Annotated in this window: 45 protein-coding genes and 1 riboswitch; of the genes, 28 read left to right on the forward strand and 17 right to left on the reverse strand. The window is 64.1% G+C overall.

Annotation, left to right across the window (positions count from 1 at the left end; all coding sequences use genetic code 11):
- The 4 genes from cobJ to CIC12_RS10970 form a co-directional block, all read right to left on the reverse strand.
- Positions 1 to 1,660 (reverse strand): precorrin-3B C(17)-methyltransferase (gene cobJ / locus CIC12_RS10955; protein ID WP_174772010.1); only part of this gene is annotated, 1,660 nt, incomplete at its 3' end.
- Positions 1,657 to 2,388 carry a precorrin-2 C(20)-methyltransferase gene (locus tag CIC12_RS10960; RefSeq protein WP_168664139.1) on the reverse strand — a complete coding sequence of 244 codons (732 nt, stop codon included), beginning with the start codon at positions 2,386 to 2,388 and terminating at the stop codon, positions 1,657 to 1,659. The genes cobJ and CIC12_RS10960, both read right to left, overlap by 4 nt.
- On the reverse strand, positions 2,389 to 3,015 hold the full coding sequence (locus CIC12_RS10965; RefSeq protein ID WP_168664140.1) for a precorrin-8X methylmutase: 627 nt from the start codon (positions 3,013 to 3,015) through the stop codon (positions 2,389 to 2,391). It abuts the gene before it with no gap.
- Positions 3,008 to 4,702, reverse strand: coding sequence for an oxidoreductase (locus tag CIC12_RS10970; protein WP_342030526.1), 1,695 nt, complete (start codon positions 4,700 to 4,702; stop codon positions 3,008 to 3,010). The genes CIC12_RS10965 and CIC12_RS10970 overlap by 8 nt, the downstream gene beginning before the upstream one ends.
- A gap of 83 nt (positions 4,703 to 4,785) precedes the next feature.
- Positions 4,786 to 4,964: riboswitch (cobalamin riboswitch) on the reverse strand.
- An 84-nt stretch (positions 4,965 to 5,048) separates the two neighbouring features.
- On the opposite strand from CIC12_RS10970, the gene cbiE reads away from it, so the two are divergent.
- From cbiE to cobM, 4 genes are read left to right on the forward strand one after another with little or no spacing between them, the layout of a single operon-like run.
- Positions 5,049 to 6,440, forward strand: a complete 1,392-nt coding sequence (cbiE, locus tag CIC12_RS10975; protein WP_168664175.1) for a precorrin-6y C5,15-methyltransferase (decarboxylating) subunit CbiE — start codon at positions 5,049 to 5,051, stop codon at positions 6,438 to 6,440.
- A complete protein-coding gene (locus CIC12_RS10980; RefSeq protein ID WP_168664141.1) occupies positions 6,440 to 7,528 on the forward strand; it encodes a cobalt-precorrin-5B (C(1))-methyltransferase in 1,089 nt (362 codons plus the stop codon). Before cbiE ends, CIC12_RS10980 begins: the two co-directional genes overlap by 1 nt.
- Positions 7,525 to 8,289, forward strand: coding sequence for a cobalt-precorrin-6A reductase (locus CIC12_RS10985; RefSeq protein WP_168664142.1), 765 nt, complete (start codon positions 7,525 to 7,527; stop codon positions 8,287 to 8,289). Before CIC12_RS10980 ends, CIC12_RS10985 begins: the two co-directional genes overlap by 4 nt.
- A 20-nt stretch (positions 8,290 to 8,309) precedes the next feature.
- The gene (cobM, locus tag CIC12_RS10990; protein WP_168664143.1) at positions 8,310 to 9,038 is read left to right on the forward strand and encodes a precorrin-4 C(11)-methyltransferase; all 729 of its coding nucleotides are present in this window, start codon (positions 8,310 to 8,312) and stop codon (positions 9,036 to 9,038) included.
- A gap of 54 nt (positions 9,039 to 9,092) precedes the next feature.
- On the opposite strand, the gene CIC12_RS10995 is transcribed toward cobM, so the two are convergent.
- Positions 9,093 to 10,586, reverse strand: coding sequence for an MDR family MFS transporter (locus CIC12_RS10995; RefSeq protein ID WP_168664144.1), 1,494 nt, complete (start codon positions 10,584 to 10,586; stop codon positions 9,093 to 9,095).
- A gap of 184 nt (positions 10,587 to 10,770) precedes the next feature.
- Between CIC12_RS10995 and CIC12_RS11000 the strand changes: the two genes are divergently transcribed.
- The 3 genes from CIC12_RS11000 to CIC12_RS11010 all read left to right on the forward strand — a co-directional run bounded on the left by CIC12_RS11000 (position 10,771) and on the right by CIC12_RS11010 (position 12,611).
- Positions 10,771 to 11,031 (forward strand): DUF1488 domain-containing protein, encoded by a 261-nt coding sequence (locus CIC12_RS11000; RefSeq protein WP_168664145.1) that lies wholly within the window; start codon positions 10,771 to 10,773, stop codon positions 11,029 to 11,031.
- Positions 11,032 to 11,241: 210 nt separating this feature from the next.
- Positions 11,242 to 11,550, forward strand: coding sequence for a DUF4148 domain-containing protein (locus CIC12_RS11005; RefSeq protein WP_168664146.1), 309 nt, complete (start codon positions 11,242 to 11,244; stop codon positions 11,548 to 11,550).
- Between the two features lie 425 nt (positions 11,551 to 11,975).
- Positions 11,976 to 12,611, forward strand: coding sequence for a carbonic anhydrase (locus CIC12_RS11010; protein WP_168664147.1), 636 nt, complete (start codon positions 11,976 to 11,978; stop codon positions 12,609 to 12,611).
- Positions 12,612 to 12,757: 146 nt separating this feature from the next.
- Here CIC12_RS11010 and CIC12_RS11015 read toward each other — a convergent pair whose 3' ends face one another.
- Positions 12,758 to 13,339: an alpha-ketoglutarate-dependent dioxygenase AlkB family protein gene (locus CIC12_RS11015; protein ID WP_168664176.1), complete on the reverse strand. Its 582-nt coding sequence runs from the start codon at positions 13,337 to 13,339 to the stop codon at positions 12,758 to 12,760.
- Between the two features lie 247 nt (positions 13,340 to 13,586).
- Complete coding sequence (locus tag CIC12_RS11020; RefSeq protein ID WP_168664177.1) at positions 13,587 to 14,558, reverse strand: AraC family transcriptional regulator; 972 nt, start codon at positions 14,556 to 14,558, stop codon at positions 13,587 to 13,589.
- Positions 14,559 to 14,669: 111 nt separating this feature from the next.
- On the opposite strand from CIC12_RS11020, the gene CIC12_RS11025 reads away from it, so the two are divergent.
- The 3 genes from CIC12_RS11025 (at position 14,670) to CIC12_RS11035 (ending at position 17,657) form a co-directional block, all read left to right on the forward strand.
- Positions 14,670 to 15,209 carry a carboxymuconolactone decarboxylase family protein gene (locus CIC12_RS11025; RefSeq protein ID WP_168664148.1) on the forward strand — a complete coding sequence of 180 codons (540 nt, stop codon included), beginning with the start codon at positions 14,670 to 14,672 and terminating at the stop codon, positions 15,207 to 15,209.
- A 95-nt stretch (positions 15,210 to 15,304) separates the two neighbouring features.
- Positions 15,305 to 16,705, forward strand: a complete 1,401-nt coding sequence (locus CIC12_RS11030) for an FAD-dependent oxidoreductase (protein WP_168664149.1) — start codon at positions 15,305 to 15,307, stop codon at positions 16,703 to 16,705.
- Positions 16,706 to 16,838: 133 nt separating this feature from the next.
- Positions 16,839 to 17,657: a class I SAM-dependent methyltransferase gene (locus CIC12_RS11035; RefSeq protein ID WP_168664150.1), complete on the forward strand. Its 819-nt coding sequence runs from the start codon at positions 16,839 to 16,841 to the stop codon at positions 17,655 to 17,657.
- Positions 17,658 to 17,713: 56 nt separating this feature from the next.
- Here the strand turns inward: CIC12_RS11035 and CIC12_RS11040 are convergent, their stop codons facing one another.
- Both CIC12_RS11040 and CIC12_RS33045 read right to left on the reverse strand, forming a co-directional pair.
- Positions 17,714 to 17,962, reverse strand: a complete 249-nt coding sequence (locus tag CIC12_RS11040) for a DUF1488 domain-containing protein (protein ID WP_168664178.1) — start codon at positions 17,960 to 17,962, stop codon at positions 17,714 to 17,716.
- 18 nt (positions 17,963 to 17,980) lie between these two features.
- Positions 17,981 to 18,364: a hypothetical protein gene (locus CIC12_RS33045; RefSeq protein WP_238812523.1), complete on the reverse strand. Its 384-nt coding sequence runs from the start codon at positions 18,362 to 18,364 to the stop codon at positions 17,981 to 17,983.
- Between the two features lie 301 nt (positions 18,365 to 18,665).
- Between CIC12_RS33045 and CIC12_RS11050 the strand changes: the two genes are divergently transcribed.
- Positions 18,666 to 19,541 carry a transglutaminase family protein gene (locus tag CIC12_RS11050; protein ID WP_168664151.1) on the forward strand — a complete coding sequence of 292 codons (876 nt, stop codon included), beginning with the start codon at positions 18,666 to 18,668 and terminating at the stop codon, positions 19,539 to 19,541.
- A gap of 23 nt (positions 19,542 to 19,564) precedes the next feature.
- Positions 19,565 to 20,374 carry a transglutaminase-like domain-containing protein gene (locus CIC12_RS11055; protein WP_168664152.1) on the forward strand — a complete coding sequence of 270 codons (810 nt, stop codon included), beginning with the start codon at positions 19,565 to 19,567 and terminating at the stop codon, positions 20,372 to 20,374.
- A 121-nt stretch (positions 20,375 to 20,495) separates the two neighbouring features.
- On the opposite strand, the gene gcvA is transcribed toward CIC12_RS11055, so the two are convergent.
- The gene (gene gcvA / locus CIC12_RS11060) at positions 20,496 to 21,410 is read right to left on the reverse strand and encodes a transcriptional regulator GcvA (protein WP_168664153.1); all 915 of its coding nucleotides are present in this window, start codon (positions 21,408 to 21,410) and stop codon (positions 20,496 to 20,498) included.
- A gap of 98 nt (positions 21,411 to 21,508) precedes the next feature.
- On the opposite strand from gcvA, the gene CIC12_RS11065 reads away from it, so the two are divergent.
- A complete protein-coding gene (locus CIC12_RS11065) occupies positions 21,509 to 22,351 on the forward strand; it encodes an EamA family transporter (RefSeq protein WP_168664154.1) in 843 nt (280 codons plus the stop codon).
- 114 nt (positions 22,352 to 22,465) lie between these two features.
- On the opposite strand, the gene CIC12_RS11070 is transcribed toward CIC12_RS11065, so the two are convergent.
- The 3 genes from CIC12_RS11070 to CIC12_RS11080 form a co-directional block, all read right to left on the reverse strand.
- Entirely contained in the window at positions 22,466 to 23,734 is a 1,269-nt protein-coding gene (locus tag CIC12_RS11070; protein ID WP_168664155.1) for an RNA polymerase sigma factor, read from the reverse strand.
- On the reverse strand, positions 23,731 to 24,099 hold the full coding sequence (locus CIC12_RS11075; RefSeq protein WP_168664156.1) for a YciI family protein: 369 nt from the start codon (positions 24,097 to 24,099) through the stop codon (positions 23,731 to 23,733). The genes CIC12_RS11070 and CIC12_RS11075 overlap by 4 nt, the downstream gene beginning before the upstream one ends.
- A 514-nt stretch (positions 24,100 to 24,613) precedes the next feature.
- Positions 24,614 to 26,926 (reverse strand): PA14 domain-containing protein, encoded by a 2,313-nt coding sequence (locus CIC12_RS11080; protein ID WP_342030523.1) that lies wholly within the window; start codon positions 26,924 to 26,926, stop codon positions 24,614 to 24,616.
- 346 nt (positions 26,927 to 27,272) lie between these two features.
- Here CIC12_RS11080 and CIC12_RS11085 point away from each other — a divergent pair, with 346 nt between their 5' ends.
- Both CIC12_RS11085 and CIC12_RS11090 read left to right on the forward strand, forming a co-directional pair.
- The gene (locus CIC12_RS11085; protein WP_168664157.1) at positions 27,273 to 28,172 is read left to right on the forward strand and encodes a DMT family transporter; all 900 of its coding nucleotides are present in this window, start codon (positions 27,273 to 27,275) and stop codon (positions 28,170 to 28,172) included.
- 209 nt (positions 28,173 to 28,381) lie between these two features.
- Complete coding sequence (locus CIC12_RS11090; RefSeq protein WP_168664158.1) at positions 28,382 to 29,464, forward strand: hypothetical protein; 1,083 nt, start codon at positions 28,382 to 28,384, stop codon at positions 29,462 to 29,464.
- A gap of 133 nt (positions 29,465 to 29,597) precedes the next feature.
- On the opposite strand, the gene surE is transcribed toward CIC12_RS11090, so the two are convergent.
- Positions 29,598 to 30,377: a 5'/3'-nucleotidase SurE gene (gene surE / locus CIC12_RS11095; RefSeq protein WP_168664159.1), complete on the reverse strand. Its 780-nt coding sequence runs from the start codon at positions 30,375 to 30,377 to the stop codon at positions 29,598 to 29,600.
- Positions 30,378 to 30,917: 540 nt separating this feature from the next.
- On the opposite strand from surE, the gene CIC12_RS11100 reads away from it, so the two are divergent.
- On the forward strand, positions 30,918 to 32,063 hold the full coding sequence (locus CIC12_RS11100) for a porin (RefSeq protein WP_168664160.1): 1,146 nt from the start codon (positions 30,918 to 30,920) through the stop codon (positions 32,061 to 32,063).
- 224 nt (positions 32,064 to 32,287) lie between these two features.
- A complete protein-coding gene (locus CIC12_RS11105) occupies positions 32,288 to 33,451 on the forward strand; it encodes an epoxide hydrolase family protein (RefSeq protein ID WP_168664161.1) in 1,164 nt (387 codons plus the stop codon).
- Between the two features lie 442 nt (positions 33,452 to 33,893).
- Here CIC12_RS11105 and CIC12_RS11110 read toward each other — a convergent pair whose 3' ends face one another.
- Positions 33,894 to 34,979, reverse strand: coding sequence for a TIGR03118 family protein (locus CIC12_RS11110; protein ID WP_168664162.1), 1,086 nt, complete (start codon positions 34,977 to 34,979; stop codon positions 33,894 to 33,896).
- Positions 34,980 to 35,188: 209 nt separating this feature from the next.
- Between CIC12_RS11110 and CIC12_RS11115 the strand changes: the two genes are divergently transcribed.
- From CIC12_RS11115 to CIC12_RS11155, 9 genes are all read left to right on the forward strand, one after another.
- Entirely contained in the window at positions 35,189 to 35,524 is a 336-nt protein-coding gene (locus CIC12_RS11115) for an ArsR/SmtB family transcription factor (RefSeq protein ID WP_168664163.1), read from the forward strand.
- A complete protein-coding gene (locus CIC12_RS11120; RefSeq protein ID WP_446727998.1) occupies positions 35,521 to 35,979 on the forward strand; it encodes an SRPBCC family protein in 459 nt (152 codons plus the stop codon). Before CIC12_RS11115 ends, CIC12_RS11120 begins: the two co-directional genes overlap by 4 nt.
- Positions 35,980 to 36,175: 196 nt before the next feature.
- Positions 36,176 to 36,340 carry a hypothetical protein gene (locus CIC12_RS11125; RefSeq protein ID WP_168664164.1) on the forward strand — a complete coding sequence of 55 codons (165 nt, stop codon included), beginning with the start codon at positions 36,176 to 36,178 and terminating at the stop codon, positions 36,338 to 36,340.
- Positions 36,341 to 36,433: 93 nt separating this feature from the next.
- A complete protein-coding gene (locus CIC12_RS11130; protein ID WP_168664165.1) occupies positions 36,434 to 37,072 on the forward strand; it encodes a glutathione S-transferase family protein in 639 nt (212 codons plus the stop codon).
- A 22-nt stretch (positions 37,073 to 37,094) separates the two neighbouring features.
- Positions 37,095 to 37,319 carry a hypothetical protein gene (locus tag CIC12_RS11135; protein ID WP_168664166.1) on the forward strand — a complete coding sequence of 75 codons (225 nt, stop codon included), beginning with the start codon at positions 37,095 to 37,097 and terminating at the stop codon, positions 37,317 to 37,319.
- Between the two features lie 156 nt (positions 37,320 to 37,475).
- Positions 37,476 to 38,471, forward strand: coding sequence for an aldo/keto reductase (locus CIC12_RS11140; RefSeq protein WP_168664167.1), 996 nt, complete (start codon positions 37,476 to 37,478; stop codon positions 38,469 to 38,471).
- A 582-nt stretch (positions 38,472 to 39,053) separates the two neighbouring features.
- A complete protein-coding gene (locus CIC12_RS11145; RefSeq protein WP_168664168.1) occupies positions 39,054 to 41,219 on the forward strand; it encodes a M1 family metallopeptidase in 2,166 nt (721 codons plus the stop codon).
- A 185-nt stretch (positions 41,220 to 41,404) separates the two neighbouring features.
- Complete coding sequence (locus CIC12_RS11150) at positions 41,405 to 42,349, forward strand: metallophosphoesterase family protein (protein WP_168664169.1); 945 nt, start codon at positions 41,405 to 41,407, stop codon at positions 42,347 to 42,349.
- Positions 42,350 to 42,393: 44 nt separating this feature from the next.
- Positions 42,394 to 42,738 carry a cupredoxin domain-containing protein gene (locus CIC12_RS11155; protein ID WP_168664170.1) on the forward strand — a complete coding sequence of 115 codons (345 nt, stop codon included), beginning with the start codon at positions 42,394 to 42,396 and terminating at the stop codon, positions 42,736 to 42,738.
- A 24-nt stretch (positions 42,739 to 42,762) separates the two neighbouring features.
- Here the strand turns inward: CIC12_RS11155 and CIC12_RS11160 are convergent, their stop codons facing one another.
- Positions 42,763 to 43,830 carry an aromatic acid exporter family protein gene (locus CIC12_RS11160; protein ID WP_168664171.1) on the reverse strand — a complete coding sequence of 356 codons (1,068 nt, stop codon included), beginning with the start codon at positions 43,828 to 43,830 and terminating at the stop codon, positions 42,763 to 42,765.
- A gap of 635 nt (positions 43,831 to 44,465) precedes the next feature.
- On the opposite strand from CIC12_RS11160, the gene CIC12_RS11165 reads away from it, so the two are divergent.
- Both CIC12_RS11165 and CIC12_RS11170 read left to right on the forward strand, forming a co-directional pair.
- Positions 44,466 to 45,167, forward strand: a complete 702-nt coding sequence (locus CIC12_RS11165; protein ID WP_342030524.1) for a hypothetical protein — start codon at positions 44,466 to 44,468, stop codon at positions 45,165 to 45,167.
- Between the two features lie 43 nt (positions 45,168 to 45,210).
- Positions 45,211 to 46,287, forward strand: coding sequence for a diguanylate cyclase domain-containing protein (locus tag CIC12_RS11170; RefSeq protein ID WP_238812525.1), 1,077 nt, complete (start codon positions 45,211 to 45,213; stop codon positions 46,285 to 46,287).
- 7 nt (positions 46,288 to 46,294) lie between these two features.
- Here the strand turns inward: CIC12_RS11170 and CIC12_RS33755 are convergent.
- Positions 46,295 to 46,817 (reverse strand): DUF1289 domain-containing protein (locus CIC12_RS33755; RefSeq protein ID WP_342030525.1); only part of this gene is annotated, 523 nt, incomplete at its 5' end.

Here is a 46,817-nt window from a genome sequence, read left to right on the forward strand (position 1 = left end):
CCATCGTCCGGCTATCCACATCGGACGACTGCAGCTCACCCAGCGTGAGCGTGCGCAGCGTGCCGCCAGGCCGGCCGATATCGCGCCCCAGCACCACCTGAGTCGTGGCCGCGCGATATTCCCGCACGATGTCCAGCGCTTTATCCAGTTGCCACGGACGCGCGCGCGAAATCGGGTTATAGAACGCCATCACCAGGTCGGCTTCGGCCGCGTGCCGCAGACGCTTTTCGATGATCGTCCACGGCTTCAGGTTATCGGACAGCGACAGCATGCAGAAGTCGTGACCGAGCGGCGCACCCGCTTGCGCGGCGGTCGCGAGTGCTGCCGACACGCCCGGCACGATCGCCAGTTCGACGGCAGGCCAGGCCGCGTCTTGCGATGCATCGAGCGCTTCGAGCACCGCGGCCGCCATCGCGAACACACCCGGATCACCTGACGACACCATCACCACCGACCGGCCTTCGCTCGCCAGTTCGAACGCGTGGCGCGCGCGCTGCATTTCCTCGCGATTGTCTGTGCCGTGTATACGTTGATCGGCGCGCAACGGGCCGGCCATTTTCACGTAGGTGTCGTAGCCGAGAATATCGGTCGCTTCGTCGAGCGCCGTGCGGGCGGCGGGCACCATCAGGTCGGCGCGGCCAGGGCCGAGGCCGATCACCGTCAGACGGCCGCGTGCGCGGCCGATCGTGGCGGGGTCGATGGCGAGGGGCGCGACTGCCAGCGCAACGCCTGAGGTCATGCCGTCGTGCAGCGTTTCGTGGGGGATGCGCAGTGCGGCATGTATCAGGTTGGCAGGCGACACGCCATCTTCGGGGCGGGTTTGCGCGAAGCGCAGCGGCACGTTGAAACGGGCAGCGGCTTCGGCCAGCGCGGGGTTCGTCATGTCGTCGGACGAGGCGAGCAATGCTGCGAGCGACAGCGGCGCGAGACCGTGTGCTTCCAGCGCCTTCCGCAGGCGGGCAACGATCTCCGCACCCGCACCCGCACCGCTCACCGCCGCGACCACACAGCGCGGATGAATCACCAATTCGTCCTCACGCCCATCCCACGCACGCGGCGTCACGCGAATCGCGAGCCGAGCCGAAGCGCAACGTGGCAATTGCGCATCATCGAGCCAGGGTGCGTCGCCTTCGATGCGCGTGCTTTCTCCCGCCAGCAGATCCGATACGAAACGCTTGCCTTGCCCGAGATCGGCGAGCATGTAGCCCTCGGGCGGATTGAGTACGCAGGTGCCGAAGCGCAACTCGCCGCTCGTCGTAATCGCAGGCGGCACGGTCAAGGCGGCCGCAATCTCGCGGGCCATCACGTTGGCGCCCGTCAACCCGCCGAGCAACGGCACGACCGCGCTGCCGTCCTCGGCGACGGCCAGCACGGGCGGCTCGACGCCCTTGTTCGACAGCAACGGCGCGACGCAACGAATCACGATACCGGCCGCGCACAACGCGACGATCGGCTTGCCGCGCGCATACAGTTCACGCAGATGCGCACCGAGTTCGGTGTAGGACACGTCAGCTTCGACGCGTCCATGCAAACCGTGCACCTGGCAGCCGGCGTCAGCGGCACGATCCACACCGGACGCATCCTCGAGATACAACGCCTGAATCCTTCGCGCCGTGTCCAACGCTCCGGCGCCGAGAATCACGATCGCGGGCGCGCTCATCCTTGCCATTTTTCCCCCGGCACGACGAGCAGCGAAAAATACGGCGACGCCATCGGATCGACTTCGGCGAGCGGCACGATGCGTTGATTGCCCATCGTCGCGCGTTCGACGTACAGCGCACGCTGCGCGAGGCCGAGTTCGCCTAGCACGCGCCGCACCTTGTCGAAATTGCGGCCGAGCTTCATCACGACGGCGGCGTCGGCATCGGCGAGACGGCGGCGCAATTCTTCCTCGGGCAGCACGCCCGACAGCACCGACAAACTTTGATTGCGATACACCAGTGGCGCGCCGAGCACTGCCGCGCCGCCGAGCATCGAGCACACGCCGGGCACCACTTCGCTCTCGTAGCGCGCCGCGAGCCGGTCGTGCAGATACATGTACGAGCCGTAGAAGAACGGATCGCCTTCGCAGATCACGGCGACGTCGCGGCCCGCATCGAGATGGCCGGCGACGATCTCGGCGGCGGTGTCGTAGAAGTCGGCGATGATCGCCTCGTACGAGAGCGGCGGTTCGAGCGCTTCGGTCGTGACCGGATAGACGAGCGGCAGGTGCGCCTGAGCGTCATGCAAATGCGCCTCGATGATGCCGAACGCGTTGCCTTTCTTGCCCTTCGCGACGAAGTACGCGACCACCGGCGCCGCCTTCAGCAGACGCAGCGCCTTCAGCGTGATGAGTTCGGGGTCGCCGGGGCCGACGCCGAGTCCGAACAGTCGTCCTTGCACGCTCATTTATTCGACCTCCGTGGCCAGTGCGTTGACGGCGGCGGCGGCCATCGCGCTGCCGCCGCGCCGGCCGTGCACCGCCACGTAGGGCACGCCGCGGCTGTCCGCGGCAAGCATCGCTTTCGATTCGGCCGCACCGACGAAGCCCACCGGAAAGCCGAGAATCAATGCGGGTTTCGGCGCGCCGGCATCGAGCATGTCGAGCAGATGGAACAGCGCGGTCGGCGCATTGCCGATCACGACGACACTGCCGGCGAGTCGCGGACGCCACAATTCGAGTGCGGCGGCCGAGCGCGTATTGCCGATTTCGCGCGCGAGCGCCGGCACGTCCGGATGCGTGAGCGTGCAGATCACGTCGTTGTTCGCGGGCAGCCGCGTGCGTGTGATGCCCTGCGCGACCATGCCGGCGTCGCACAGTATCGGCGCACCCTGGGCGAGCGCCGTGCGGCCTGCCGCACCAGCGTGCGCGGAAAACTGCAGCGCGTCGATCACGTCGACCATCCCGCACGCGTGGATCACGCGTACCGCGAGTTTTTCGAGGTCGGCGGGGATGCGCGACAGGTCGGCTTCCGCGCGGATCGTCGCGAAAGATTGGCGATAGATCTCCTGACCGTCGCGAATGTAATCAAGCATCTGTGTCACTCCGGGACAGGTGGGCGAGCAGGTCGGCGGCCTGTGCGATCGTCAGTTGATGCGCGACGCAGTGGCCGAAGCCGGCGTCGCCGTTGCGTCGATAAAGGTCATAGAGGCCGCGCGCGGCGGCCAGCAGCGTGTACGGCGCGCAATGCGCGGCGGCGCACGAGCGCGTGCAGCCGCTCAGGTGCACGTCGACGTTGGCGGGCAGCAGGGCGGCGAGGCGCAGCGCATCGGCTTTGGTGTCGGCGAGGCTCTTTGCGCAACCGCTCGACCCGGCGCACGCGATCAAACGCGTGATGGGTTGTGCGGGATCGCTGGCGAGGCCCAGACCGTTCAGTTCGGCCAGCGCGGCGGGCAGTGCGTGCGTCGGGATGTCGGGCAGCAGCACGCTTTGCCAGGGTGTGGCGCGCAGCGTGCCGTTGCCGTGGCGTTGCGCGAGCGCGGCGAGGCCGTGCAGCGTGGCGGCGTCGAGGCGGCCGAGCGGCGGCTGGCCGCCCACGTGCCACAGGCCGGCCTCACGTTGAGCGTGCGCGCCGAGACGTAGCGCGGCATCGGCTGTGGTACTGCGGCGCCATTCGGTGAGCTGGGCGTCGCGTGACAGCGGAAAGTCGGCATAGCGTTGGGCGTGCTGCAGCAGCGCGTCGGCGCCATGTGTGGCGAGCAGGTCGCGCATGCGGAGGGCGTCGGCTGGCGCGAGGTCGAGGAATGTGTGCAGCAGCGCGCGCACGAGCGCGGGGACTTGTGAGGGGAGGACGGTGGCTAACGGGCGGTGGTCGTGTGTGTGCGTGGAGCGGGTGCGTGAATTCCGCGTGACCGTGCTGCCGGTCAGCGTGGCCGGAAGCGGATGCGCAGCAAGGACACCAGCCGCAGCCGCATGGGTTCGCGCGTTCGTACCCGCGTTAGCTTTTGCACCAGCACCTGCACCAGCACCTGCATCGTCGTCCGTAACCGCGTTTGCGTCTTCCTCCACCTCGACACAGGGACACCCCGCCAGCCCGAACACGAACCGCACACCGTCGCGGCTCGAAGTCGCCGCGAGCCACACATCGTGTGGATGATCGATCTTCGCCAGACGTTCGCCGCCATCGAGCAGCAGCGCGAATTTCGGCGACAGCGCCGTGAAGCGCGTCTCGCGTTGCAGCAGTGTGAGCAATTCCGCGCATAGCGCAGCGGTGTCGATCAACGCGAACGGATCGCGTCCCGCTGCGGGGCTGATCATCACGTTGCGCACGTCGTCCGCGGCGCTGACGGCTGCGGCATTCGAAGCGTCGGTTCGGGCGGCTGCATCGGCGAGATCCGCGACGCTCGCCGGAACGGTGTCCGAAATCCCGGCTGCGTCCACGGCGTTGGCTGCGATCGCGTCTGCCCGAGGCTTCTTCATCGGCCCGAGCCCGGCTTCGACCAGCGCCGCGATCAACTCGGCTTCATGCCCCGGGCGCACGCCACGCAGCTGCAGGTTGGCCCGATTGGTCAACTCGATCACGCCCGCCGCGTGCCGCGTGCTCGCGTCGGCAATGGCTCGCGCCTCGTCCGCGCTCAACTCGCCACCTGGCAGCTTGATCCGGCAGATGCCACCATCACGCGCGGCAACGATGCGCAGCAGCCCCGGGCACGCCGAGGGCCGCGGTGTCGAAACCGCGTGGGGCAAAGCAGTGGAGGGCGAAACTTGAGTCAAGACGGACACCGGGTTTAGCGTCGCGCGACGGCCCGAGCAAGCCGCGAAGGCGGATTGCTGCGGCATCGGTACACCCCGCCCGATGTTGGCTGGCACGAACAGTCTCGCCGGCAGGTCTCCTGGCTGGCAGGTCATCGTCCACCGCAGCCTTCCCGGTCAGACCAGTGGCGCGTAGCGCAGGCGGACTCGCTGCATACAGTTGCGGGGGCAGCCACAGTGGCACTGTGTTCCCTCTTCGGCCCCGAAGGGCACCGGCGGCTGTATTATGCCTTTTTTCGAACCGCGCAACGAGGCGGGACGCTTTGGCCGGCGTCGCGCGGCGCATTGATTGAAGACACAGAATGAGGATGGTGGCATGCCGGCATGGCTGACCGTAGTGGGCATTGGCGATGACGGCTTCGCCGGTTTGGGACGGCCCGCGCGGCGTGCGTTGCTGGCGGCGTCGGTGGTGTACGGCGGCGAGCGTCATCTGGCGATGCTGCCCGCGCGCCTCGCCGCACGCCGCGCCGCGTGGCCGCGTCCGTTCGATCTCACCCCGCTGCTCGCCGAACGCGACGGCGCCGTGTGCGTGCTGGCGAGCGGCGATCCGATGCTGTTTGGCGTCGGTGCGACGCTGGCGCGGCAGTTGCCGGCGGAGCAATTACGCGTGCTGCCTGCCCCGTCGTCGTTGTCGCTGGCGGCCGCGCGGCTCGGCTGGCCGTTGCAGGACGTCGCGACGGTGTCGCTGGTGGGCCGTCCGTTGGCGTCGCTGAACGCGTATCTGCACGACGGCGCGCGCGTGTTCGTGCTGAGCGCGGACGGGCGCACGCCCGCGGCGCTCGCCGGTGTGCTGAACGCACGCGGCTTCGGCGCGACGCGAATGAGCGTGCTCGAACATCTTGGCGGCGAGCGCGAGCGCCGCATCGACGGTCGCGCGGATCAGTGGAGCGCGGGCGAGGTCGCCGCGCTGAATCTGATCGCGCTGGAATGCCGGGCGACGGCAGGCGCGCCGCGCCAGCCGCTGACCTGCGGCTTGCCCGACGACATCTTCCGTCACGACGGTCAGTTGACCAAGCGCGATGTGCGTGCGATCACGCTCGCGCGCCTTGCGCCGACGCCCGGCGAATTGCTGTGGGACGTGGGTGCGGGCAGCGGCTCGATCGGCATCGAATGGATGCGCGCGCATCCCGCTTGCCGCGCGATCGCGATCGAAGCGCATGCGGAGCGGCAGCGCTTCATCGAACACAATCGCGATGCGCTGGGCGTGCCTGGGCTGCAACTCGTCGCGGGCCGCGCGCCTGCTGCGCTAGATGGGTTGCCGGTGCCGGATGCGGTGTTCATCGGCGGTGGGGTGACGGTGCCGGGTGTGCTGGACGCGTGTTGGGCCCGTTTGCGTGACGGCGGACGACTGGTGGCCAATGCAGTCACGTTGCAGGGCGAGGCGGCGCTGGTTGCGTGGCGCGAGCGGTTTGGCGGCACGCTCACGCGTATCGCGCTCGCGGACGCGCAACCGCTCGGCGGCTTCGATACGTGGCGGCAGGCGTTGCCGATCACGTTGCTCGAAGTGACCAAGGCGGCTCGCGGCAATGGCGAGGCAAACAGCGTGCGGGCAACGGCAAGTGGCAGCGGTGAAAATGCCACGAATGATGCGGACGTCGGAGACAGCACGAGCGGCGCCAGCAATACGAACAGCACGAACAGCACGAACAGCACGAACAGCACGAACAGCACCACCGTCCATCACTGCGCTTCACCCCACCATCCGTAATGCGCGAAGAATCTCCCGAACACGCCGCGCCGCTGCGTAGCGGCTACACGACCGGCAGTTGCGCGACGGCGACGTCGCTCGCGGCGGCGCGTCTGCTGCTCACGGGCGTGGTCAGCGAGGTCGCGGAGATCGTGCTGCCCAAAGGCCAGCATGTGCCGATGCCGCTCGTGTTCTGCCGCCTGCTCGCCGACGGTGCTGAGGCCGGCACCATCAAGGATGCCGGCGACGACCCCGACGTGACCCACGGCGCGCTCGTGTTCGCTCGCGTGCGTCTCATCCCCGAGCCGGGCGTCATTTTTCGCGCCGGACCGGGCGTCGGCACGGTGACGCGCGCGGGCCTCACGCTGCCGGTCGGCGAGCCGGCGATCAATCCCGTGCCGCGCAAAATGATGACCGGGCATCTGGCCGATCTCGCGGCGGAGCACGCGTATGGCGGCGGCTTCGAAGTGACGATCGGCGTCGAAGGCGGCGAAGAGCTCGCGCGGAAAACGATGAACCCGCGCTTGGGCATACTCGGCGGCCTGTCGATTCTCGGCACTACCGGCATCGTGCGGCCGTTCTCGTGCTCCGCGTATATCGCGTCGATCCATCAGGGCATCGACGTTGCGCGCGCGAACGGCTACACGCATCTGGCCGCCTGCACGGGCAACGCGAGCGAAGACGCAATGCGCGCGCGTTATGCTCTACCGGATATCGCGCTGATCGAGATGGGTGACTTCGTCGGCGCGGTGCTCAAGCATATGAAACGCGCGCCCGTCGACCGGCTCAGCGTGTGCGGCGGCTTCGGCAAACTCAGCAAGCTGGCCGCGGGCCATCTCGACTTACATAGCCGCCATTCGAGCATCGATCTCGAACGGCTCGCGACATGGGCCGCGGAGCACGGCGCCGACGCCGCATTGCAGGCGGCGATTCGCGCGGCCAACACGAGCCAGCAGGCGGTGACGCTCGCCCATGCGCAGCAGGTGCCGCTCGGCGATATCGTCTGCGGGCATGCATTGGCCGTGGCGCGCGCGATCGCGCCGCCGCAGGTGAATGTCGAAATGTTCGCGATCGACCGTCAGGGCAATGTGATTGGAGCGGCGCGATGATGCGGGCCCTGTTGCTCGGCGGCACCGGCGACGCGTTGAAGATCGCGCGCCAACTCGGCGCCGCGCACGTGTACAGTCTCGCGGGTCTCGGCAAGGTGCCGGACGATCTGTCGTGCACGGTGCGCGTCGGCGGCTTCGGTGGCAGCGAGGGCCTCGCACGTTACATCGCGAGCGAACGGATCGGCCTCGTGATCGACGCGACGCATCCGTACGCCGCGCGCATCAGCGCGAACGCGCTCGACGCGTGCCGCGCGGCACGTGTGCCATGCTGGGCGCTGCGTCGCCCGGGCTGGCGCAGCCAAGCCGGCGACGACTGGCGCATGGTCGGCGACTGGAACGAACTGATCGGCGCGCTCGCGCCGTTCAGGCGGCCGCTCTTTACGTTAGGCCGCGAGCCGCTCGCCCATCTCGACGGGATTCCGCCGTGCCAGTTCTGGACGGTGCGCTGTCTCGGTTCGCAGCCGGACACCGCGCGCTCGCGCATCCTCGCGGCGCGCGGCCCGTTTACGCTCGACGCAGAGCGCGCGCTCTTCGCACTGCAAGCGTTCGACGTGGTGGTGAGCAAGAACAGCGGCGGCGAGGCGACCGAAGCGAAGCTGCAGGTGGCGCGTGAACGCGCCTTGCCGGTCATCATGCTGCGTCGTCCGGCCCTGCCGGAAGTCGACCGGGAATTCGACAGCTTCGCCGGTTTGCTGGATGCGTTACGCGCGCACCAGGTGGAGCTGCGGGCCGAACAGCACGCCCCCCGGCACCACGGGTAATGGAATCTTTGGAGTGTTGAATGACGGTGTTTTTTATCGGCGCAGGTCCTGGCGACCCGGAACTGATCACGGTCAAAGGGCAGCGTCTCGTGCGCAGTTGTCCGGTGATCCTGTACGCGGGTTCGCTGGTGCCGGCCGCGGTGCTCGAAGGGCACAGCGCGCAGCAGGTCGTCAATACGGCCGAGCTCGACCTCGATCGCATCGTCGCGTTGCTGCAGGCCGCGCATGACAAAGGGCACGACGTGGCGCGTGTGCATTCCGGCGATCCGTCGCTGTACGGCGCGATCGGCGAACAGATTCGCCGCTTGCGCGAGTTGCGCATTCCCTACGAGATCGTGCCTGGCGTGACCGCGACGGCTGCATGCGCGGCGGCGCTCGGTTGCGAACTGACGCTGCCCGATGTGTCGCAGACGCTGATCCTCACGCGTTACGCGAGCAAAACGACGATGCCCGAAGGCGAACAGCTCGCCGACCTCGCCCGGCACCGCGCGACGATGGCGATTCATCTCGGTGTGCGGCACCTCGCGCGCATCGTCGGTGAGTTGCGGCCGCATTACGGCGGCGCGTGTCCGGTCGCGGTCATTTATCGCGCGAGCTGGCCGGATGAGGAAAGGCTCACCGGCACGCTCGACGACATCGTGAGCAAAGTGCAATCGAGCGCGATCGAGCGGACCGCGCTGATTCTGGTCGGCGAGGTGCTCGCCGCCGAAGGTTTCGCGGACTCGACGCTGTACGCGAAGGGCGGTTGAACAGCGTGCGTGCGCAAGCCCATCCGTGGATGGGTTGCATCGCTCACCCACGCGTCAATCCTCGAGCGGTGACAACGCCTCGATCGGCATCTTCTTTTCCGAGCCGATGTGAATCGCCGGCACGAACGCGAGCAACGCCACCACGAAGATCGCGATCACGAAGATCGAAACGAACGTCAGATGCAGCGACTGATGCAACACCAGACGGATCATGTCGCTATCGCCGAGGCTCGCTACCTGATTCTGCAGCAGCGCTTTCAACCGGTCCGACGTGACCACGGCCGTGCCCTGCGAATGACTGAGCCCGAAGTTGAGCACCGCGCCGAACAGCGTCGCGCCGAGCGTGCTGCCGAGATTGCGCGAAAAAATATTCGACGCGGTCGCGCTGCCGCGTTCATCCGTCTTGACGATTTCCTGAATCAGCACCAGCGAACTGACGCTCGACGTGCCCATGCCGAAGCCCATGATCAGCGAGCCGAACGCAGCGATCAACGGCGAGCCGCCGGGCGACAGGAACAGCAGCAGCGCAGCGCCGAGCGGCACGAACGCGCTGCCGCCGATGAGGATGCGCCGCAAGCCGAGGCGGTGGAACGACTTCGCCGCGAGCGTCGCGCCGGTGGGCCAGCCGACCATCATCATCGTGAGCGCGAGGCCGGCGACCACCGGCGAGCGATGCAGCACGCCCTGCACGTACATCGGCAGGAAGGTGGTCGCGCCCATCAGGATCATGCCCGACAACAGGGTCGAGCCGTTGCACGCGGCAATCGGCCGGCGGCTCCAGAGGGCGAACGAGATCATCGGCTCGGCGGCGCGCCGCTCCTGCAGCACGAAGAACAGTACGCACAGCAGGAAGGCGACGCCTGCGAGCGATGCCATGGCGAGCGCGTCGTCGCCCGCGTAAGTCAGCGCCATCATCAACGCGGCGATCGCCGCCATGAACAATGCCGCGCCGCCAAAGTCGATCGACGGACGCGCGTGCCGCTCCGATTCCCGCAGGAACGCGATGAAACCCGCAGCCGATGCGAGGCCGATCGGTACGTTCATCCAGAAGATCCACGCCCACGACAGGTTGTGAATGATGAAGCCGCCGACCATTGGTCCGACCACCGCCGACACTGCCCAGACGCTCGCGAGGTAGCCTTGCACCTTGCCGCGTTCGCGTGCCGGATAGAGGTCGGCGACGATGGTCAGCGTGACCGGCTGGATCGCGCCCGCGCCGACGCCTTGTATCAGGCGGAACACGATCATGGCCGGCATCGACCACGCGAAGCCGGCGAGCACCGAGCCGAGCAGGAAGATCGCGATGCCCGCGAGCATCACCGGTTTGCGTCCGTACAGGTCGGCGAGCTTGCCGAACACCACGGTCATCGCCGTTTGCGTGAGCAGGAACGACGAGAAGACCCAACTGTACAGATGCAGGTCGCCGAGTTGCGTGACGATCTGGGGCATCGCGGTGGAGACGATGGTGGCTTCGATGGCGACCATCGCCATGGAAGCCATGACGGCGGCAATGACTAAAGCGCGCGACGACTGAGGGCTGCGGGACATGGAGGCGTTAGTATCGGGGTGTTGGGCGCGTTTGACGGCTTTGCCGGGGGCTTGCCGCGACGCATCAGCGCGGCCGCGCGCGTGGCGGCCGATGTGGAGTATGCACCTTGCCGGGAATGCGCGCTCGCAGCGTGGCACAGGGTTTGCGCGTTCGAAATTCACTGTCGACACATGGAGGATCATTATGAGGATCGAATTCACCGGACGCCGCGAAGTTGTGGCGGCGGCGCGCGTTGCCTTCGAGGCCAATGTGGACGGGGCGGACGTTTGGTGCAGCGTGTCGCTGGATGCGCTGAACGACCATTTCGGCAACCACGGCCCGTCGGCCCACGATCTGGTGGGCACCTTCGAGGCGAACCGTGCGCGGATTGAAAATGCTACGCGGCGGGTCCTCGAAAAGAACGGCGGTCGTTCGGTTGAACTCGAGACCGGCGATTTTAATTAGGTTTCGATCGAAGCCGCGGCGGTTTCCGTAGGCCGTCGCGGCGAGTCTTCGAACGGCGAACTCATCGGCGACTTCTCCAGATCCAACAACAATCCCTTCGACACGTGGCCATTATTCTATGAAGACGCGGCGCCTATATTGAGTCCAGCGGTCGCGCAACATGTCATTTGCAGCACCGCCGACCATCAATTACTGGAGCTCGTTTTTATCATGAAGTCCTTGATCAACGCTGTTGTCGTCGTCGCTTCCATCGCCGCATCGGCCACAGTGTTTGCGCAGTCGAATACCCGCATCACGCGCGAACAGGTACGCGCGGAACTCATCCAGCTCCAACAGGCTGGCTACCACGTCGGCGACGGCGATCAGACCCATTACCCCGAAGCGGTGCAGGCGGCGCAAGCGCGCATTGCCGCACAAAACAGCAGCGCGAGCGCCTACGGCGGCAGCGTCGCGGGTTCGTCGCAAAGCGGCCGGCCGGCGGTGTCGGCGGCTGACTGGAACGCGATGTATAGCCGTTGATTCAATGCGCCGCACGCCGCACGCCGCACGATGCAGCGCATCGGCGACTCGCGCAACGTGTCCGGATTTGCGTCGTGGTGCAACGGACCCTTCCAGCGCGACGTCTATATCCGCTTCGTCGACGCAGGTACAGTAGTCATGCACGCACGACTTCCGGTGTGCGAGCGAGAGAGTTGGCCCCGGCTGGAAACAGCCGGGGTTTTTTTCAACTGCCGTGAACGGCGCGCAGGGTTCATCATGAAGGCGCGCCACTTCGGGATTTCTTTTTTCTGTTCTTCACATCGGATATCCGGCGCAGGCGTTCACGTCGGCTGGGCGCAGCCCGCCGCGCGCGGCTACGGTATAGTCACGCCAATCGATAGCACGCATGCCGCGGTTCGCCCGCACATGCATGGCGAACGTCCCCCGATTGTCTGGAGAACATCGTGCAGGAAATCATCAAAGGGTTCATCCGGTTTCAACGCGACGTCTTTCCGCAGCAGATCGCGTTGTTCAAGCGTTTGTCGGCGGCGCAAAGTCCGAGCACGCTTTTCGTGACCTGCTCTGACAGCCGCGTGGTTCCCGAGTTGCTTACACAGGTCGAGCCAGGCGCGCTGTTCGTGATCCGAAACGCCGGCAACATCGTGCCGTCCTACGGTCCGGAACCGGGCGGGGTGTCGGCCACCGTCGAGTACGCGGTGGCGGTGCTGGGCGTGCGCGATATCGTGATTTGCGGCCACTCCAACTGCGGCGCAATGACGGCGATCTCGACCTGCATGAATCTCGACCATCTGCCGGCGGTGGCAGGCTGGCTGCGTCACGCGGATGCGGCCAAGGCGGTCAATGCCTCACGCACCTATGATTCGGATGCCGAACGTCTCGATGCGCTGGTCAAGGACAACGTGATCGCGCAGCTCGGCAATATCCGCACGCATCCTTCTGTGGCCGTCGGACTCGCCAACAAGACCTTGCAATTGCATGGCTGGATTTTCCAGATCGAAACCGGCGTGATGCTCGCGCTCGATGGGCGCACCGGGGAATTCCTGCCGCTTGTCGACAATCCGGAAATTTACGCGGGCTGAGGCGTGGATGGCGTGTGAGGTTCCGATGCCAAGTCGGAGCAGTCGGTGTTGAGACACACCTGGCGATGACGTGGCATCGAAAACCTTTAGCGGCCTCTAGCGTCGCGGGAATGCATCCCTCGTGCGAGGCACGCCTCAAAGCCCGTTCAATCGATGAAGCACCGGAACGCCAGACTGATGCGCGGCTCGTTCTCGCCCGGCCGCTTCGGAATGCCGTGCTCATGCGTGAACTGGGCCGCATAGCTCATGACGAGGCAACTGCCCGCTTCCAGTTCGACATGGAGCACCCGGCCTGCGCCCCTCTTTGGACGGATCGACATGCGGCGGCTCGCGCCGAGCGAGATGATCGCGATCGGCTGCGCAGGCACTAGCCGCTCGGTCTTGTCGCTGTGGAGCGCGACGCTGTCGCTGCCGTCGCGATACAGATTGAGGCCGACCCGATTGAACGGTGCGCCGACGAGTGCGCGCACGGCCTCGAATGCCTCGCCTAACGGCGCGGGGAGCTGGGCGGATTCGCGCGAAAACGTGGCAAGCAGACGCGGTACGGCGACTTCGCGCTCGTACATCATGCGTTGCTGGCTGATCCAGCCGATGTTCTGACGCGCCTCGTCGAACCACCGCTGCGCGATGGCGGCCGGCACCGCCGAGGGCAGATAGCGGATGCCACCCTCCCGATCGTGGAGAACGGCCACGGGCTCTGGGGCGAACAGGCTTGGCTGGGACACCATGGCGAGGAGGGTGAGGCTGGAACGGTCAGGGCGTTTCATTATACTGTGTTTTTATACAGTATTTTAAGGTTGCCGTTGCCGAACGGCTTATCCGCACCAGTTGCTTACGCGGGCAGTGGCATGGCTCGACGAGGCTCCTTCGTCCAACGGTGAATGCATCGGCGTGAATGGCGCTTGATCCACGCCTCGTGCAGATAACAGGGGTGGCAATTAGCCATGACGGCACCTGCTCTGCCCGAGTATTCACTTAGTCTCGACTCGCGACCAACGCCTGCAGCTTCTGCCGTTCCGAACGGCGCCAGTCCGCGGGCGTCATGCCCATGTGCAAAGTGAAAGCGCGCCTGAATGCAGCCACGGATCTGTAGCCGACGGTCTCGGCCACAACCTCGGTGGACACGCCTGTTTTTTTCAGCTCATTGGCGGCCAAGGCCATCCGGACATCGGTCAGCAGTTCATTCGGCGAGCGTCCTACCTTTTCCTGAAAGTGACGAATCAGTGTCGCGCGCGACATGCTGCACAGGTCGGCCAACGTCGACAGCGTCCACGCGCCTGCCGGGTCGCCGAATATGGCCGCGAGTGCGGGCACGAGACGCGGATGGCCAGCGAGAGCGAGTAGTCCGGTCGGGGCTTCGTCGGATTCGCTGGCCATGCGCAGCGCCAGCGCGAAAAGAGCCGCGGATAGCGCGTTCATCATCGCGTAGCCCCCCAGATTGCCTACGTTCGATTCCCCTCGCATCAGCGCCACGAGACCATTCAGTTGCGCAGACGTGCCTTCGGAGCCGTCGGTGGTGGATGTTCGGATCACGAGCCGCGTCGGCAGATAGGCACGAATAAACCTGTCGTGAGGCGGCGCCAGAACGATTCGGCCGCAGAGCATGTCAAGACGCTCGCCGGTCCCTGTGTTTTCGCTAATGGTCAGGTTCAAGCCTTCGTGCTGACGCGCACGCTTCGGCCGCGCGCCGCTGCCGTCATGAAGAACGTGGGCGCAGCCGTGCGGAAACATCACGATGTCGCCAGCGCGAAGATGTTGTGGCTTGCCAATGCCGGGCGTCTCCAGGATGCCGGACCCGCTGAGCACGATGTGATAGGGCATTTCGCCCGCATCGGAATCGCCATAGACGACCTGCCACGGAGCGCCGTACAGACATCGGAGTTCCAGTTGGCCGCGCACGGTCATCATGGCGAGAAGACGGCTGAGCCAATCCAGAGGAGGTGACATGTTTCTGCCTACGTTGATACTTTCGAGCATGATATTGATAATTAACAGGCTCAACAAGCTCACCCTGCGGCCCTAAAGTGGAGGCTCCTACACCACTGAATGAGGTCCATCATGAGCCGCATCGCCATTCCCGCTGTGACGAACGCCACTGGCGCGACCGCCGACGTCTATGCGCAAGTGCGCAAATTCGCCGGCGCAAGTGTGCCTAACCTGTTCGCCGCGCTGGGTCATCTCGCGCCTGCAACATTGAGCGCCGCGTTGAATGCCGAAGGCGCGCTGGCAGCCAGCAGTCTGAGCAAGGCGGATCTGGAAACCATCAAGCTGCTGGTGAGCGAGCAGACAGGTTGTGACTACTGTGTCGCCGCGCACGCGATGCTCGGGAAGACGGCGGGCCTCTCGCCCGAAGCGCTGAAGCAGATCCGCGCGGGCGAGGCGACCGGCGATGCCAGGCGCGACGCGCTTGTCCACTTCGTGCTGAATCTGCAGACGACGCGCGGCACGATTAGCGAAAACGAATTCTCGGCGATTCGCGCGGCCGGCTACAGCGAGACGCAACTGGCCGAGATCTCGCTCGCAATCGCCATGACGATTTTCACCAACACGTTCAATCGCATCAACGACACCGAGGTCGATTTTCCGCCGGTGAAGTGACATCGGCGTTGGCACGCGCTACGTCTACGTCCTCAGGCAAGGGCCGGATCGCTGCTGCGCTGTACTAATTAACCTCTAGATGAATGGAGAATGTGATGTCCCAAGTTGAACATGTCGATACGTTGATTCTCGGCAGTGGCCAGGGCCGCAAGCTGCTGGCGTGGCATCTGGCCCGATCGGGGCAACGCGTGGCCGTGGTCGAACGGCAGTGGGTAGGCGGCTCCTGTCCGGCCGTCGCCTGTCTGCCGAGCAAGAACGAAATCTGGAGCGCGCGTGTTGCGCACCTGACGCGACATGCCGGCCAGTTCGGTACGACGACTGGTGCCGTGTCCATCGACATGACGAAGGTGCGCGAGCGCAAGCGCGGCATGATCGAAAGAGAGGTGGTGTTTCACCTGGAGGCGTATGCGTCGAGCGGCGCCGAACTGATCATGGGCCGTGGCCGCTTTGTCGGACCGAAGACGATCGAGGTCCAGCTCAACGATGGCGGCACGCGTACGCTCAGCGGTAACCAGGTGGTGCTCAACGTCGGCACGCACGCCGCGATTCCCGATCTGCCCGGGCTGCGCGCGTCGGAGCCGCTGACCCATATTGGCGCGCTCGACCTCGACTATGCGCCGGCGCATCTCGTCGTGCTCGGTGGCGGGTACATCGGCATCGAGATGGCGCAGGCGTATCGCCGCTTCGGCAGCCGCGTGACCATCGTCGAGCGCGGTTCCCGGCTGATGGGTCGCGAAGACGTGGACGTGAGCGAAGAGATGTATCGCATTCTCCGCGCGGAGGGGATCGAGATGGTGCTGGGCGCCGAAACGATCAGCGTCGAGGGCCGCTCGGGAACGCAGGTGCGCATTGTCGTGCGCACCGGTTCAGGCGAGCGGACGATAGACGGCAGCGACATTCTCGTTGCGGCGGGCCGCGTACCGAACACGGCTGACATCGGGCTGGAGCAGGCAGGCATCGAGCTCGATGAGCGTGGATATATTCGCGTGAACGACCGGTTGCAGGCATCGGCGCCCGACGTGTGGGCGATCGGTGAAGTCGCGGGCAGTCCGCAGTTCACGCACGTATCGGTCGATGACTTCAGGATCGTGCGCGACAACCTGGCCGGCGTAAATCGCAGAACGACCGATCGTCTGGTTCCGTACACGCTGTTCACCGATCCGCCGCTTGCGCGTGTGGGTTTGAGCGAAAGCGATGCGCAGCGCCGCGGCATCGCCGTGCGCGTCGCGACACTGCCGATGAGCCATGTGCTGCGAACCGAAGCCACTGACGAAACGCAGGGCTTCATGAAAGTGCTCGTCGGCGCCAACGACGACCGCATCCTGGGCTTCACGATGATCGGCCCGGAAGCGGGAGAGGTGATGGCGGCGATGCAAACTGCGATGCTCGCTGGCCTTCCGTATCAGACGCTGCGCGATGCGGTCATCTCGCATCTGACTTTCGCGGAGGGGTTTGGGCCGTTGCTCTCGAAGGTGCCTGCAAGAGTGATGGAATAGGGGCCATCTAGCGATTGCGGAAAAGCCCTTTGCTCTGCCAAAACCCGTCGAAGATCGGCGGGCTTCGCGACGGACATCTGTTCAATCTGTTCCATTGCGCCTAAGATTTTCGCGAGAGTAAGAGGGAGGCGTCATGGACAGCTCGGGTACCAACACTCGCTTCGCCGGCTCGATCCCCGAGCTGTATGACAGTCATCTCGTTCCGCTGATCTTTGAACCCTACGCCGCGGATCTTGCGAAGCGGGTAGCGGCGCGCCATCCGTCTCGCGTGCTCGAGACCGCAGCCGGCACCGGCGTCGTAACCCGCGCAATGGCGCGTACCTTGCCCACACACGTGGACCTGATTGCGACCGATCTGCATCAGCCCATGCTCGATCGTGCCGCAGCAATCGGCACCCTAAGACCGGTGACGTGGCAACAGGCGGACGCAACCCGCCTGCCTTTCGACGACGCGACTTTCGACATCGTCGTCTGCCAGTTCGGCGTCATGTTCTTCGCGGACAAAGCGCGAGCATTTTCCGAAGCTCGGCGCGTACTCCGGCGCGATGGCGTGCTGCTGTTCAACGTGTGGGATCGCATCGAGGAAAACGAATTTGCCGATACCGTCACGACGGCGCTCGCGGGTCTCTTTTCCACGGACCCGCCACGTTTCATGGCGCGCACGCCGCATGGCTATTTCGACAGGCACGTGATTTCAAGCGATCTCGTCGAGGCGGGCTTTGGCGCGGCGCCGCGCGTCGAGACGATTGCGGCGCGCAGCTGCGCGGCATCGGCTCGCGAGCCGGCCGTCGCCTACTGCCAGGGAACGCCCTTGCGCAATGAGATTGAGGCCCGTTCTGGCGGCGGTGTCGAGGAGGCGACTTCAGCGTGCGCAACGGCGATTGCCGAGCGATTCGGCACGGGGCCAGTTGAAGGGAAGATTCAGGCGCACGTGGTTGGCGTGGAGCACTGACGGCGGCCGGCAGAGGACGGACGATGGCACATGCAATCGGCTGCTAGCCGCCAGATTCACGAGATCGTGTACCTGCTCTGCGTGCCGCCGTTGTAGAGGTTTCTGGCGAATTCGAGAATCTGGATGCGGTTGCTGTCGAACGCAGCCAGCAACGCGAGCTCATCCGCAAGTATGTCTGGATTAAGCTTCTTGAGCATTCTGTCGTCGACCAGGAAGGCAATTTCGCGGGAATTGTCGTAGCCCCAGAAGCACACACCGTGTCTGGAAGCGTCATAGACTCGACTGGGATTGGGAAAGTTGAGCATCACGTCGTCTTTCCATGCTTATTCACCGATGCGGGTATATCGCCACTTGCTCGCGTTCACGTCGATGAGCGCGTCGTTATCGCACCGCTTCTGGGCGCGCTCGCTTTCCGCTTTCGCCAGTGCGGCGGCACGCTCCTTCTGAGTCGCGATGAAGTCGCTATGCCTCGCCGGCGACGATGAATAGGCTTTGGTTCGGTTTTGCATGCTGGTTCCAATAGGTGTTTCAGACCGCTGCGCGACTGCGACGACGGGGTCTTGTGACCGGCCTCTCCATGAGCGGCGTGAACGAATGCTTGCGAGCTTACGGTCGGCGCTGCGGATTGAACGATCGCGCACATCGAACCCTATGACAATGCGCTCTTTGCCACAGCGATGCAAGTACAATCGCGAAGCACTCTTCATGTGTTTCTCAGTTCATCGCATCGACACGGTGCACGCAAGACCATCACGTATCGCGAGGCATTCTTCGGCATGTGACGACGCTTATGCGGGACACCGCAGTGTTGGATGAGAAAACAAAAAAATAAGGACGTTTAAGGTTTTTTCGCCGGTGTATGCTGGGTCACGATATCTGCCACAGCGCACACCCGGGCCGAAACGGTCGGTTCAAACGCTGAGCAGTTCCTTTCTGAACCGGAGGCCTGATTGTGCTGTCACCGCAGTCTTCGGTGCCGCCAGTGACCCTTTGATCAGGTGAAACGACATGAGTGGGCCGCGATGCCTCACTGTTCGCCATAAGAGCCTCTATCGTTATTCAGAGCCCGTGAGTTTTGGCGAGCATCGAATGATGTTTCGGCCGCACTCCAGCCATGACATGCGCCTCGTGACATCACAATTGTGCATTACGCCCACACCGATCTGTCTACGTTGGCTGCATGATGTATTCGACAATTCAGTCGCCATCGCCACATTCTCGGGCGAGGCATCTCGACTTCTGTTCGATAGTGCAGTCACGCTCGAACATGACGAGGCCCCGTCGCCCGACTATGCTATCGAGCCCTACGCCGCCGTCTGGCCGTTTGCCTATACGAACGAGGAGGCCACAGACCTCGTGAATGCGCGCAGCCGACGATATCCCGAGGCGAGCGTCGACAGTTGGGCACGCAGTTTCATTGCGCGAACCGGCCACAGTTCGACCATGGCGATCCTGCGCGCCATGACCACCGCGATCAAAGACGGATTTCTGTATGTCCGGCGCACAGAGAAAGGCGTCTACCGTCCGGCAGATACGTTGTCCCGTCGTAGCGGCAGCTGCCGCGATTTCGCCGTACTGATGATCGACGCAGCCCGCTCTCCTGGCTTTGCCGCACGCTTCGTCAGCGGCTACATCTTTGTCCCCGATCAAGACACCACTGAGGGAGGTGGCGCCACACACGCATGGTTGCAGATCTTTCTACCGGGGGCGGGCTGGGTGGATTTCGATCCGACTAACAGCATCATCGGAAACCGGCACCTGATCCGGGTAGCCGTCGCGTGGGACCAGCATCAGGCCTTGCCGCTATGGGGAACCTGGACAGGCGCGCAAAGCTCGTTTCTCGGTCTGGATGTCGAAGTGAGCGTCACCGAGGACCGCTGTTGAATCTTATAGGGGAGGCCGCCGCCATGAGACTCCGTGTTGGTTATGAACTGATTTACGAGTGCGAGCAGTACACCCCGATGATGCTGATGCTCAATACGCACTTCTCGCGAGCGCAGGATATGTTGCAGGCGGACCTGCTTCTCGTCGATCCGGCGGTAACCATCCTGCAGTACCGGGATGGTTTCGGTAATCTGTGCAGCCGCCTCGTCTCCCCACCGGGTCGAATCGAAATGTCGACGAGCGCGTTGCTCGAAATTTCCGGTCAGCCCGAAGAACGGGAGCCTTACGGTCACCAGCATCCGGTCGAGGAATTGCCCAACGAATGCATGGTGTTTCTACTGGGCAGCCGCTACTGCGAGACCGATCTCTTGTCCGACGTTGCGTGGCATCTTTTCGGCCAATCGCTGCCCGGGCGCGATCGGGTGCAAGCGATCTGTGACTTCGTTCATCGCCACATTGTGTTCGGATACGAGTTTGCCCGTCCGACCAAAACAGCGTGGCAGGTCTACCACGAGCGACAGGGCGTGTGCCGCGATTTCGCTCATCTGGCAGTTGCATTGTGTCGCGCCATGAACATTCCTGCCCGCTACTGCACGGGATACATCAGTGACATCGGCGTGCCTGCGCCGCACAGTGCCATGGACTTCGCGGCCTGGTTCGAAGCCTATGTCGGCGGCTGCTGGCAAACATTCGATCCGCGCAACAACGTGCCGCGGGCTGGGCGCGTATTGATGGCCCGCGGACGCGATGCCGCCGATGTCGCGATAAGCAACACTTTCGGAGCGGCAAGGCTCGTGAAATTTGCCGTGCATTGTGCGCCGGAGGAGGTGTGAGCGGGCCAATGGACGGTGGGTAGCTCGCATGGCTTGGAAGGTTGGACCGTACACCTGATTGCCGTGTGGGCGACCGTCTGACTTGAGCCACGAAGAACGATCATGGATTCGCTCAACAAACTCACCCCTGATGGGTCGTCTCCGTTAGCGAACCCATGCCCGCACGCTCGAGCCATGAGCGGAACAGCACGACCCGTTCATCGTCCGACTTCCCGTGCGCAACGTAAGTGCAATAGCTCCGCGACGGCAGACGGGGACCCTCGAACGGAGCGACGAGCCGGCCAGCCGCGAGATCGTCGGCGATGAGCGCAGTCGGTCCCATTGCGATCCCTATTGCGTCGATGGCGGCCTGCAAAGTCAGGTAGAAGTGGTCGAAGGTCAGCGTCGCAGCCGGCCTCAGGGCAGGCATTCCGACCCGCGCCAGCCAGTCCGGCCAGAGTCGCGGCAGGCTCGACGTGTGCAAAAACGTATGCTCCCGCATATCGTCCAGCGTCCGCAGCGGGAGTCGCTGCAGGAGCGCCGGGCTACAGACCGGAAGCCTTTCCTCGGAAAGGAAAAGGCGCATCGAGTAGCCATAAAACGTGTCCGGGCCGCCCCGGATGATGACGTCAAAGCTCTGCTCCAGACTCTCCACCGGTTCGTTCGACGTCTCGACCTTGACATCCACATCGGGATGCTCCGCGCGGAATTGAGCCAGTCTCGGTACCAGCCAACGCAACGTGAATGTCGCGGGCGCGTTGACGGACAGGGTCCGCGAGACGGGTTCCGGGAAACCATATCGGGCGGTGGCTTGCGAGAGTTGCTCGAACAGAGGGCCGACCTCGGCGAGATAGGCCTTTGCCGCCGGCGTCAGCAACACGCGCCGGTTGTGCCGTTCGAATAACGCTGCGCCGAGCCACGCTTCGAGCAGCCGCACGTGCTGACTCACCGCACCCTGAGTCACGTTCAATTCCGCAGCGGCCTCCTTGAAGCTGCCGAGGCGGCCTGCGGATTCGAACGCGCGCAATGCGTTCAGTGGAGGCAAGACCCGCTTCATTCGAAATAGTTTCTCTAACGCTAATGGCCAATTTATCTGGTTTGTCGCGGCGCCACAAGATAGATATTCTTCCGGCAAGCCAATTCTCGGGGGCGCGCATGCTCAGTTATACCGGGGGGGTCGTCCTCCTCGCCGCCGTCCTGCACGCCAGCTGGAACGCGATGCTCCACGGCAACGACGACCGCTTCCTGTCCATGACGTGGATGAGCATCGCCATCGCGGCCGTCGCCACCCTCGTGATCCTGTTCACGCCGTTACCGGCCAGTGCGGCCTGGCCGTACATCGTCGCTTCGGGGCTCGTGCATATCGTCTACAACGCGACCCTCGTGCGGTCATACCGCCGCAACGATCTGGCGCAGGCGTATCCGATCGCGCGCGGCTCATCGCCGTTGCTCGTCACGCTGGGCGCGGCGCTCTTCACGCATGAGGCGATCGGCCCCTTGCACGTGCTCGGGATCGTGATGATATCGGGAGGCATCATCGCGATTGCGCTCGACGGGCGTCATGTCTCGCGCGCGGGTGTGCTGGCCGCGCTGACGACCGGCGTGACGATCGCCGTCTATACGGTGATCGACGGCATCGGCGTGCGCTTGTCCGGTGGCGAGGCGCTCGCCTATACCGCGTGGATGTTTCTGTTCTATTGGCTGATGCCGGTACTGTTCATCGCAACGCGCGGGCTCACGGCGCTGTGGTCGCCGGCAGGGGCGGCGTCTGGCGCAATCGGCTCGTCGCTCGTGGGCGGCCTGGTGTCGATCGCGGCGTACGGCATCGTGATATGGGCGCTGCAGTCGGGCGCGATGGGCACGGTATCGGCGTTGCGCGAGACCAGCGTGGTATTCGCGGTGCTGATCGGGCGAGTGTTCCTGCGCGAAACAGTAAGTGCAAGGCGCTGGATGGCCTGCCTGGTCGTCGCGGCCGGTGCGGCTTGTCTGGGCTTTTGACACGGCCCGACGCGCGTCATGTCTTTCCCGTGCGTCCTCACCTGACCGGGCCGGGCGGGCAAATGCAGTTAGCGCGCAGCTTGCAACCGGGCGTGGCGAACGCCCGCGCGCCGTCTAGCTGCTCGCTGATGACAGCTCGACGCGCTTGCGCTGCAGGAACCGGCGCACGGCGGGATCGCGTTCGAGGCCGATTGCAAGCTCGTACGCGCCGAGCGCTTCGGCCGTCGCGCCGGCGCGCGCAAGCAGATCGGCGCGCGCGGCCCAGTACGGCTGGTAGTCGGCCAGTCGCGGATCGTCCGCATACGGCTCGAGCGCGTCGAGCGCCGCCTGCGGGCCGTCCCGCTCCGCCAGCGCGAGCGCGCGATTCACCGCGACCACCGGCGACGCGGCAGTCGCGAGCAGCGCGTCGTAGAGCTGCACGACTTCGTCCCAGTTCGGACAATGGGTCTGGCAGCGGTGCACGTGCGCCGATTGCAGCGCGGCCTCCAGCTGAAAGCGTCCGATTGCGTTGAAAGTGTTCGCGCGTCGCAGCAGTCTGTCGGCAGCCTCGAGCATCGGCGCGTTCCATGTCGCCGGATCCTGAGCGGACAGCGGCACGTAGTCGCCCATCGCATCGCGTCGCGCGTCGCAACGCGCCTGCGCATACAGCATCAGCGCGAGCAGACCAAGCGTCTCCGGCTCGCCGGGCAACAATTCGACGAGCAATTGAGCAAGAAACAGCGCCTCCCCGGTGAGATCGCGCAGCCCGCTATCGCAGCCGACCGGGTCGGTCCACCCCTGCGCATACACGGCATAGGCCGCTTCCAGCACCGCAGCCAGCCGGCCGGGCAATTCCTCGCGCTCGGGCACGCTGAACGGAATGCCCGCTTCGCGGATCTTGTACTTCGCCCGCACGAGGCGCTTGCTCATCGCAGCGGGCGACATCAGGAACGCGGAGGCAATCGTCTTCGCTTCGAGCCCCAGCACCACCTGCAGCATCAGCGGCGTGCGAATCGCGGCCTCGAGCGCAGGGTGCGTGCACGCGAAGAGCAGCGCCAGCCGCCGGTCGGGCAAGGCGCCGGCTTCACGCTCGTCGATCTCGTCGGCGAGGATCGTGAGCTGATTGACCACGTCGTCGCCGACGCGGCGATGGCGCGCGCCGTCGATCGCCCGGCGGCGTGCGACCGTCATCAGCCATGCTTCGGGATTCGCGGGGCAGCCTCGCGCCGGCCAGTCGGCGAGCGCGGCTGCGAACGCGTCGGCGAGTGCGTCCTCGGCTGCCGCGACGTCGCGCGTACGCATCGCCAGCAGCGCGACGAGCTTGCCGTAGCTGCGCCGCGCGAGCGCCTCGGCAATCGAACGCGCGGCGCCGTCAGCGTCACGGCCGCAGCCGGACGAACTCATGCGGATGGCGCGTCGTAGGGGGCAGTCCACACCGGGCGCACTTCCAGGTGGCCGTGCGCCGCGCCGGGGCAACGCGACGCCCACGCAATCGCCGCGTCCAGGTTCGGCACGTCGATGAGGTAGTAGCCGGCGAGCTGCTCCTTCGAATCGGAATACGGTCCGTCGAGTACCTGCGGCTTGCCGTCGAGGAGCCGCACCGTGGTCGCCGCGTTCGTGTTCTGCAGCCGGTTGGCGCCCAGCAGAACCCCCGCTTTTTTCAACGATTCGGTGTACGCCTGATACGCGGCGACGCCTTGCTGCCGCTCGCTGTCGGTCATCCGGTTCCAGCCGTTTTCTTCGGAATAAATCATCAGCAGGTATTGCATATGAGCCTCCGTCATGGGTTGAGGCGGGTGAATGACATCGAGCCGCCATCACAATGACGCGCGGGCGGCATGCCGACGGACAGGCGGCCTCGAAAAAAGGCGGACCGCGCGCCGCTCTATTCGTTTGCCTCCACCGGGGACCCTGCGCGAGAGCGGCTCGGGGCAGTGCGCCACCGGTTCCGCGTGGCCTTCAATTTCGGCGGAGCACTGCAGAGTGCATTAAAGCCCTGTTACCGCAGGTATCGCAACAATCCGGGCGAAAATGTCCGGCTTTCATTTGTCGTGGCCGTGACTTCCACGCGACGACGGCAGCGGACAACCCGCCGGCCGTTCGCTTTGTCGTGCCACCAGATTGGCGACAGATCTGCGCTCTCAGGCACCCCGGCCCGACGCAGCCAGACAACTCGCCCCGCAAACGCAAACGCAAATGAAAACGCGGCGCATCGAACCCGATGCACCGCGCGTCGCAACCGACAGTCCCGAAAGACCACCGGTCACGTGCCGTCAGCCTTCATCAATTCGACGTCACGAGGGAATCGGACGGCACGATGCGAAGCGCGCCCGGATTATCCGCCGCCGGGTTCGACCAGCGCAGGTGCATACTGGCCGGCCCCGTGCCGTGCACATACTCGACCTTGATCGACGCGCGCTGCTTCGCCGCCAGCCTGACCTTGCCGCTGACGGTCGATTGCGACGCGCTCTTCTTGTCGATCACCTTCACGCCATTGATCCACAGACGCGCCACGTTGTCGCTGTCGATCGAGAACGTGTAGTTGCCTTCCTTCGCCGCCTGGATCGCGCCGGTCCACCGCACGCCGTAGCCGGTCGCGTTGACGCCCGCGGAGGCGTCGGGCGAATCGGTGCCGCGCTCGGTGTTCAGATCGAAATCGATCATCGGCGTAATCGACGTCTTCACCGGGGCGCTCGCGAAGGTCGGATCGTTGTAGTAGCCGACCTGCAGCACCGGCAGCTTGACGTTGAAGCCGCCCGTCAACGCCTGGGTCTCCGACGTTTGCCACGGATGGCCGTCCGGATAGATCGTCCCCTGGAACGGCGTCGCCGGTTCGGCCGAGGCGGGCGCGCTCGGCACTTCACCCCAATGGAAGCGCGTGTTCGTGCGGCCGATCATCAGCTCCCACACGATGAAGCCGGTCGTCCCGCCGTAGTTCGCGACGATCCCCGGCATGGTTTGACCCGCAGTGCCCGTGAAGCCGCGTTGCAGCGTCTCCGAGTTCAGCGCGCTGACATTGCTGCCGTTCACCGGTGCGCCATACGGATTGCCGTACGGGTGGAACGCGTAGAAGTCCGAGAAATACGTGCCTTCATCCTCCTGCACTTGTGGCGAATTGATCGGCTGCGTCGCGCCCGCATTCAGGATCGCGATGCGCGCGTCGTTCATCATGACCGCGCGCGTGTTCTGCAGCGAGCCGTTGCCGCTGCAGCCCGGCTCGTTCATCGGCTCCCAGAAGATGATGCGCGGGTCGTTGCGGTGCGGCGCCACGAAGTCGGTGATGTAGCTCGCGAGGCTCTGCTTGTACGTGACGGCGGAATTGGACGCGCTCGGCTGGAAATACGCCTGTTCGACCGGCGTGCCCGGCGACTGCACCCACCGGCTGTTATGCACGCCCCAGACCGGCGCCGCCTGCGGACCGTACTGCGGCGTCGCGTTCCAGCAATCGTCGTAGAAGATCGGCGAGACCTTGATGCCGTGGCGCGCGGCAATCTTCAGCAGGTTTTCGAACTTGCTCAGGAATGCCACGCGATCGTTGGCCCACACGAGGTAGTGCAGGTACACGGCAATCGTGTTCATGCCGTAGGTCTGCGCGTATGTCAACTCGCGGTTGACGATCTCGGGGTCGTAGTTCTGCCAGAAGTCGATCGCGTTGACCGCGTTCGACGGCGTGTAGACCGCGCCGACCACCTTCGAAAAATCGAAGCTCGGCGAAGTCACGCCCGGATACGTGAGGATCGTGATGTTGCTGAACGTCGCGCCGACGCCAAAGCGCCGCAGCCCGAAGCTGCCCGACTTGAACACCGCGGGCAGGGCATTGGTCGCGTCGTTGACGCTGATCACGCGCTGGTTGTCGAGGTCGACGGTGATTGCCGTGCCGCTCGTCGTCACTTTCAGATGGTGCGTGCTGCCGCCGACGACCGTACTCACCGGGTATGAGATGAAGTTCGTCCAGTTGTTGTTCTGGCGTCCCACGACGACTGAGTGCGTGCCCGTATCGAGGCCGATGAAATAGCCGGTCAGGCTGTCGGGTCCGCCGGCCGTCGGGTTGGTCGTGCGCACGATGAAGCCTGCGTTCGCGGCGCCGCTGCCGACCGGCGCGCTGACCGTCACGTCCGCTTCGTACGACGCGGTGGCATAGGTGCTGGCGAGCGCGACGGTCTTGTCGCCGGCGCCGGTGCCGTTGGTGGCCGGCGCGGGAATCGTGATGCTCGCGTTGCTCGTGCCGGGGCGCCAGCCTTCGGTCGAGCCGGGCGCGAGGTAGTTCGTGAAATCGCCGAACGAGAGCGTGGTCGTGGAGACCGGCGTGGGCGGCGCTGGCGGGGTGTAGGGCGGCAGGTTGAGGGTGGGGTCGGCGATCACGAGCGGCGGTGTGGTCGTTTTCATCCCGAGCGGCACGCTCTTCGCGGCCTTGAATTCGCTCTGGACGTTCGCCGCGTCGGCCTGCGCCGCGGCGGAGGCCGCGGCTGCCGCCGAAGCCGATGAATCGACAGCGTTGACCTGCTTGTCCGCCGACGCGGACACATTCGGCGATCCGTCATTACCGCCGCAAGCGCCCAGCATGGCGAGCGTCGCCAGCACAAAGTAATTGCGCACCTTTATCTCCTGATGTCCCCGCTTAATTGATGGTCATAATTATTATTAAGTCTGCATACGGCCATGGATACTCGTGCCGGACGCATCGATGCGGAAATCGATATGAATAATATTATTAGTTTCGCCGGGCTGTATCAGTACATACCCGCAATTGTCGAATGAAGGCCGCCGGGGTACGCGCGAGGGGCAAAGGCCGCAGCTCATGCGCAATGGATTAACTGCGATCCTCACTCTCGATCGGTCACGAGGCAGCGGGCATAATCCGTTTTCCAGCCGCGCGCGAGCAACGCAATGTAGTGTTCGCGCGATCCGGCGATGCACTGCTTCGCTCGCACCAGGACAACTTATGCCGCCCTCCGTCGCGATTCGCCCGAGCGCCGTGCCGCTGCGCAGCGTGGCGCTGATCCTCCTCTCGATGTTCTGCTTCGCGGTCGTCGATGCGCTGGCCAAATCGGTGGCGCTCGCCTATCCGGCCAACGAGGTGACGTTCTTCCGCATGCTGTTCGGCCTGTTTCCGGCGGTGGCGGTGTGCCTGCGCGGCAAGCCGCTCGCCGCACGCCTGAGGCATATGGATGTGCGCGGGCAGACCATCCGCTCGCTGACCTTGCTCGGCGCATCGGGTCTGTTTTTCGCGGGCCTGCCGTACATGGCGCTCAGTGAAGCGGTGGCAATCGTGTATTCGGAGACCTTGCTGGTCATCGTGCTCGCGCCCCTGCTCCTGAAGGAAGCGCTCAAGCCGCGCGATGCGCTTGCGGCCGCAATCGGTTTTGTCGGCGTGCTGTTCGTCGTGCGCCCGGACGGTGCGCATTCGAGCTGGCTCGGTCCTGTTCTGCTGATTGCGAGCGCGTTGTTCGGCGCGCTGTCGATCATCCAGATCAAGCGCATTCGCGCCACCGACGATTCGGCCACCACCGTGCTGTACTTCACCGTAGTCGGCACGCTCGTCACGGGCGCGTCGCTGTTTTTCGCGTGGCGCACGCCGTCGTTCAACGCGCTCGCGGTGATGGCGCTGCTCGGCGCGTTCGCCACCGCCGGCCAGCTGCTGATGACGATGGCGTTCCGTCAGGCCGACGCCGGCGCGCTCGCGCCGTACAACTACACGAGCATCGTGTGGGCCGCGCTATTCGGCTATCTCGCGTGGGGCGAGACGATCGGCGCCATGTCGCTGTTCGGCATCGCGCTGATCGTCGGTAGTTCGATTGCGGTCGCCATGCGCAGGAAACCGGAAGAGGGGCCGCTCGCGTAGGCGTGCGCGGTTCTGCTCCCGTTCGGGCCGGGAACGGCTGGCGTTTGGTTCGGAGTCCAACATTCAATCGTCTTAGGAGAACTGCCTTTTCCCGCCATACGGCCTGCCTCATCCGCCGATTAGACATCCGCCCAACATAAACAGAAAATCGGATGCATCCAGTACGCGTGCGCTTTCGTACGTGGATTGACCGGTCGGAAGTTGCGACCGTGACGGCGGCATCCATCGTCTCGGTCGTCGCCGACCCGCTGATCAATCCGGGCGCGTCGCCCACGTCGTCATATGGCACGCGCGGCGTCATGTCCATCATTGGAAGGGGATACGTTGTGTACAGCGAACCTGGAAAGCTTGTGTTCACGGGCATCGTCATGGGCGTCCTTGCGATCGGCGCTTTTTTATACGTGTCGGAGTCTGAAGACGACGGGTCGCCGGTGGATCAACTCGACCTCGCAAGTCATGACGAGCTCCCATATTCCGCGCGCGGCGACCTCACGAGCGGAGCGGTCGCTTACGGCGCCGTCAAATCTCGCAGCGATTCCGCGGCGAGCGTAGCGGATCGTTTGAACTCGGCGCGCAGAAGTCTGCTGCGCGACGATGTTGCTGCCGCGCGCGCGCAACCGAATACGATACGTGCGGCGCGCGAGGATGACCGTGCGGTGGTCGAGGTAAAGAAGCGGGCGCAGGCGGATCAGGAGCGGCGTGCGCTGGCGGCATCGCAAGCAGAGAAGGCTGCGCGGACGGTGGAGAAAGCGGGGCGAACGCCGTCGCCTTCGCAGGTGAAAAGCGCTCATTCGCGCGATAGCCGCATGGCGACGCGCGCGCATTCGAATCATGTGCCGAGCTATACCCGGAACCCGCGCGCGGCCGAAATCGTGACGGCGGTTGCTGGCGGTTATAGCCCATGGAGTGGCCGCGGGTCGGCGGCGAGCGTGCCGCCTCATGCAAGCGAGTCGGCCGATGTGCCGCAGGCGATGCAAGCGGTGGAGAACACGCCCGCGACGCACGATGCGCCCACTGTGCCCGTCGCGCCGCTTGCGGAGGCGCCGTGGCGACAGCCGCAGTCGGATGTGCAACCCGCGCTGTCGGCACCGCAGACCGAACCGGTCGCGCAAGCCATCGTGCCGCCGCCAATGGTTCAGACCATGCGGTCAGGCGGCGATTTGTCGAAGCTCGACGGCGGACCGAAATCGCGTGCGCAAGTGCGGGGGGAGATCGTTCACGCACGCGAGGATGGCAGCCTTCCGCGTTCGGCAATCCCGACCCCGCCGGCCCGGGCGGCGCGCCGGATGTGACGGGTGCGCTGCGTCCCTGAATGCGGGCGCTGCGCGAGGCAGCGATTCGCATCGCGATGCCGGCATCGCTTCGCCAACGTGCGTCAAGGCACATGCCGGCCAGACACGATCGCAAGCTCCTAACCGGCGACGCTCAGCGCAGTGATTCGGCCAGCCGCGCGAAGGTCGGCTCGTCGGTGCGATCGAACGCGAGCGGGGTGACCGACACGCGGCCCGAGGCGACCACGGCGGTTTCGCTATCGTGATCGTTCGCACGCGTGCCGCGTTGAAAACGCAGCCAGTGATAAGCCATGCCGCGAGGGTCGACTTGCGGTAGCACGTCGATATCCTCGACGAGGCCGACGCCTTGCCGCGTTGGCGTGAGCGGACCAGCGGCGGCCGCGTCGACATCGGGGAAATTGATGTTCAGGCAGGTAGGCGCGGCATGCTCGATCGCGAGCAGCTGACGGATCACCCCGGGAGCGAGCGCGCGTGCGGTATCCCAGCGCACGCTGTCGCGATTGCCGAAGGTCTGGCTCAGCGCGAACGACGGCAGCCCGAGCAGCAGGCCGGTCATCGCCGCGCCGACGGTGCCCGAGAACATCGTTTCGACGCCGAGGTTGCCGCCGCGATTGATGCCGGAAAGAACCAGCGTGGGCGGCGCGTCGCGCATCAGATGGCGCACACCCATCACGACGCAGTCGCCAGGCGTGCCCGTCACGCCGAAACGCCGCTCGCCCTGACGGCTCACGCGCAACGGCGAATGCAGGCTGATCGAATGCGAGGTGCCGCTCTGATCGTGCTCGGGCGCGACCACCCAGACTTCGTGCGCGAGTTCGGCGGCCACGGCTTCGAGCACGGCGAGGCCGGGCGCGTCGATACCGTCGTCGTTCGTCAAAAGCACTCGCGGCACTTTGGATTCGTAGGGGGACATCGCAGCAAACTCCTCGTGGTGATAAGGAAATGGAAGGCTCATTATCGGGCTATCGGGGTTCGCCTGTCGCGCGCGGCGACGCGGCGCGCATTCGTTCTGGATATAGAGCGGCTATGCCAAGGTTTATTGGCGGGTTTTAAAATTAGCAAAGACTATTTGCTGTTCAGGCAATAATGATAGAAATGCTTGGCGATCCTGACATCTCATTACTTTCGGTTAAGATCGAAACTAAATGGAATGAAAAAGTAGGGGCGCGGCGCTGTGTCAGGCAGAAGAGGGGATGGCTTTGCGCCGTGCGAGACTTCGAGAAAAGCCGCCAAAAACCAGATGTTTTTTGGCAAGCTTTGAAGCGCTGCGCAGCTACTCCTGATTCCTGCACTATCCAAAAATGCTTGTCCTGGTCGGCGAAATAAACGGAAAGCAAAAAAACATCGAAGTCGTAAAAACACAACGCCGTAATTAACTGAAAAATAGTTTTTCAATTTGTCGGCTATTCTCCGCGCTCGATGGCATCCGCCATTCGAATCTGGAGAGAAATCAATGAAAAAATTCGTACTGTCGAGCCTCTCGCTCGCGCTCCTCGGCGCTGCGGGCGCCGCCCACGCACAAAACTCCGTCACGTTGTACGGCCTGATCGACACCGGTCTCACCTACACGAACAACTCCGGCGGCAGCAACAACTTCCAGCAGGCGAGCGGCCTGCTCAACGGCAATCGCTGGGGCCTGCGCGGTTCGGAAGATCTGGGCAACGGCCTGAAGGCGATCTTCGTGCTCGAAAGCGGCTTCAACCTGTCGACCGGCAAGATGGGCCAGAACAGCCGTATGTTCGGGCGCCAGTCGTTCGTCGGTCTGTCGAGCGATCAGTATGGCGCGGTGACCCTCGGCCGCCAGTACGACAGCGTGGTCGATTATCTCGGCCCGCTCGCGCTGAACGGCACGCAATACGGCGGCACGCTCGCCTCGCATCCGTACGACAACGACAACCTGAACAATTCGGTGCGTATCAACAACTCGGTCAAGTACCAGAGCGTCAATTACGGCGGCTTCAAGCTCGGCGCGCTGTACGGCTTTTCGAACGCGGCGGGCAGCTTTGCCGACAGCCGCGCCTATAGCGTCGGCGCGTCGTACACGTTCGGCGGCCTGAAGGCGGCGGTCGGTTATCTGCAACTGAATGGCGCGGGCTCGACTACCAATTCGAGCGGCGCAGTGGCCTCGGGCGACTCCACCTTCACGGCGGCGCGTCAGCGTACCTATGGCGCGGGTGTGAACTACGCGTTCGGCGCGGCGAATGTCGGCCTCGTGTTCACGCAGACGCAACTGAGCGACGCGAGCGCGATCGGCACGTCGGCATCGGGCACGACGAGCGGTCTGACGCTCAATGGCGGCAGCGCGCGTTTCACGAACTACGAACTGAACGGCCGTTACGCGTTGACGCCGGCGTGGACGGTGTCGGGCGCGTACACGTTCACCGACGCGCGTCTGAACGGCGCGAGCCCGAAGTACAACCAGGTCACGTTGCAGACCGACTACGCGTTGTCCAAGCGTACCGACGTCTATGCCGAGGCGGCTTATCAGCATGTCGGCAGCACGGGCAACTCGGGCGTCACGGCCGATATCGTCGGCGTGAGCGCATCGTCGACCGATACGCAGGTCGTCGGCACGGTGGGTATCCGTCATCGCTTCTAACCGGACGCTCTAGTAGCGTCACTGCGAGAAAGCCCGTCATTGACGGGCTTTTCTCACTTCTTCCTTGCGTCTTCTGATTTTGTTGCCGGGCGCGTACCATGCAGAGTGCTTCGTGCGCCGCCCCGACCCAACTTCGAGCCCGACCCGGCCACAAACGGACTTCGTCGGCGCGTGATCGGGCTGGCCGCGCGCGTTACCCATCACCTCGTGCCGGATGGACAGACATGCAGATAGAACCGTTTGAGATCGCCATTCCCGATCGTGATATCGACGATCTGCGCGAGCGCATTCGCGCCACGCGCTGGGCGCCTGGCACGCCGTCGCCTGCGTGGCAGCAAGGCGCCGACCCCGCGTGGTTGCGTGAACTGGCGGCATATTGGGCCGAACATTTCGACTGGCGCGAGGCCGAACGCAGGTTGAACCGGCAGACGCAGTTCATGACCGATATCGGCGGCCAGCGCGTGCACTTCGTTCATCGGCGTGGCGCGGGGCTCTCGCCCTATCCGCTGGTGATCACGCATGGCTGGCCCGGTTCGTTCTTCGAGTTTCACGCGTTGCTCGATCAGCTCTGCGACCCGGCCGCGTTCGGCGCCGATCCCGCCGACGCGTTCGATGTAGTCGTGCCGTCCCTGCCAGGCTTTGCGTTTTCGCCCGCGCCCGCGCAGCCGGGCACATCGGCGTTTCAGGTCGCGGACCTGTGGATGTCGCTGATGCGCGGTCTCGGCTACGAACGCTTTGGCGCTCAGGGTGGCGACCTCGGCGCGGGCGTGTCGATCGCGCTCGCCGCGCGGCATCCGCAATGTGTCGATGGCATTCATCTGAACTTCCTGCCTGGTTCATACGAGCCCGCGATCGGCGCGGCCCGGCGGCCGCTCACGCCCGACGAGGAAAAATTCCTGCGCGATAAAGCCGAATGGGCCGCGCTCGAAGGCGGTTATGCGCATATGCATGCCACCAAACCGCAGACGGCGGCCGCCTCGCTCAACGATTCACCGGTGGGGCTTGCCGCCTGGATCGGCGAAAAGTTTCGCGCGTGGAGTGATTGCGACGGCGATGTCGAGCGGGTGTTTTCGAAAGACGAGCTGCTCACCAACATCTCGCTCTACTGGCTCACGCAGAGCATCGGTTCGTCGATGCAGATGTATTGGGAGAACCGCTTGCAGCCGATGCGTTTTCTGGACGGGCAGCGGGTCGTGCCCCCGGTCGGCTATGCGCATTTTCCGAAGGAACTGAGCCATCCGCCGCGCAGCTGGCTCGAAAGAACCTTCGATGTGACGCAATGGACCGACATGCCGAGCGGCGGGCATTTCGCGGCAATGGAGAAACCTGATCTGCTTGCGACCGAGATCAGGCGGTTTTTCAGGCCGTTGCGGCAGAAGAGAAGCTAGCGAGGCGGCAGGCGTAAGTACGCCGCCTGCTTTGTCATCCGCGCACAATCAGGCATGAAAGCGCTGCACGAGGCTCACCGGCACCCCGCGCGCATCCGCATCCGGACTGCGACGCGGAACGCGTCACGCTGGACGACGTCGAAACGAACTCCGCAGTGCGCGCCGTCTCGCCAGGCAGGATCAGATGGCGGGGCGCTTTTGCGTTGCTGCGCGGTACATGCCGGTAAGCAGGTTACTAAGTCACCCTTATCAATTCGATCGACAAAATCTTCAACGACGTCAGCATGATGCAACGGCGCGTTGCTCGAAAAAGAGGCCCGCATGGCGAATTTCACGCAAGCGTTTCTGGCACCACCTGTGCGTCGCGTGGTGAAGCGTATCGTCAGGACGTCGAACGTCGAGCACCTCGCTCTCCGCCGGGGCGCTAAACGCGCGCCGTGCTTCACATTTTCACGTCGATGCGTCCGTAGACTCCGTTTGTTTCGTCATTCGGCCCGGCGGCGAAAAACAGTGTGTTGACCGGCTGATTGTCGAGCCCATTGCCGAACGCGATGCCCCACAAGCCGCTTTGTGAGAACGCCGAGCCGTTCGGCAGATTGACCGGGCCGCGCAACTGGCCGCTCGCGGGATCGAATGCGTTGATCGTTCCGTCGCCGAAGTTGCCGATCAGCACGTCACCGCTGAAGCGGCCGAAATTGGCCGGCGCTTGCGTCACGCCCCACGGCGCGTTTAGCGGGCCCGCCGAAGCGAAGCGTTGCATGAGATTGCCAGCCGTATCGAAGACATCGACGAATCCGAGGCCGGCGCCGTCGACGTTGTCGTGCGCGGCCGCATCCTGTTTCGCGTAAGTCACGAACAGCTTTGTGCCGATCGCCTGAATGCCGAACGGCGCGAAGCCGGCGGGCAACGTCGAGTCCTCAAACTTGCCCGGCATCGCTACCTTGGCGAAGCTGCGGTCGAACACGTCGATCCTGTTGTTGTGAAAGTCGGTCGCATAGAGGAAATTGGCGCCGCCGTTGTTCGCCAGGGCGAGTCCCTTATAGACCGCGCCGGCGCTGCCGCCGTCGAACATGACGAATGCGATGGTGGGCGCGACCGCGGGCGCCCACGCGGTGATCGTGCCGCCTTCACCCGCAAAGATGAATGCGCCGACGCCGGTTTTGCCACCTTGCGTGACGCTGAAATCGCTGGTGCCATTGAACACGATGCCGGTGGGACTGGCGGGTCCGGCGGTTCCATCCGGAATACTGACGACAAGCGATTGCGGCACGCCGTTGCCGTCATACAAGGTCGCCAGCGAGGTAGCGTTGTCGGCCACCCAGACAAAGCCCTTCGGGTTGAACGCGACGCCCCACGCGTTTTTCAGGTTTGAGTCCGTGTGCGCTGCCGCGACCGAGCCGTCGGACACCAGCATGGTCGAAACAAACGACTGCGTGCTGAGCGAATCGGAACTCCCTCCGCACGCGACAAGACTCGTCAACGCTGCGCCCCCCACGACGGCGCTCAATACCTTAAGCACGGACTTCATGGCTGCACCTCTCTGATGACCGACGGTCATTGCGCCTATTGAACGCATCGCGTCGCGGCTTTATTCCGCCGTTCAAAGGGATTTTTGAAGCCATCGGCGAGGCGTTGGCGCGAGCTGCGCGATACACGCGGTTGATATCTCGTGGCTGTTCACGATCGCCCACGCAAAAAAAACTTGACGCAGCGCGCCCACCGTTTATAGTTCACCATATGGTGAAGTCTCCAGTCAGTCAACTCGATCGCACTTTTTCCGCCCTCGTGGACCCCACGCGGCGGGCCATCCTCGCGCGTCTCGAGCGTGAGCCCGGCCTCTCGGTGACGGAAATCGCGCGTCCGCTGCCGCTCAAGCTGCCGGCGGTCATGAAGCATCTCGACGTGCTCAGCGACGCGGGTTTGATCGCTCGCACGAAGAGCGGCCGAACCGTGTCGGTCGAACTCGTCGCCGCGCCGATGGAAGAGGTGATGGCCTGGCTGCGGCGCTATGAACGTTTCTGGTCCGCGAGTCTCGACCGGCTCGCCGATTTTGTCGAAGGGGAAGAGCAATGATGGAAGAGAAGCCGAGCCTGACAATCGTGCGGCGCCTGAAGGCGCCCCCGGCGAAGGTCTACGCCGCATGGACGCGCCCCGAGTTGATGGCGCGCTGGTGGGGACCCGACGCCGGCCCGGTGCTGAGCGCCGAAGCCGATCCGCGCGTGGGCGGCCGCTTTCGCGTGGTGTTCCAGACGCTGGATGGCGCAACGCACGACTGCCACGGCGAATACCAGCAGGTGGAGGCGGATCGCAAGCTCGTCTTCACGTGGCAGTGGGTCACGCTGCCCGAGCGGCGCTCTCTCGTGACGATCCAGTTTCGGCCGATCGACGCAGGCACCGAAATGACCTTCACGCACGCGCAATTCTTCGACGAAGCCGCGCGCGACGGTCATCAGGCCGGCTGGAGCGGTGCATTCGAGAAGCTGGACAGTCTCATCGCCGAACTGGAAAGCGCAGTCGATAGCGATTGAAGCTACTGCTTGCCCAACCCGCCCGATGGCTTCTGTTCTGGACAGGCACCCGCAAGCGTGCCGTCATGCAAAGCATTTCGTTTGCGAATCGAATGTAGCGGAGCCTGACCTTTAGCCGGCGCGTTTTGCTGCGAAGGTGCGGCCCGTAGTGCCTAGGGAAGACCATGGCAAATGCGGTAACCAACCGGGAGTCACCATGAGCTTTATTTTTGCCCTGCTCCAGAAGATCAGCGATCTCTTTGCGTCACCCCATCTGCCGCTGGATTCGGACTACTCGTTCGAGGCGCGTAGCCGAGAATCGAAGCGCATGCGTAGGGCACTCGCTACGTTGTTCCGCATCGAGCAGAGCGACAAAAACTAGTTGAACCGGCGCAGGCGCGGACCACCGCGTGAAGGGGCGCACTTCAGGTGCGCAACATCGGTTACATCCATGATGTGCATACCGAGGTAGAACATGAAGCTCTACTATGCCGAAACGCTCGCACCCCGCAAGGCATGCGCGGTTGCCAGATACTTAGGGTTGCCAATCGACTATGCGTTCGTCGATCTGCGAAAGGGCGAGCAAACGCGTCCCGACTATCTCGCGATCAACCCGAACGGCAAGGTGCCGAGCCTCGTCGACGGCGAGAAAAATCTCTGGGAAGCCGACGCGATCATCTGCCATCTCGCGCAGCGTGCGGAATCGGAACTCTGGCCACGCAGCGTGCAGCAGCAGATCGACGTGGTGCGCTGGCTGAGCTGGAACAGCCAGCACCTGTACCGGCAGGGAGGATCGCTTTATTTCGAGCATCTGGTCAAACCGTGGATCGGGCTCGGCGAGCCCGAACCGTCGACGGTCGCGCAAGCTCAGGGATTTTTTCGGCAGCACGCGAGCCTGCTTGATGAGCATCTCAAGGGACGTAAGTGGCTCCTCGGAAACGACCTGTCGATCGCGGATTTTTCCGTTGCGGTGACGCTGCCGTACGCGAAAAGCGCCGCGATGCCAGTGGACGAATTTCCGGAGGTGCAGCGCTGGCACGATCAGTTGAACGCATTCGACGCATGGCGTAATCCGTTTCCCGCACGGCCTGCGCATGCCGCGACACAGGCGTGAATGCTCGATCATGTGTTGCGCGATGCTCGCCCTGACGATGACGCTGCTGACCGGCTGGCGAAGCGTTTCGCGCACGCTCGACGGCCGCGGCGCACGAGTGCGCCGGACGGCGATCGTGGTCATCGCAATCGGCGCGGCCACCGGGTCTGCGATGGTGACGGATCGGTTCGCGGCGGCCGGTCAAGCGCTGTCGTGGCTCACGCGATCAGACGGCATGCCGATCTGCGGTGAGCATTTCATCCGGTAGCGGCTGGGGCTGACGCGTTGCAAAAGGAGAGGTTTTGCATAGCGAGCAGTGCGCAAGCCGCACGGCGCGGTTCGAGCGCCCTTCGATCCGAACACGTCTTGCCGAATTGCCGTATCGTACGAGCTCACGCGTCTGGTTGCGGATCGAGGGTACGTCATGGCACTTTCGTCGAAAAACGATGGACGCCGCATCGACAGGCGCCGGTTTCTGCGCGCGGCGAGCGGTGCAGCAATCGGCCTGCCGGTTTCGCTTTCGGTGCCACGACTGGCCTCTGCGCAATTGCAAGCTCAACCGCAAACCCAATCCGAACCCGCCACGCCGCTGCCGCGCATGGCGCAACGCGTGATTCCCTCAACGGGCGAACGTCTGCCGGTGGTGGGCTGTGGCACCTGGCGCACCTTCGATGTCGGCGACGACCCCGCCGCGCGCGCACGACTCGCCGACGTGCTGCGTATCCTGTTCGAAGCAGGCGGTTCGGTCATCGACTCGTCGCCGATGTACGGCTCGTCGGAAGTCGTGGCCGGCGCGCTGCTCACACAGCTCGGCGCACACGACAAAGCCTTCGTCGCGACCAAAGTCTGGACCGAAGGGCGCGACGCAGGCATCGCGCAGATGGAAGAATCGCTGCGCCGGTTTCAGCAGCCGCGCATCGATCTGATGCAGGTTCATAACCTGCTCGACTGGCGCACGCAACTCGCGACGCTGCGTGACTGGAAAGAGCGCGGCCGGATTCGCTACATCGGCATGACGCACTACACGTCGAGCGCATTCGGGGAAGTCGCGTCCGTGATGCGCAGCGAAAAGCCCGACTTCGTGCAGATCAACTACGCGGCCGACGACCGCGCCGCCGAAGCGCGCATCCTGCCGCTCGCGGCGGAGCTGGGCATCGGCGTGGTGATCAATCAGCCGTTTGGCGGAGGCGGCTTGCTCGCGCGGGTCGTCAAAACGCCGTTGCCCGCATGGGCGGCGGAAATCGGCTGCACGAGCTGGGCGCAAATTCTCCTGAAGTTCGTGCTCGCGCATCCGGCGGTGACGGTGGTCATTCCGGGCACAGGCCGTCCGCAATACATGGCCGACAATGTGCGGGCTGGTTCGGGGCCGTTGCCCGACGAGGCGATGCGCGCACGGATTGTCGCGGCGGTGAACGGCTAACGAGCCGCTTTCGTCTGATACGGCCGTGAACTCAATAGCTAGTTAAAATTAAAATCCATTCGAATGGCTATCCGCAATGGCGCCGCGCCTTAGCACAATGGCGCGGCAGAGAAAAATAAAATTTCCCGTAGTAATTCTCTAAATCTTATTTCCGGGCACGTTTAACTTCGCCGAATATCCCTTCCATTCGAAGGGCATACACGAAGCACGTCCACAGGAAAGATTGTGAAAGGAAGTTGACACGGGAACGTTTGCCAAACTAGTCTACGCACTGTCGTCCAAGCCGACCTCGATTGGCTCACCCGCCTGCAGATGCAGGTGTGACGTCGCTTTGCCGGTTCGGCCAGGCGTCGCATGGATGTCCTGCCAGGCGATTCAGGCAGTCGATTTGAAAGCATTGTAATAAATAGGGCGTTCAATTAAAAATCAGCCACGAGTGCTGAGGCTTCAACACGCCTATTCATTCTCACTAGCAATCCGGTGCTAGTGCGGGAGACCTTTTTCGCTGAAAAAAAACAGAGAAACACAGCATAAGCACTCAACGCACTTTCTTTAAGCCGATATTGTCAGTCGAGGATTAAAATGCGTATAAATTTCCGATTACAGATACAGTGCCTGACGCTAGCCGGAATTGTTGTTCTGGCGGGCTGCGGCGGCAGTGACGGCTCGTCCGCCCTATCGAGCAAGTCCGCGCAGACGCCGGCGGCCGCTTCCGATCCCGCGCTCGCGCCGCCGGCCGCGCCCCCCGTCGCCAATACATCGATCGACAAAACCGTGCCGCCAGTCGAATTGCCCGACACGGTCACGCCGGTCAACTACAAGCTCTGGTTCCGTCCGAACCCGGCGCTGTCTTCGTTCGACGGCCGCGCGGACGTGCAGATCAAGGTGCTGAAGGCGGTCAACGCCATCACGATCGCCGGGCATCGCATCAAGTTCACCAACGGCACGATCACACTTCAGCCGGGCAACATCCCGTTGATCGCCACGCCGCAGGACGACGGCGATTTCTATCAACTGCGCCCGGTGAGCGGCCAGATCGCCGCGGGCAATTACTCGCTGCACATGGAGTGGAGCGGCATCATCAACTTCAAGACCTATGACGACCCGGTCGCAAAGACCGGCGGCAGCTGCGGCGACGATTCTTATCCGGGATGCTCCGCGGCCGAAGGCGTGTTCCGCGTCGATCTGAAGTCGACGGACGGCACCACGAGCGGCGCGATTCTCACGCAAGGCGAATCGAACCTCGCGCGACAATGGTTCCCGGGTTGGGACGAACCGGCTTTCCGTCCGACCTACGAGGTGAGCGCGGAAGTCCCGCAGAACTGGAACGTCGTATCGAACGCGGCCGAGAAGCCGGCAGTGAACGTGGATAGCGGCTACAAGCTGGTGTCGTTCGAAAAGACGCCGCCGATGCCGTCGTATCTGCTCTTTTTCGGCGGCGGTCAGTTCGACATTCTCGAAGACGATTTCACGAGCCCGCTGCCCGACGGCAAAGGCCTGCATCTGCGCATCTTCACGCCGCCCGGCATGCGTGACTGGGCCAAGCCCGCGATGCAGCAGACCAAGCAGGCACTCGACTACTACTATCGTTACACCGGCATCGCGCTGCCGCTCACCAAGTTCGACACGATCGCCGCCAACGACGCGTTCAAGGAGCAGAAGGACCTGAACTTCGGCGGCATGGAGAACTGGGGGGCGATTCTCGAATTCGCCGACGACATCCTGCCAGCGCCGGGCACCTCGATGTCCGACTACGGCGTGACCGTGCTCACGCACGAAGCCGCGCACCAGTGGTTCGGCGATCTGGTCACGCTCGACTGGTGGGACGACGTGTGGCTCAACGAATCGTTCGCGACGTTCTTCGAGAACAAGACCAAGGTGCGCTTCTTCCCGGACCGCTTCAGCTGGGTCGACGACGTGAAGAACAAGTACGCGGTAATCAACGCCGATCTGAAGTCCACTGCGTTCCCGGTACAGCCGAACTTCAACGGCTGGGCGTCGAACGACTTCGTGCTGAGCGCGAGCGCGTTCACGTACGACAAGGGCGGCCACGTGCTGAAGATGATTGAGAACTATCTCGGCGAGGACACGATGCGTAAAGGTTTGCAGTCGTATCTGGCCGACTACTCGCTCGGCAACGTCACGCCGAGGCGCCTGTGGGACGAACTGGCGAAAGCGAGCGGCGAGCCGATGGTAGCGATCGGCGACAGCTTCGTGCGGCAAACCGGTGTGCCGCTGATCTCGCTCGACACGCAGTGCGACCTGACGACGAACCAGACCGTGGTCACGCTCAAACAGTCGCCGTTCCCGAATCAGAACGCGTATCCGGGCACGCAGTGGACGATTCCGTTGACGCTCGCGTACGGCGACGGGCTGACCTCACGCAAGATGATCGCGATGAAGGACATGCAGACCCAGGTCCGTCTGAACGGCTGTTCCGCGGTGCTTGCCGATCCGAGCGGGCTCGACTACTACGTGACCAACTACAGCAACAACGCGTGGAGCCAGTTGCTCGCGCAGGGGAGCGCGCTACAGGACCCGGTGCTGCTCGCCAGTCTGCAACTCGAAGCGAAGCTGCTCGTGACCAACGGGCTGGCTGACCCGTCGCGCCAAACCAGCATCGGCTCGCTCAGTCCGGCGCTCACGCCGCTCGCGCGTCAGTTGTTGAGCACGGTGCCGACGACGCAATCGCTGCGTCCGGCGATCCGTTATCAGGGCAAGCTCAAGCAGAAGCAGCAGGCGCAGTGACATAGTGGATGGCAGTCCGGCGGCCCACATCGCGGGATCATGCGATGCGGGCCGTTTTTTTTGAGGGCGACCGCACGACCCAGGAATAAATCCGGCGCAACATCAGTCATGCCTCATGAACCGAGTCGCAAAAGGCCGCCGCGCGAGTGCGCGGCGCGCCCGCGAATCCTTATCGTGAGGTCACCATGTCGTCACATCATCCCATCGATCCGGCGCGTCGCGGCGCGCTGAAATGTCTTGCATTCGGCGGCTTGGGCACCGTGTTCATGCTGGCGGGCGGCGTGCTCATGCCGGTGGAGCTGGCGCTCGCCGCTGATGGCAAGACCCCGGCGGCCGCAATGGGCACGCCGCTCTTTCTGCAGATCAGCGACACGCATATCGGCTTCAACAAGGAAGCCAATCCGGACGTGGCGGGCACGCTGAAGCAGACCATCGAGTTCGTCAATGCGATGCCGCTCAAGCCCGCTCTGACCATCCATACCGGCGACATCACGCATCTGTCGAAAGCGTCGGAGTTCGATCTCGCGGCGCAGCTGATGTCGGGTCTGAGCATCACTGAACTTCACACCGTACCCGGCGAGCACGACGTAACCGACGGCCCGGGCGCCGAATACTTCAGGCGATTCGGCCAGGCGTCGGACAACCGCGGCTATTACAGCTTCGACCACCAGGGCGTGCATTTCGTCGGCCTCGTCAACGTGATGCACTTCAAGCCGAACGGCCTCGGCGCTCTCGGCGACGAGCAGCTCGCCTGGCTCGAAAACGATCTCAAAGGACGCTCGTCGAGCACGCCGATCGTCGTGTTCGCGCACATGCCGATGTGGACCATCTACGAGCCGTGGGGCTGGGGCACCGGCGACGCCGGCGCGGCGATGAGCCATCTGAAGCGCTTCGGCTCGGTGACGGTGCTCAACGGGCACATTCACCAGATCGTATCGAAGGTGGAAGGCAACATCACCTTCCACACCGCGCGTTCGACCGCCTATCCGCAGCCGAGCGCCGGCAACGGCGAGGGCCCTGGGCCGCTGAAAGTGGCCAGCGATCGGCTTCCCAGCATGCTCGGCGTCACCAGCGTCAGCATCGCGCAACATCCGCTGAAGGCGACGCTCGCCGATGTGACGCTGGTTTAAAGCTCAATTCGTTTCACGCACGGAATTCACTCAGGAGATCAGTCATGCAAACGAATCGGCCAGGCCGCACGCTTTCGATTCTGTTCGGCAGCGCCGCGTTGATCGTGGCGTCGGCGGGGTTTTATGCTGCGCACGCCGAAACGCCCGGCACAGTGGTCATCAAGAACTTCATGTTTTCGCCGATGGCGCTCACGGTCAAGGCCGGCTCGACCGTGACCTGGAAGAACCTGGATGGCGAGCCGCACACGGTCGTCAACGATGCCGGCATGTTTCGTTCTGCGGCGCTCGATCAGAACGACTCGTATCAGTTCAAGTTCGACAAACCCGGCGTCTACAACGTGTTTTGCGGTATCCATCCGAACATGAAAGAGACGATCACCGTGCAGTGACCGCAGCGAGCGAGGGGCGGGTGTTCAGGCGGTATGCAGCTCACTGAGACGGCAAAGCAGAATGCCGTAGCCGGTCAGATGGCCGAGATACACACTCGTGAAGACGGTGGAACCCGGCAGGTCTTCGATCAGATGCCGCAGTTCTTCCATGTGCAGCGGCGGCATCGACAGCCGCGGTCGTTCCTCGCGCAGGTCCGCCGCTTCGGCCAGTTGCCGGTGCGCCGCGACCAGCTTGCCGAGGCGTTCGAGGAAAGCTTCGCGCCACGATGCATCGAGTGCGGCGAACTGATCGTGGAACGTGTTCAAGGTCTCCAGAAAGTTGACGAGAGAATCGAAGACTTCCTGATAGCACGCGAACAGCGGCAGCCGGGCCCGATTGCGTTTCAGATGCGGCGAGACCCATGCCTGCTCGATATCCGTTTTCAACAGCTGGTGCGCCTGTTTGAGGTTGGTGCTCAGCGCGCGCAGACTGGCGGTCGCGGGTTTGATCTGCGCGCGCTCCAGCTTGCCCGCGGCCAGTTGCGCAAAGGTGTCGGTGGACTGCGCGTTGCCGTCGTTCACGAGCGTGTTGGCCCAGTAGCCGTGATCGGGCGGGAAGGCCACCTGCTGGAGGATGAAGCCGAGCAGCATGCCCAGCACCACACCGATCAGACGTTGCTCGAGCAGCGGAAGATGCTCGCCGGTGTAGAGCACGAGTGTCATGGGCACCGTGACGCTGGTCATCTGGAACAGCGACGGCCTGAGTCCGATGATGCCGAAGATCACCACCGGCAGCAGCAACGCGCCCAGCCAGAGGTGCGGTGCGGTCAGCCAGATCAGCAAGGTGCCCAGCGGCATGGCGACGACGTTGGATAGCACCCGCTTGTAGAAATAGCTTCTGGCCGCCGAAATCGAGCTTCCCAGCGCCAGCGTCAGCATGGCCGAACCGGCGAGCGAGACGGCGGCGTCGGGATAACCGAGCAGCGAAGGGATGAAAAAGCCGATCCAGAGGCCCAGCGTCAGCTTCGTGTATTTCGCCGTTTCGGACAAAGAGAAGCGCGCGAAGGCGCGGCGAAACGGCGTGAGCGGCTTGTGGGTGTAGACGTTGGACATGTCGTGGGTGGACCGATGACGTTAAGCCCGATGCGGTAACAGGTGGACGTGACCTTACCACTGCCTTCGAACTATGGCGGGAATCAGAACAGCAGCAGGTGCGCAAGGCGAGACGTGGCGTGCGGCGCGTTTCAAACGGCGCACGCGCGGCGCACTACGATGGTCTGATGGGCGTGGTTGTTGCGTGACAGAGGCGACGAAAGCTGGCTGCTTTACAGACCTTCGGCAGACGCTTGCGCGAATGCTTGCGCAGACGACAGTCCGGGATCATCGGAGGGCGCCTGCGCCATGCGCTCTTGTACCTTTTACCAGTTCAACGCTGCGAGCATGGCCTGGCGCAGCGGCGTTTAAAGCGGCGGCGCCGTGTTGTCGATGGGTAAGGAGCGGCGTACATTCTGTCCTTGCATCGACCTTGCGACGTCGTGTGATCGAAGTCTGATGATGGCTTGCGAGCCAGCAGTGGGACGTACTCCGGAGCAATTGCGATGGCTAACGATTCCGACTTGCCTCAGTCCGAAGCAGAGGGCCAGGATCGTCGTTTCGACATCCGCGGCGCGCACCGGACGAGTGCCCCGCCGGCCGGCTTCGGCCGATTCGCGCTTTGCATCGCGGCTGCCGGCGCATTGGCGTGCGGCGTGCTGGCCACGGTCGCTTACGGCGTCTGGTTCAATCAAGATCAGCAGGCGTATGCCGAGGCCATCGCAAGCGCGCGGCAGGCGCTCGGGATGCCGGTCTCGTCGTCGCTCGTCGCGTCAGGCGCGGCGGCCAGTCCGATGAAACCCGTCGCGTTGATTGAGCGGGCAGTGTCGCCGGCTGAGCCGGGCGTTGCTGCGACGCACGCCAAAACGACGGCGCCGGCCACGACCGAAGCCATCGGGGCCGCGGCGCCCACCTTGAATGCACCGGCGACGAGGAAGCCGTCCGGCAGCGAGGCGATCGCGAGCGAGCCTTCAAGTAGTCGGGCATCGCCGTTATCGGACGGCGAGCAGGGCAGCCAGCAGGCGGTCTGGTGGGGACAGGTCGCGCCGGCCCCGGCTGAGCCTGATCCCCGCACCGTCGTTCTCGCCGACGCCACTCCGCGTACGTCACACTCACCGTCACCGTCATTGCGTCCGGCCCGCCGCATCAATAACTCAGCCGGTCGCGCCGCGCAACAGTCCGCGGCGGCACGCTCAGGCAAGGAGGCGCGGACCGCGCAAGCCGAGCGCCGCGCTTCCGCGCCCGACGCGAAACACAAGGACAGCCTGTTCGCGCGCATGGGGCAGTTCTTTCGACGCGTGGACTACCGGCAACATGACGCCGGACGTCAGCAGCAAGATCTCTACTCGCGTCCGTGAGCCGCTCGGAAGCCGGCGCGCGGATCGCGAAGGTGTGCCGGCGATGCGCTTCAGACCGGGTCCCGCGACGGTCGCCGTGGCGTCGCTGCTGTGTCTGCTCATCGGCTTGCTGTACCTGGCGATGCAGATCAGGACGGTCTTTTCCGATCAGCTGAAACAGGAGTACGCCAGCCTCGTGCTCGATGCGGCTGTCCATGCGCAAAGCGCGCGCGAGCACGTCGGCATGTGGCAGCGTGTGCCGGCCGACCGTCCCGCCGACGCGCAGAACGACGGGCGGGCGCGCGCCGAACTCGCGCAACGCCTCACGTCGCTCGCGGCGCTGGTCAACGCGAGTCCGTCGACCGCGCCCCACATTCCGCCCGCTATGCTGAGCCCGGAAGCCAGCCTCGACGACACCGACGCGTTACTGCGCAATGTCTCGACGTATTGGCGCGTGCAACGCGACGCCGACAGCGCCGACCTGCGCGTGCGAATCACTCACGTCGCGCGCACATTGATCGCGCTGGCAGCGCTGCTGTTCTGCATGCTGATCACGGCGGTAGGCATGTACGCCCGACGCAATCGCCAGTTGGCGGGGCAGTCGCATGAGTTCGAGCATGCGTCGCTGCATGATTCGATGACCGGCCTGCCGAACCGGCGCAAGCTGCTGGCCGAGCTGGACGAAGCCGCGGCCCGGGGGCGCGCGACGTCCACGGCTCACCGGCTTGCGGTACTGTACATCGACCTGGACGGGTTCAAGCAGGTCAACGATTCGCTCGGGCATCGCGCGGGCGATGAATTTCTGATCGCGGTGTCAATGCGCTTTCGCGAATCGGTGCGCAAGACCGATCTCGTCGCGCGGATTGGTGGCGACGAATTCGCGGTCCTCGTACGCACGTTCGCGAGCGACGCGGAGCTTGCCGAGATCGCGCGGCGGCTGATCGGCTGCGTGGTGCGCACCGATGAGCAGAGCGGCATCGGGGTAGTGCGCGCGAGCATCGGCATCGCGAGCTTTCCGGAACCGGTGGATGACTATCGCCGCCTCGTCGCCGCTGCCGATGACGCCATGTATCAGGTCAAGCGCAGCGGCAAGAATGGCTACGCATTCGTGGCGCCGGCGGGACGGGCGGCTGTCTCGTGAGTGTGTTTCATGAGCTTGGCGGCGCAGTGATGAGCGTTGCCTCGGCGGGGAGCTTCCCTGCGCGCCGCGCCAGTTCGTCGAGCACTTCCTGACGCCGCTCATCGGGCATGCTCTTCCATTCGCGGATTTCCGCGCGGGTACGCAGGCAGCCGACGCAGAACCCCGAATTGCCGTCGATTCTGCAAACGTCGACGCACGGTGACTGGATTGCCATGTTCAGATTTTCACTTCCGGTGAATCGAGCTCGATGGTCGTGTATGAACGGCCGTCGGATCGTTATATCAAAGCGTGATAGAAAGCGCGAGCCGCGGCGGGCGGGACCGGCCGCCGCGCGGCCGAGGTCGTGCATCGACGACGGGGGCGACGAGTATATCCAATCCGCCAGCAAGGCGAACGCACGCGACGCTTTGTTTCGTGTTAAAAAAACGTAGCCCGCCGAGACGGCACGCGTTGCCTTGGCGGGTTTCGTTATTCCGGCATCATCCGCAGCGGAAGGGGCAATGTCCAGATATTCGTCGATGCGCGCCGTC

Source organism: Paraburkholderia sp. SG-MS1 (genome assembly GCF_012275575.1).
Classification (GTDB): domain Bacteria; phylum Pseudomonadota; class Gammaproteobacteria; order Burkholderiales; family Burkholderiaceae; genus Paraburkholderia.

What these genes read in the sequence shown, in the direction of transcription:
- CIC12_RS10960 (WP_168664139.1), bottom strand. Translation starts at nt 2,388, where the DNA reads ATGAGCGTGCAAGGACGACTGTTCGGACTCGGCGTCGGCCCCGGCGAC.
- CIC12_RS10965 (WP_168664140.1), bottom strand. Translation starts at nt 3,015, where the DNA reads ATGCTTGATTACATTCGCGACGGTCAGGAGATCTATCGCCAATCTTTC.
- cbiE (WP_168664175.1), top strand. Translation starts at nt 5,049, where the DNA reads ATGCCGGCATGGCTGACCGTAGTGGGCATTGGCGATGACGGCTTCGCC.
- CIC12_RS10980 (WP_168664141.1), top strand. Translation starts at nt 6,440, where the DNA reads ATGCGCGAAGAATCTCCCGAACACGCCGCGCCGCTGCGTAGCGGCTAC.
- CIC12_RS10985 (WP_168664142.1), top strand. Translation starts at nt 7,525, where the DNA reads ATGATGCGGGCCCTGTTGCTCGGCGGCACCGGCGACGCGTTGAAGATC.
- cobM (WP_168664143.1), top strand. Translation starts at nt 8,310, where the DNA reads ATGACGGTGTTTTTTATCGGCGCAGGTCCTGGCGACCCGGAACTGATC.
- CIC12_RS10995 (WP_168664144.1), bottom strand. Translation starts at nt 10,586, where the DNA reads ATGTCCCGCAGCCCTCAGTCGTCGCGCGCTTTAGTCATTGCCGCCGTC.
- CIC12_RS11000 (WP_168664145.1), top strand. Translation starts at nt 10,771, where the DNA reads ATGAGGATCGAATTCACCGGACGCCGCGAAGTTGTGGCGGCGGCGCGC.
- CIC12_RS11005 (WP_168664146.1), top strand. Translation starts at nt 11,242, where the DNA reads ATGAAGTCCTTGATCAACGCTGTTGTCGTCGTCGCTTCCATCGCCGCA.
- CIC12_RS11015 (WP_168664176.1), bottom strand. Translation starts at nt 13,339, where the DNA reads ATGGTGTCCCAGCCAAGCCTGTTCGCCCCAGAGCCCGTGGCCGTTCTC.
- CIC12_RS11020 (WP_168664177.1), bottom strand. Translation starts at nt 14,558, where the DNA reads ATGTCACCTCCTCTGGATTGGCTCAGCCGTCTTCTCGCCATGATGACC.
- CIC12_RS11025 (WP_168664148.1), top strand. Translation starts at nt 14,670, where the DNA reads ATGAGCCGCATCGCCATTCCCGCTGTGACGAACGCCACTGGCGCGACC.
- CIC12_RS11030 (WP_168664149.1), top strand. Translation starts at nt 15,305, where the DNA reads ATGTCCCAAGTTGAACATGTCGATACGTTGATTCTCGGCAGTGGCCAG.
- CIC12_RS11035 (WP_168664150.1), top strand. Translation starts at nt 16,839, where the DNA reads ATGGACAGCTCGGGTACCAACACTCGCTTCGCCGGCTCGATCCCCGAG.
- CIC12_RS11040 (WP_168664178.1), bottom strand. Translation starts at nt 17,962, where the DNA reads ATGCTCAACTTTCCCAATCCCAGTCGAGTCTATGACGCTTCCAGACAC.
- CIC12_RS33045 (WP_238812523.1), bottom strand. Translation starts at nt 18,364, where the DNA reads ATGAAGAGTGCTTCGCGATTGTACTTGCATCGCTGTGGCAAAGAGCGC.
- CIC12_RS11050 (WP_168664151.1), top strand. Translation starts at nt 18,666, where the DNA reads ATGAGTGGGCCGCGATGCCTCACTGTTCGCCATAAGAGCCTCTATCGT.
- CIC12_RS11055 (WP_168664152.1), top strand. Translation starts at nt 19,565, where the DNA reads ATGAGACTCCGTGTTGGTTATGAACTGATTTACGAGTGCGAGCAGTAC.
- gcvA (WP_168664153.1), bottom strand. Translation starts at nt 21,410, where the DNA reads ATGAAGCGGGTCTTGCCTCCACTGAACGCATTGCGCGCGTTCGAATCC.
- CIC12_RS11065 (WP_168664154.1), top strand. Translation starts at nt 21,509, where the DNA reads ATGCTCAGTTATACCGGGGGGGTCGTCCTCCTCGCCGCCGTCCTGCAC.
- CIC12_RS11070 (WP_168664155.1), bottom strand. Translation starts at nt 23,734, where the DNA reads ATGAGTTCGTCCGGCTGCGGCCGTGACGCTGACGGCGCCGCGCGTTCG.
- CIC12_RS11075 (WP_168664156.1), bottom strand. Translation starts at nt 24,099, where the DNA reads ATGCAATACCTGCTGATGATTTATTCCGAAGAAAACGGCTGGAACCGG.
- CIC12_RS11085 (WP_168664157.1), top strand. Translation starts at nt 27,273, where the DNA reads ATGCCGCCCTCCGTCGCGATTCGCCCGAGCGCCGTGCCGCTGCGCAGC.
- surE (WP_168664159.1), bottom strand. Translation starts at nt 30,377, where the DNA reads ATGTCCCCCTACGAATCCAAAGTGCCGCGAGTGCTTTTGACGAACGAC.
- CIC12_RS11100 (WP_168664160.1), top strand. Translation starts at nt 30,918, where the DNA reads ATGAAAAAATTCGTACTGTCGAGCCTCTCGCTCGCGCTCCTCGGCGCT.
- CIC12_RS11105 (WP_168664161.1), top strand. Translation starts at nt 32,288, where the DNA reads ATGCAGATAGAACCGTTTGAGATCGCCATTCCCGATCGTGATATCGAC.
- CIC12_RS11110 (WP_168664162.1), bottom strand. Translation starts at nt 34,979, where the DNA reads ATGAAGTCCGTGCTTAAGGTATTGAGCGCCGTCGTGGGGGGCGCAGCG.
- CIC12_RS11115 (WP_168664163.1), top strand. Translation starts at nt 35,189, where the DNA reads ATGGTGAAGTCTCCAGTCAGTCAACTCGATCGCACTTTTTCCGCCCTC.
- CIC12_RS11120 (WP_446727998.1), top strand. Translation starts at nt 35,521, where the DNA reads ATGATGGAAGAGAAGCCGAGCCTGACAATCGTGCGGCGCCTGAAGGCG.
- CIC12_RS11125 (WP_168664164.1), top strand. Translation starts at nt 36,176, where the DNA reads ATGAGCTTTATTTTTGCCCTGCTCCAGAAGATCAGCGATCTCTTTGCG.
- CIC12_RS11130 (WP_168664165.1), top strand. Translation starts at nt 36,434, where the DNA reads ATGAAGCTCTACTATGCCGAAACGCTCGCACCCCGCAAGGCATGCGCG.
- CIC12_RS11135 (WP_168664166.1), top strand. Translation starts at nt 37,095, where the DNA reads ATGCTCGCCCTGACGATGACGCTGCTGACCGGCTGGCGAAGCGTTTCG.
- CIC12_RS11140 (WP_168664167.1), top strand. Translation starts at nt 37,476, where the DNA reads ATGGCACTTTCGTCGAAAAACGATGGACGCCGCATCGACAGGCGCCGG.
- CIC12_RS11145 (WP_168664168.1), top strand. Translation starts at nt 39,054, where the DNA reads ATGCGTATAAATTTCCGATTACAGATACAGTGCCTGACGCTAGCCGGA.
- CIC12_RS11150 (WP_168664169.1), top strand. Translation starts at nt 41,405, where the DNA reads ATGTCGTCACATCATCCCATCGATCCGGCGCGTCGCGGCGCGCTGAAA.
- CIC12_RS11155 (WP_168664170.1), top strand. Translation starts at nt 42,394, where the DNA reads ATGCAAACGAATCGGCCAGGCCGCACGCTTTCGATTCTGTTCGGCAGC.
- CIC12_RS11160 (WP_168664171.1), bottom strand. Translation starts at nt 43,830, where the DNA reads ATGTCCAACGTCTACACCCACAAGCCGCTCACGCCGTTTCGCCGCGCC.
- CIC12_RS11170 (WP_238812525.1), top strand. Translation starts at nt 45,211, where the DNA reads ATGCGCTTCAGACCGGGTCCCGCGACGGTCGCCGTGGCGTCGCTGCTG.